Origin of the sequence: Allofournierella massiliensis (assembly GCF_004345265.1) — a bacterium.
Classification (GTDB): Bacteria; Bacillota; Clostridia; order Oscillospirales; family Ruminococcaceae; genus Allofournierella; species Allofournierella massiliensis.
Genome location: NZ_SLUM01000018.1, coordinates 1 through 56,976, shown reverse-complemented (window position 1 = coordinate 56,976; position 56,976 = coordinate 1). Strand labels below are relative to the sequence as shown.

Genomic DNA, 56,976 nt, shown 5'->3' with positions numbered 1-56,976 from the left:
GCAACACCGTACAATTCTCATGCGTTATTTCCTTTAGCATATCACGCCTGCTTGCAGATGACAAGCCGGTTGACAAACATCCTTCTTTCGCGGTACGCTGGAACAGCGATCCACGGCTTTTTTGAAAGAAAATGCCGAACCGAATCGTTTTTACAGCAGTTGCCCTTTCTGCGGCCGCTGATCTTACACCAAGCAATCCCGATACCGCCGCACCCATGACGGCAAAGGAGGAACCATGTCATTCACACTGCCCGTTTACCGCGCGCCGGATTTTTCCGCGCCCGCCTTCACCCGCTGCCCTGACGCCCGCTTTGTTCCCGCCCCCTGTGACGGGGCCGCGCCGGAGGGCTACCACAGCACCAGCATGTATCCGGAATACTTCCGCATCAACGGATGCTGGACGCTGGCCGAGGAAAGCCGGATGGACAGCTGCGTGGTATTGCGGGGCAGCGGCCGGCTGGACGTGGTGGAGCTGCGCAACCTGAAAGCGGGCGACCGGGTGGCCCTGGGCCGCACCGATGACGGAGCGGATGGCATCTACCTGCACACCGGCGGTTTTGCCGCCCCGGAGGAGCAGGCCGAAACCGACGCCTTCACCTTCCGGCAGGGGCGCAGCCGGGAGACCTCCTACACCAGAGATTATGACCGGCTGATTCAGCTGCTGCGCCACGAGAAGGAGCACGGCAACATCCTCTGGGTGATGGGGCCCGCCTTCTCCTTTGACGCGGGCGCCCGCGCCGCCATGCAGGCGCTGGTGGAGGCCGGTTATGCCCACGGCCTGCTGTCAGGCAACGCGCTGGCCACCCACGATCTGGAGGGCGCGCACCTGCACACCGCCCTGGGGCAGGACATCTACACCCAGCAGAGCATGCCCGGCGGCCATTACAATCATCTGGATGTGATCAACCGGGTACGCCGCTGCGGCAGCATTCCCCGTTTCATTCAGGAATACAACATTCAGGATGGCATCATGTACAGCATTGTGAAGCAGGGCGTACCCTTTGTGCTTACCGGCTCCATCCGGGACGACGGCCCCCTGCCTGAGGTAATCGGTGATGCCTATCAGGGCCAGGCCGCCATGCGGGGGCTGGTGAAGCAGGCCACCACCGTGATCTGCCTGGCCACCATGCTGCACACCATCGCCGCCGGCAACATGACCCCCAGCTTCCGGGTGCTGCCGGACGGCACCATCCGCCCGGTGTATCTGTACACCGTGGACGCGGACGAATTTGTGGTGAACAAGCTGCTGGACCGGGGCAGCCTGTGCGCCACCACCATGGTGACCAACGTGCAGGATTTCATCACCAAGCTGGCCCACGGTCTGGGCGTTCTGTAAGAGGTTTATGTTACATAAATAAAGAAAGGAAGTGCCCTCCATGCGCCGGGCCCTGTTTGCGTTGATTCTATCTGCTGCGGTTCTCTCCGGCTGCTCCTCCCCCTCTGTTTCGGAGGGGAACGGGAAATCCGCTCCCGCCAGCCAGTCCTCTGCCGATGCATCTTCTTCCGTCGCCGCACCGCCTGCACAGGGCGCGGTAAACGAGGCCCAGCTGCGCTGGAAATCGGAGGCCCCGGTGGCTCTGCGTCAGGCGCTGACGCTGGCCACCGATCTTCCGGTCATGGAATTTCTGATGCCTGCTCTGACCGGGCAGGACGCGGTGGTGCTGGTGGGAAAGCCGGAGCTGAGCGTGCCCCAGGCCGCCTTTTACGTGACCGAAACCGAAGCCCTGCCGCTGGACATCGGCCCCTGCGGGCCCCGGAGCATACAGCGCCTTTCGGTGGAGGAGGGCGAAACCTGGGTGATGATCACCGAACAGCAGCTGGGCGTTTCGCCCCCGGCCAGCTACTTTTTCCATCTGGATAAGGACGGCGCGCTGACCAGCTTTTCTCTGCGGGATCCCGAGAGCGGCCAGCCGCTGGCGGTGTCCGCTCAGGCAGAGGAGGACCGCACCCGGTTTTCGCTGGTGGTCAGCCGGCTGGACGGCGGCTGCACCCGCATAGAACCCGCGGACGGGATGGACAATTCCTATCTTTGGGTCACCGAGGCGGGGAGCTTTCTGCCCACCGGCCGCAGTGTGCATCACTATCCTCTGGTGCTGGAAAACGGCAGCTTTTATGAGCTGGGGGCCGTTCCGCTGGAGGAGGAGCAGTTTTTGCAGCTGTTCCCCGAGGGCAGTGACTGGCTGGCCCGGATGCTGGAACACGAGACCCGTCTGGTTCGGGAGGATACGCTGGACAGTGAATACACGTTTCTGTACCGGGGCGACGGCACGGTGGACGTGAACCTGCGCTACGGGGATTTTGACTGGGGCTGGCAGTGCTGCCATCTCACCCTGACCCCCGGCCAGCCCCTTCCCGAGCCGGGCACCCCGGAGGGCATCTTCCAGCCGGGCCGCCGTATGGAAGCCGGTTGCCCGGCCATCGCCCGGCAACCCCGGCTGCCCGACGCCCTTGCCGAATCCGGCGGGGGCCAATGAATCAATCTGACCACAGGAGGAACTCAATTTTGATCAAACGCATTGCATCCGTTCTGTTTGCCGCCCTGATGCTGGGCGGCGTTCTGGCAGGCTGCGGCGGTGAAGGCGCTTCCGAAGCCCCTTCCGCTCCGGCTGCCACGCCCCAGAGCACACCCGAACCCACCGCCGAACCCACTCCCACGCCGGATCCGGAGGCGGTCTGGGCCCAGGCCGGCAAGGACACCATGGCCTGGCTGCAAAGCCAGCCCGGCTTTGAGGAGCTGGATCTGACCGTACAGGAGGGCTTCCCCTATTTTCTGGCGGTGAACCGGGACGCCAACACCGTGACCGTTTACACCGCCGATGAGAACGGCCAGTACACCAAACCCTATATGTCCATGGTGTGCAGCGGCGGCACCGACACCCCAACCGGCTACTGGAACACCCCGGTGAACTACGACTGGCGGCTGCTCTCCGGCCCCTGCTACGGCCAGTACGCCACCCGCATCGACGGGCCGTACCTGTTCCACTCGGTTCCCTACTACACCCAGCACAAGGATGATCTGGAATACGACGAGTTCAACAAGCTGGGCACCACGGCTTCGCTGGGCTGCATCCGGCTGGCGGTTGTGGACGTGCGCTGGATTTACGAAAACTGCCCCATCGGCACCCCGGTGGCCATTTATGACGACGCATCCAACCCCGGCCCCATGGGCAAGCCGGACACCCTGACCATTGACCCGGCAGACGAGAACCTGCGCGGCTGGGACCCCACCGACCCGGACCCGGCCAACCCCTGGAGCGATGAATATCTGGACGGCACCGCCATCCGCAGCGCCGCCGCACAGGCCGACTGGGATGCCTTCAAATCCAGCGAGGCCTTTACTCAGAATCTGACTCCCACCGACCTGCAGGGCTGGAGCCACGACAGCGCCATTGTGGGCACCCGGGGCTGACCTCTCTTCCTTTTTTCACAAACAGAAAGACCCGTGCGGGCTTGCCAATTTGGCAGCCCCACGGGTCTTTTTTGTTTTGCTGATTCAGCGGGCAGGTTTACCAGTCCCACCGGAAACCGGCGGCCTGCAGATCGCCGCGCACCGCGTAATACTCCTGCTCAAAGGTCACATACTCGCCGGCGGCCAGCGCATCCAGCTGGCGCTCGCAGGCGCAGGCGGCCCGGGCCAGCGTGTGCGCCGCTTCGGCGGGGCAGCCCTCGTGGCTGCAGGCCAGCAGATACTGCATCACGTTGGGCAGATACTGCACCGCAAAATCCGCCGCCTGGGCGGGGTCCGCCCCTTCGGCCTCCAGCGCCGCCAGCAGCCCGGCGCAACTGCTTTTCAGCCGCTCAAACTGCCAGGCCAGCATGGGGGGCTGGTCGAAGGTGCTGCCCATGCCTTCCATGGCGCGAACCGCACCCCGCAGGCTGCCCAGCACCCGCTGCTCCACCGGCAGATTCTGCGGCAGGCTGGGCGGCGGGGGTACGGGCACCGGAGCATGCTCCGGCTCATCCAACCCCAGCACCGGCAGCACATGGGCAGGCAGCAGGGCGTTCACCACCAGCAGCATGCCACCCACCAGCAGCGGCACCGACAGAATCGTGAGCGTGGTGCGCAGCCAGCCCCAGGGGCTGGGAAGAAGAATACACACGGCAGCCAGCACAAAGCAGGCGGCAGCCGCCATCCAGAATCGTTTTTTCACAGGGCAAAGCCCCCTTTCGTTTTAATTACATTGCTTGCAGCGGCTTCAGCTGCGCCGCTGGTACAGGTAATAGTGCATGGTGCTGTAACCCTTGTTGCGCAGATACTCCTCGGTGCCGTCCGCCACCAGCTCGTACCGCTCCAGAATCGCGGGCTCCTTCTCCTGCTTGTATTGTTCCTTGTCCTCTTCCTCGGTGCGGGCGATCACAAACTCCACATCCGCTGTTTGCAGGGTGGTTTCCATCTGCCGGTTCATCTCGTCCAGCGGCAGGTTGAACACGCCGATGAATTTCTGCGTGGGCATCACGTCGCACACGGTGTAAAACCCACCGTCCAGCAGGTGGAGCATCGCCATGCTCCGGTCCTCGGACTGATCCACCACCTGCTTGAACTGGTACTGCACCGTCTGCTCCAGCGGCTGCAAAAACGCCTGCCGATTGGGGCTGTGCCACAGCGCGTAGCCCACCCCCAGCACCAGCGCCGCAGCCACCGCAACGCGGCTCAGCAGCCCGGCGGGCAGGGGCATGCGCTCCAGCAGTAGCTGCGCCGGGCCCAGCAGAGCCAGAAAGCCCAGCGGCACGAACAGCACAAAGGGCATGCCGTAATAAATGTAGGCGTTGGAGGTGGCGCCATAAATGCCCACGGCCATGAGCACGGCACAGGCCAGAACCAGCACCCGCTCCCAGATGCCGCGCCCCTTTCCCGGCCAGAACACAAACCAGACAAGACCGGCCACGGCAAACACCGCGAAGGTCCAGTTCAGGCGCAGCATGTAGGCAAGGCTGTTCGTCACCGCGGCCAACACCCCGGCAAGGCTCAGCGAACCGCCGGAGCCGTAGAGGAACAGATTGTTGTAGAAATAGCACTGCCACAGATCGCCCAGCGCACCGTTCATGCCAAAGTAGAGCAGCCAGGGCAGGCAGGCCAGCGCAAAGCCGCCGAAAAAGCCCGCTGTAAGCCGCGCCGCGGCCTTCGGCCCGCCCCGGTAAATCTCGTGAACGAACAGCACCAGCCCCAGCGCGGCGAAGATGCCGCACAGGGTATATTTGGTCCAGAACACCGCGCCGCACAGTACGCCCAGCGCCAGTGCGCCGCCCCAGCCCAGCGGCCGGTTCTCCCGCAGCGCCCGCAGGCCCAGATACAGCCCCGCCGCAAACAGCGGCAGGCACAGCTCTTCCATGCTGTCGCCCATCTGGAAGCTGGGGCAGGAAAAGCTCACCGCCAGCACCAGCGGCAGCGCCGCAAAGCGCAGCGACCCTGCGCCGTACAGGGCCATGATCTTCTGGCAGAACCACAAAAACACACCGGCCGCCAGCATCTCCAGCAGGAACACGCCCAGAAAGCCGTTCCGCTGCACAAAGCTGGCCAGACCATGCAGAAACAGCACCAGCGGGCCCTTCTGCTCATAAATATCCCGGTAAAGCACCTGCCCCCGCACCATGCTCTTGCCCACGGTGAAAAAGCACTGGGCGTCGCCCCAGTTGTTCAGCGGGTAAAAAAACGAGCTGCGGCTGCAAACCGAGACCACGCCCGCCGCGCAGGCAAACGCCCAGACCCAGGCCACAAGGGGCTTTTTCCATTGTTGGGTGAAATATTTCAAGGGGATTTTCTCCTTTTACTTGCAGCGTCAGGTACTATTATAACACAAAATGCCCGCCCTCAAAAAGAGGGCGGGCAGAAATGCTTTTGTGGAATCTTACTTGACCTCGGGCAGGCTGGCAGCAGCGGAGCTCTGGCCAACGCGGCGGGTCATCTCGTCCGGAGCTTCGGGGCGGAACTTCACCTCGGGGTACTCCTCGTCCATCACGCGGGCAGCGGTCTCCAGAATGATGTCGCCGCCGCGGCCGCTCATCACGCGGCCCATCATCTGCACATGATGGATGTCGTAGAACTGAGCGTACAGGCCCATGGTGTGGCCCAGGTATACGCCGATGCTCTCGTACACCTTGATGGCGCGCTCGTCGTTCTCAGCCATCAGGCCCTGAACAACCTTCAGGCGCTTTGCCGGGGGCTCGGTCTCGTCCAGCTCGATGCCGGCGCGGGGAGCCAGCTTGTTCACACCGTCCTGGCTGAAGTACTTCACGCCGCAGCCGATGTCGCCGCTCCACTCGTCCTCCATGGCGTCGGGCTGGCCGTCCACGGGGGCGAAAGCCAGCTCGTTCAGCCAGCCGCAGATGTTGCCCTCGCCGTCCACATAGCCAACCGCCTCGCTGGTGCCCATGGCGATGCCCATGATGCCGTTCTCACCCAGGCCCATAGCACCGGCCAGAGCGGAAACGTCGCCGTCGTTGGCAACCACAACGGGGATCTCGTAACCCAGGATGCGGCTCAGATCCTCGGCAGCGCGGGTGTAGATGTTCTTCACCTTGGCGTCGAAGTCTTCCTTGCCCACCTTCAGGAACAGGCTGGCAACCATGCACTTGTTGTCGATGTAAACACCGGCGGAGGAAACGCCGATGCCGTCCACCTTGCGGCCCTTCTCCAGAATCTTGGCGGCAGCAGTCTCCATGGCAGCCAGGATGCCCAGATAGTGGTAGTCGGGGTTGGAGTTGACCTTCGGGTACCACACAACCTCTTCGCTGTAAATGGTCTCGCCGTCGATCACGGCGCTTACCTTGCGGTCGGATCCGCCGGCGTCGAAGCCGATGCGGGCGCCGTTGGTGTGGCGGCCAACGCTCTCAGTCTTCTGGAAGGGAGCGGGCTTCTGGTCGTAGGGCAGGGCCACTACTTCGAACTCACGCTCGTAAACGCCTTCCATGAAGTTCTTGTCGAACTCACGGCTGCCGCCCACGGAGTAGGCCTTCTTGATGCCCTCAGCCAGCTTGTCGTCGCCGCAGATGTACACCTTGAAGCCGCCCCAGCTCCACAGCAGGAACTTTACCAGACGATCCACATAGTAGGCGTCGGCCTCGGCCATTTCGGGGGTGTCGTATACCTTGCACTCCCAGGTGCCGATCTGGCCGCCGCTGCGCTCCACAGCGATGCACAGGGGCTTGGTGGCGCCCATGGAGTAGTGCTTGAAGAACAGGCCCAGAGGCACAAAGCCCTGGTCCAGCTCAGGCAGATTCTTTACGGGGATCTCAACATTCAAGAATTTCATGTTTTTCCGTCCTTTCGTGTCATCACCGGCGCTTCGGCCCGTGGCCCGCTGCGCACTGCGCCGGGCTGCGGGCCCGGCCGCTTCTCTTGCTTTCATTGTAGTACATCCCGCGGCGCAGCGTCTAGTGCAAAGCGGCTTTACAATTTGTACTTTCGTGTATTTTTGGGCGCTGTGGCCAAAATCACTGCCCCATGTTCACAGCTTTTTCGCTATATTATTAGATGGAAGTGCGTCCGCTGCCGGGCTGTATAACCGGGCAAAAAGCGGGGCAGACTAAGGCCAGAAAAGGAGGAAAAAACATGTCTGTTTTTTATAAGATCTGCATTCTGCTGCTGATCGTGGGCGGTTTGAACTGGGGCCTTGTGGGCCTGTTCCGTTTCGATCTGGTGGCCTGGCTGTTCGGCGGTTCCGCCAGTGTGCTCAGCCGCATCGTCTACTCGCTGGTCGGCCTTTCCGCTCTGGGCGCCATTCCCAGCCTGTTCATGTCGTCCGACAACGAGCGCTGATCCCACACAGCACAAAAAGCGCGCTTTCCCTCCGTTTGGGGAAAAGCGCGCTTTTTGTTATAAAAAAGAGAAAAAGGAATTTTCTAATCTTCCAGATACACCGCCGCATCCTGCTGTTCGGTCACATAGCCGATGCGCGCAGCCTCCACGCCCGCGGCCAGCAGCCGCTCGAGGCATTCGTCGGCGCACTCTTCCGGCACGGCGGCCAGCAGGCCGCCGCTGGTCTGGGGGTCGTAGAACAGATCCTCCAGCGCCAGCTCAACCTGCCCGTTCACCTGCACGCCCGCCTGGGCGTATTCCCGGTTGCGGTAGGCCCCGGCCGGAATGAAGCCCATCCTTGCCAGCTCCAGCGCCTCCGGGTGGAAGGGCACCGCATGGGCCTGAATGTGCAGGGTGCAGCCGCTGCCCTGAGCCATCTCGAAGCTGTGGCCCAGCAGGGCGAAGCCGGTCACGTCGGTGCAGCTGTGCACCGGATATTCCACCAGCACGTCCCGGGCGGCCCTGTTCAGGGTGGCCATCTGCCGGTAGATCCGCTCCAGCACCGGCGCTTCCACCAGCTCCGCCTTGGCGGCGGTGGTGATGACCCCCACGCCCAGCGGCTTTGTGAGCAGCAGCACGTCGCCGGGTTTGGCTCCGCTGTTGGTGAGCACCTTTTGGGGGTGGACAAAGCCCGCCACCGCCAGCCCGTAGATGGGTTCGGCCCCGTGGATGGTATGCCCGCCGGTGATGATGGCCCCCGCCTCGTAGGCTTTGGCGTAGCCGCCCCGCAGAATCTCGTGCACGGTGTGCCTGTCCATGGATTCGGGCAGGCACATGATGTTCAGCGCGGTGCGGGGTTCGCCGCCCATGGCGTACACGTCGCTCAGGGCATTGGCCGCCGCGATCTGGCCAAAGAGATAGGGGTCATCCACAATGGGCGGGAAAAAGTCGGTGGTCTGCACCAGCGCCACCTCATCGGTGATCACATACACGCTGGCGTCGTCGCTTTTGTCGTAGCCCACAATCAGCCGGGGGTCATAATGGGTTTCAAAGCCCTCCAGCATCCGGGCCAGCGTGCCCGCGCCCACCTTGGCCCCGCAGCCCGCGCAGCTGGCCAGCTTTGTCAGTTTCACTTCGGTTTCCATAAACGGCGCCTCCTTCAGCTGCCTTCCGCCCGGTAGACCGGCTGGTAGCCCTGGCCGGTCAGCCGGACCACCTGCTCCACCTCCGGAAGATATTCCCCGCCGGGGCAGGGATCGTCGCCCTCATATTCCGCGCAGGTTCCGCAGCTGCTGCTCAGCGCCCGGGGCACCGGCATCACCTTCACCGGAATGCCCCGCTGCTGGCACAGCTTTTTGAAGCGGATCGCGCCGAAATGCGAGTAAAAGGTGGCAATGTAGCTCATGTCTTGGTCAGGGTCAGGGTATATTCGCCGCCCTTTTCCTCCGTCTGAACCGTGTAGCCCTGATGCTGGGCATAGCGGGTCACATTTTCCCTGCTGGCCAGATTGTCCACCAGCACCTGATACCGGGCCTGCTTGTCCGCCATGGCCTTGCGGGTCATGACCACCGGCTCCGGGCAGGAAAGCCCTCTTGCGTCCACGATAACCATAGTTGTTTCCTCCTTATGCGTTCTTGCGGAAGGTGTTCACGCAGGCGATGACCGCCACCACCGCGATGCCGATGATCACAGCCACCTGACCGGCAGGGGTGCTGCCGGTGCCGCTGGAGGCCAGACCGAAGTTGTGGGCAAAGGCAGCGCCTGCAACAAGGCCCAGAACGGCCACCGCGCTGTCGGAATTGCCCTCGCCGGCCAGCACCAGCTGGCGCAGGGGGCAGCCGCCCAGCAGCACGCAGCCAAAGCCGGCCAGCAGCATGCCCAGAAAGTTCCACACACCGTCGGTATGGGCCACGGGCTGGCCCTCAAAGCCCAGGGTGAAGTAGGCCTGGCCGGTAACCGCGCTCAGAATCAGGTTACAGATCAGAGCGCTGGCAAAGATGGCCACAAAGCCCAGCAGCAGCTTGCTCTCCCGGAAGAGGGCCATATCGCGGATGCCGCCCACCATGCACAGGCGGGTGCGCTGGGCCAGAGCGCCCACCACAAGGCCCGCGATCAGGCTGATCAGGATGGGAGCATGCAGCGCGCCGGGGCCTGCGCCCGCCTCGGAGAAGAAGATGAAGGCGGGAGCCGCCACCAGCAGCACCAGCATGACCACCTGCACCGCCGGGAAGGCTGCGCCCTCCAGCACCGGCTGTTTAAAGGTGCGGCCCAGTGAGTAGCCCCGGTTCAGGAACACAACACCCACCAGAATGCCCGCCACGAAACCGGCCAGACCCAGCAGCGCGTTCAGATCGCCGCCCGCCAGACGCAGAATCATGCGGAAGGGGCAGCCCAGAAACATCAGGCAGCCGATCATCACAAAGAAGCCCAGCACAAAGCGGGTCAGCGGGGCGCTGCCGCCCCGGGCGGAAAATTCCTTCTTGGCCAGCGCCATGGCAAAGCTGCCCAGCACCAGACCAATGATCTCCGGCCGGATGTACTGCACTGCGCCCGCCCGGTGCAGGCCCAGCGCACCCGCGGTGTCCCGCAAAAAACAGGCGATGCAGAAGCCCATGTTCACCGGGTTGCCGAAGAACACCAGCGCCGCCGCAATGACGCCGATGATCAGCCCCGCGATCACGATTGTGATCTTTTCCTTTTTCAAGTCCATACCAAACGATCCCTCACTTTTCTTTTTTTGGGCAACACCGCACAATTCACGCCTAACGGCTCAGGCGGCGTATCACGCCCAAAATTTCCGTGATATTTTCCAAAAATGCGCGCCAATCCACCAAGGATTAGTTGTGCTTTTTGGTTCATCTCACGAAAATTTTCCGGCGCGCTCCACCACCCGAAATTATGCGGTGCTGCCTTGGGGTTCTCCTGTTTCCAATTATAAAGAGTAATACTTTTGTTTTCCAATAGAATCTATTAATCCAATTAATAGATTTATCCATTATCTTAATAAATCAATTGTACCGCGGCTATACCTGTGGTATGCTGGAAGCAGATCATACACCGGAACAGAGGGAGGACGCGACCATGCCGCGCATTTATCTGGACAATGCCGCCACCAGCTTTCCCAAGCCGCCTCAGGTGGCCGGGGCGGTGTTCGATTACATGACCAACGGGGGCTGCAACATCAACCGGGGCGGCTACCAGACCGCCTACGATACCGAGGAACAGGTGTTCGAGACCCGCCAGCTTTTGTGCGAGCTGTTCGACGGGCCGGACTGCAAAAACGTGATCTTCACAAAAAATGTGACCGAAAGCCTGAACCTGCTCATCAAGGGCTTTCTGCACCCGGGGGATCATGTGCTGGTCTCGGCCATGGAGCACAACGCGGTGATGCGCCCGCTGGTGCAGATGACCGCCCACGGGGTGGAGTTTTCCCGCATTCCCTGCCGGGCAGACGGCTCGCTCTGCATCGAAGCGATGGAGGGGCTGATCCGCCCGAATACCCGGGCGGTGATTCTGACCCACGCCAGCAACGTGTGCGGCACCGTGATACCCATCCGGCAGGTGGGCGAAATCTGCCGCCGCCATCGGCTGCGCTTTTTTGTGGACGCCGCCCAGACCGCCGGGGTGCTGCCCATCTCCATGACGGAGGATTTCATCGACGCGGTGGCCTTCACCGGCCACAAGGGGCTGCTGGGGCCCCAGGGCACCGGCGGCCTTGTGCTGGCCGAGGGGCTGGAACAGAAGCTGGACCCGCTGCTCAGCGGCGGCACCGGCAGCCTGAGCCATACCGAGGAGATTCCCGCTTTCCTGCCCGACCGGTTCGAGCCGGGTACTCTGAATCTGCCGGGCATTCTGGGGTTGCGGCAGGGGCTTTTGTGGCTGGGGCAGCAGCCGGAGGGGGCGGTGCTGGCCCATGAGCTGGCGCTCACCGGCCGGTTTCTGGCCGGGCTGGCTTCGCTGGAGGCCGAGGGCCTTGTGCGGCTGGCGGGCAAGCGGGGTCTGGAAGGCCGCACCGGCGTGGTGTCCATCCAGACACCCCGCCACGAGATGGCCGAAGTGGCCTACCGGCTGGACAGTGAATTCGGTATCCAGACCCGGGTGGGGCTGCACTGCGCCCCTTCCGCCCACAAAAGTCTGGGCACCTGGCCCGCCGGAACCATCCGGTTTTCCTTCGGAGCCTTCAGCACCGAAGCGGACGTGGACGCGGCCCTGGCCGCGCTGGAGGTGATTGTTCATGGAGCTTAAGCAGCTGCGCTCCTTCGCGGCGGTGGTGCGCTATGGCAGCTTCACCCGGGCGGCGGAGAACACCTATCTTTCCCAGCCCACCATCAGCACCCACATCCGGGCGCTGGAGGAGGAGCTGAACACCCAGCTCCTTCTGCGGGACACCAAGAATCTGCAGGTCACGCCCCGGGGACAGGAGCTGTACGAATGCGCCTGCCGGATGCTGGAATTGCAGGACAACCTGCTGCAGCGCTGGCGGCAGAGCGACCAGCATATCATCCAGCTGGGGGCTTCCACCATCCCCTCGGCCTACATCCTGCCGGAGGTGCTGCCCCGCTACGGGAAAGAGAATCCGGGCAGCTATTTCGTGGTGCACCAGAGCGACAGCCGCCAGGTGATTCAGGGGGTGGCGGAGGGATTGTTCGACGTGGGCATGAGCGGCATGCCCTGCCAGGACGAGTCCATCCGCTGCGAGCCCTTTTTTCGGGACCGGATGGTGCTGATCACCCCGGTGAGCCGCCGGTTTCTGGCGCTTCAATCCCAGGGAGAGGCCGCCCTGCCCGAGCTGCTGGCCGAACCCATCATTCTGCGGGAGGCGGGCAGCGGCAGCCAGAAAAGCGCCGACCGCTTTCTGGCCCAGATGGGTCTTCGGGAAAGCGAGCTGCGGGTCACCGCCCGGGTGAACGATCAGGAATCCATCAAGAATCTGGTATCCGGCGGGCTGGGGGTATCCATCGTGTCGGAAAAGGCGGTGCGGGATTTCGTGGCGGAAAAACGGCTGCTGGCCTTTCCGCTGCCGCCGGGCAGCGCCGAGCGGAACCTGTATCTTCTGCTGCCCCGCCACGCCAATGCGGACAGCCTGCGTTTTTCCGCCTTTGTTCGGGAGTTCTACCGCGCCCCGCAGTCTCTGGAATAACACAGGAAATGACACAAAAACCGCCCGCCGTGTGCTTTGGCTGCACACAGCGGGCGGTTTGTTTTTCTGTCTGGCCGGCTCAGTCGCTGAACAGGCGTTTTTTGTTGTGCATGTAAACACTGGTAACCAGCCCCACACACAGGTACATCATCAGTGCGCTGCTGCCGCCCGCCGAAAAGAAGGGCAGCGTGACGCCGATGACCGGCAGCAGCATGGTGTTCATGCCCAGATTGATGATGATCTGCCAGGCCATGGCCGCGAATACGCCCACACAGATATAGGTGCCGATGTGGTCCTCGCTGCGCAGGCCGGTGATCAGGGTGCGGATGGCGATGCCGAACAGAAGCGCCAGCACCACCGCGCAGCCCACAAAGCCGATGCACTGGGCCATGTAGCTGAAGATAAAGTCGTCCTGGGCGTTGATCACATAGGAGTGGTCATCGTGGAAAAATCCGTTGCCGAAGATCTGACCCGAACCGATGGAAACCCGGCCGCCCTTCTGCTGCTGCATAATGTCCCGATACTGGGGATCATCCGGATAGAACAGAGCCATGATCCGGTCCACCTGATAACCCTTGAGCTGATCCGGGAAGAAGTTCAGGATCGCCGCAAGCCCCGCCGAGCCCAGCGCAATGGCACTGAGGATGTATTTCCAGGAAAGGCCCGCCGCAAACAGCATCATGCAGCCCATGGTGGCAAACACAATGCCGGTGCCGTCGTCGCCCTGAATGTGGATGATACCCACCGGCACCAGAATGTGCAAAAGCAGCTTGGCCAGCACCTTGGGCTCGTTGATGTGTTCGCGCACATTGTCCAGGTGCATGGCGAAGGTGAGGATAAAGCTGATTTTGGCCAGCTCGGTGGGCTGAAGGCTCAGCGGGCCGAACAGAATCCAGCTGTGGTTATCGGTGTTGCTGGGCGCATATCCCAGTTCGATGGGCCCGATGGAGAGTCGGGTCAGGGTGAGCAGCACAAGCCCCCATGTGATGGTCACATGCACCGGCCAGATCTTGGCCAGGCCCCGGTAGTCGATGCAGGAGAGCATCACCGCACAGAGCAGTCCCAGCAGGCTGGCTGCCGCCTGCATCATCGCATCCCGGTAATTGCCCAGGCCGGTAATCTCGCCGGTGAACGAATCCACAGCAAAGCCGCCGTTGTCCATGCCGATGCTGATGAGGGTGATCACGCTGAGGGTGGAGCAGCACACGCACAGCAAAAGATAAAACCAGTCGGTGGCTTTTATATATTGACGAATGATCTTGAACATTCCATGGCTCCTTCTGTATTTGCCTTTGTGTTTTCTTATTATAGCCCAGTTGAGGGCGGCTGACAATCATTTCCCCACGGCTTTGTGTTGAACTTTGGGGGCTGATTGTGTTGAACTTTAGGGGTTGATTGAGTATACTTATTACAATGCAGCATTGCACAATTTACGGCTAGCACCTCAGGCGGCGTATCCCGCCAAAATTTCCCGTGATACTTTCCAAAAATGCTCGCCAATCCACCAAGGATTGGCTGTGCTTTTTGGTTCGTATCGCAAAAAATTTTCCGGCGTGCTCCACCACCTGAAATTATGCAGTGCTGCCGTAAGTATGCATGTTTTTCGTGTTTCTTTTATGAAAACGAGGCTGCATCCCGTTTTATTTCACGGCCGGCGGGCTTCTTTGCCTGCCCCGGCCGGAATCCCATCGTTAAGGAGCAAATGTTTCATGGCCATCTTCAACACCGCCAGCCGCGCCGAGACCGTGGCTCTGGGCGAGCGGCTGGCCGGCCGCCTTGCCCCCGGCAGTCTGGTGTGCTTCACCGGCGGGCTGGGCGCGGGCAAGACCGCCTTCACCGAGGGGCTTGCCAAAGGCCTTGGCTGCACCGATCCGGTGAGCAGCCCCACCTTCGCCATCGTGAATTATTACCGGGGCCCCCGGCCGCTGGCCCATTTTGACCTGTACCGCATCTCCACCGAGGAGGACCTGAACGCCGCCGGCTTCTACGACTATCTGGATCAGGGCGCGGTGGTGGCCGCCGAGTGGAGCGAGAACTTCGCCGCTCTGCTGGCGCTGGAGCATCCGGTCACCGTGGACATTCAGGTCACCGGGCCGGAGAGCCGGCGCATTTCCATCGAGGGGGTGAGCCTGTGACCGTTTTCGGAATGGACACCGCCGGCCGCACCGTGAGTGTGGCCCTGATGCGGGACGGCCAGCTGCTGTATGAGTGCTATCAGGACGCGGGCCTGACCCACAGCGAAACCCTGATGCCGCTGGTGGACGCGGCATTCAAGGCCACCGGCCTGACCCCCGCGGACGTGGAGCTCTGGGGCGTGTGCGCCGGGCCGGGCAGCTTCACCGGGCTGCGCATCGGCCTCGCGGCAGTGAAGGGGCTGGCCTTCTGCACCGGAGCGCCCTGTGCGCCGGTCTCCACGCTGGAGGCGCTGGCTTACAGCTTTGTGGGCGAGGGTACTGTGATCAGCGCGCTGGACGCCCGCCGCGGCCAGGTGTACTGGGCAGCCTTCGATCTGGCCCCCGGCCACGCCCGCCTTGTGCCGGACGCCGCCGCCGGGCTGGAGGATATGGACGAATTTTTGCAAAATTGCAAAAAGCCGGTGTTTTTTGTTGGTGACGGGGCCGCCCTGTGCTATAATAGGTACGGCTCTTTGCCGGGGGTTCTGCCCTGCCCGCCCGCCTTGCAGCGGCCCCGGGCCAGCGCGGTCTGCCTCGCGGCACTGGAAATGAATCAAAAGGGTCTTTGCGTACCCCCTGCCCGGCTTCTGCCCAGCTATCTGCGGCTGAGCCAGGCGGAACGGGAGCGCCAGGCCCGCATCAAAGGAGAATCGATGCCATGACCAAACCCGTTGCCCTTGCCGCCGACCATGGCGGCTACGAACTGAAGGAAGCCATCCGTAAGCATCTGGATGAGATCGGTGTTGCCTACAAGGATTTCGGCAGCTACACCGGCGAAGCCTGCGATTACCCGGATATGGCCGAGGCCGCCTGCCGTGCGGTGGTTGCCGGCGAATGCGACAAGGCGCTGCTGTTCTGCGGCACCGGCGTGGGCATCAGCATGAGTGCCAACAAGATCCACGGCATCCGCGCCTGCTGCTGCAGCGACGCCTTCAGCGCGGAATACACCCGCCGCCACAACGACGCCAACGCCCTGTGCATGGGCGGCCGCGTGGTGGGCCCTGGTCTGGGCATCTATCTGGTGGATCTGTTCCTGAACACCCCCTTCGAGGGTGGGCGGCACCAGCGCCGGATCGACAAGATGATGGCTCTGGAAAACACCTGAGCTGTTTTTGCAGCTTCAACCATCGGCAATTTATCAATCACAATAAATAAGGAGCGGTTAACAATGAGTAAGAATCCCATGATCCTGGATCATCCCCTGGTACAGCACAAGGTGAGCCACCTGCGTGACCGGAACACCGGCACCAAGGAGTTCAAGGAGCTGGTAAGCGAGCTGGCCATGCTGCTGTGCTACGAGGCCACCCGTGACCTGCCCACCGAAGAGGTGGAGATCGAGACCCCCGTGGCCATCGCCAAGACCCGCGTGCTGAGCGGCCGCAAGCTGGCTCTGGTGCCCATCCTGCGCGCCGGCCTGGGCATGGTGGACGGCATGCTGACCCTGCTGCCCGCTGCCAAGGTTGGTCACATCGGCCTGTACCGCAACGAGGAAACTCTGGAGCCTGTGGAATACTACTGCAAGCTGCCCAGCGACATTGCCGAGCGTGACGTAATGGTGCTGGATCCCATGCTGGCCACCGGCGGCAGCGCCGTGGACGCCATTGCCCAGATCAAGAAGCGCGGCGCCAAGAGCATCAAGTTCCTGGCCATCATCGCCGCTCCCGAAGGTCTGGAGCGCCTGCATGCCGCTCATCCCGACGTGGATATCTATGTGGCCGCTCTGGATGAGAAGCTGAACGAGAACGGCTACATCATCCCCGGCCTGGGCGATGCTGGCGACCGCATCTTCGGCACCAAGTAATTTTCCCTGCATCGAATCAAAGCGGAAACGAGGTGTGCCCTTTGAAACAATTTATTCGTACGCTGCTGCTCAGCCTGCTGCTTACAGGCGTGATCGGAGCCGCATTCTGGCTGTTCCAACAGGGCACTTTTTTTGACCCGGTGGTAAACCGGATCACCATGGCCTGCCTGGTGCTGCTGCTGGCTATTGTGTGGTACCTGTTCTTCTCGAACCTGTGGTTCCACCACATGCAGCGCAAACAGCGGGTGCTGGATGCACTGCCCCAGCCGGAGCCAAAACCGGAAACGAAGCCGGAACCGGACGAGCCTGCGCCTGAACCGGAGCCGGAGGAGCAAAAGCCGGAAGAGCCGGAGCCCGCTCCGGAGCCCGAGCCTGTCAACGGGCCGGAGGCCACGGTGTTCATTCCGCCTCAGCCGGAGCCTGAAGCGCAAACCGCTGCCCCGGAAAGCGCAAAAGCGGACCCGGAGCCTCAGGGCTGGGCTGCAGCGCCGGAAAGCGCCGAGCGCCCGGCTCAAAAGTCCACCCGCGCCGCATCTGCCCGCAAGACGGCGGAGGAGAAGGCCGCGGAGAAAGCCCGCAAGCTGCAGCAGGCCGCCCAGGAAAAGCAGGCCCGCCGGGCCCGCAAACTGGAAGAGGATGCCGCCCGCCAGCAGAAAAAGCTGGAGGAGCTGCGTGCAGAGGCTGCCCGGAAAAAATCCGCCGCCCCCAAAAAGCGGGTGGACTGGAAAAACGGCGAGCAGTAATCTTGTCAAAACAAAAAAGTTCCGTGTGCCCAGGCACACGGAACTTTTTTATTATATTCTCTTTACACCGGGCCAACGGTCTCCCATTCGCTGCTGAACAGCATGCCAAGCACCACCGCCAGCACAAGACAGCCCAGCCAGATGGCCTTTGCCCCCAGCGGCCCCACCGCCAGCGCACTGATGGCCGCACCCACCAGAAAGGCCAGAATTACACCATAATAATTGATCATGTGCATGCGCAGAACCCTGTCTCCGCTGTGGAGATACTGCACCAGCAGTTCGGTGCCGCTGCGCAGGTTGCCGGTACACATGGTGGTGGCGTAAGCCCGGCCATGCACCTTTCGGAAGGACTGCACCTGCAGCGAACAGACAAAGGACACGCACACGTTGGCCACCGTGTTCCAGATATCGTTTACCGGCATAAAGCTCACTGCGGCCAGCACCACCAGCTCGATGCACAGCACCCACTGCCGCCAGTGCAGCACGCCGCTGCCCTGCGCCTTGCCGTGGGCGCGAATGGTTTCGGCCAGCAGCACACCGGCAACAAATGCCAGCACCGGCAGCAGGTATCGGCCCACGCCCCACCAGTTGCCCTGGGCGATGTCCACCCCCATCATCACGATGTTACCGGTCTGGGCATTGGCGAACACATGCCCGCGCACCAGATAGGTATATGCGTCCAGAAAGCCGCCTGTCAGCGCCAGCAGCAGCCCAACCCGCATGGCCTCACTGCTCTGGACTGTGGCATTTTCGCTGCTCTGCACCTCGGTATGCTGCGTCTGATTCACCGTCGATTTCCTCCTGATCCGTAGTTTATTCCGGGCTCCATTATAGGACTTTTTTCTCCGAAATGCAACTTCCACAAAAAGTCGAACAGTGATTTGTCGGTTTTGCCTAGAAATTATTTCCAGACCCCCCGGTAATCAGGCAGGGTTTTTGGGTATAGCTACTCCCCATCGGGCCGGGAATCCGCCGGCACAGCGCCGCCAGATCCGCACCTGCCGCATGGGCCCGGGCCATCTGCCGGGCCGCTTCGCTCTTTTTTTCCAGCGCGGCCAGCGAGGTATCCGCCGGGAGCGCTGCTCCCTTCAGCAGGGAAAGCCCTGCCCGGTTTGCCGCCAGCACATGCAGATAGGGCGGCGTCTGGGGAAGATCCGGCCCGTAGCCCAGCGCCGCGCACAGCGCATAGCGGCGCAGCCGGGCGTGGGCATACCGTTTTGTTTTCATGGCGGCGTACAGGCTTTCCAGATCCGGCGCACAGCGCACCGCCGCCGCCAGCCGGTGCTCCAGCCCCTCGGCTGCGCCCCGGGCAGCGGCCAGCCGGGCCGGGTCCATGGCCCGCAGCCGGCTGAGCACCGCAACGGAAAAGGCCCGCCCGTCCAGATCCTGCCCCTGGGCCGCAGCTTTTTGATACCGCTCCAGCGCCGCGGCGGGCACATAGGGGGCAAGGGCCTGCACGCCCTGCCGGCGCCACAGCCCCCGCAGATAGCTGGCGCTGGCAAAGCCCTCCTCGCCGGGAGTCTGCTGGCCGTGCTGCGCGCCGGTGCGCTGCACCGGCACCGGCACAAGGCTGCTGCCCTGCCGCAGGATGGCCTTGCAGTACTCCACCCCCAGATTGTTGTTGGGGTGAGCCAGAATCTCCCGCGCACAGGGGTGCAGCGAGCCCGCCGCCGCGGCCCGGGCCGCGGCAAAGGCCATGCCCTGCCCCGCCAGCTGCTTCACGGTTCGGTCAAATTCCGGGCTGCACAGCACCCGGGCGGTCTCCATCAGAGCATCCGTATCCGGCGTTTCCGCCCCGAACACCAGACTGTCCAGCCCGGGAAGGGCGCTGAGAGCGGCCACGCCGGCGGCGGCAAAGCCCTCGGCGCTTTGCACCGCGCAGGGGTTTGGCAGGCCGATCACCAGATCGGCACCCGCGTCCAGCGCCGCCGCCGCCCGCACCGCCGGAGGCAGCAGCGCCGCCGAGCCTCGCTGGGTCAGATCCTCACTCATGCACACCGCAATAACCTGTGCCCCCAGCTCCCGCGCCCGGCGCAGCTGCCAGGCATGACCGGCATGAAAGGGGTCGTATTCTGTGATAATGCCCGCCAGACGCATGTTTTCGCCGCCTTTCTCTGGCTTATTGCCGGAAAACCGGCTACCTTCTTGAAAACGAATTGGTTCCATTATATAATAAAAACAGCAAAATGTAAAAACCCGGCTCAGTCAAAGGTTCTCTTTTTCCTGGGCGCGGGTTTTTGCGCCGATTTTTTGATTTTACATGATTGCAGGAGGAAACTTTCACATGAAGATTCTGGTTATCAACTGTGGTTCTTCTTCTCTGAAGTACCAGCTCATCGACATGGACAATGAGAACGTGCTGTGCAAGGGCCTGTGCGAGCGCATTGGCATCGAAGGCAGCAAGATCACCCATAAGGCCAACGGCGGCGCCTGGACCGAAGAGGTTCCCTTCCCCACTCACACCGAGGCTTTCTCCAAGGTCGTTGAGATGATGACCACCGGCGAGGGCGCCGTTGTGAAGGACAAGAGCGAGATCGGTGCCATCGGCCACCGCGTTGTGCAGGGCGCCGAGTTCTTCACCAAGAGCGAGATCGTGACCGACGCCATCATCGACAAGATCGAGGAGATTGCTCCTCTGGCTCCCGTTCACAACATGGCTCATGTGCAGGGCCTGCGCAGCGCCAAGGCTGTGTTCGGCGCCGAGACCCCCAACGTGGTTGTATTCGACACCACCTTCCATCAGACCATGCCTCCCAAGGCTTACATCTACGGCGTGCCCTACGAGATGTACGAAAAGTACTCCATCCGCCGCTACGGCGCTCATGGCACCAGCCACCGCTATGTGAGCATGGCTGCCGCCAAGTTCCTGGGCAAGGATCCCAGCGAGCTGAAGATGATCACCTGCCACCTGGGCAACGGCTCCTCCATCACCGCTGTGGACGGCGGCAAGTGCGTGGACACCAGCATGGGCCTGACCCCGCTGGCCGGCGTGCTGATGGGCACCCGCTGCGGCGACGTTGACCCCAGCGTTGTGACCTACATGGAGCAGAAGCTGGGCATCCATGGTCAGGAGATGGCCGACTACCTGAACAAGAACAGCGGCCTGCTGGGCATTTCCGGCGTTTCCAGCGACAAGCGTGACGTTGAGACTGCCGCTCAGTCCGGCAACAAGCGCGCCCGCCTGGCCGAGGAGATGCTGAACTACCAGATCAAGAAGTACATCGGCGCTTACACCGCTGCCATGGGCGGTCTGGACTGCGTGGTCTTCACCGGCGGCATCGGCGAGAACGACGCTCCCCTGCGCAAAGAGGTTTGCGAGAACATGGAGTTCTTCGGCATCAAGCTGGACGAGGAGAAGAACAAGCAGCGCGGCGCCGACATCATCGACCTGTCCGCTGAGGACAGCCGCGTGAAGATCCTGATGGTCTGCACCAACGAAGAGCTGATGATCGCCCGCGACACCCTGGCTCTGGTGAACGGCTGATTCATTCCGCCAGATAAAGCACAATAACAAAAGCCGCCCGGTTTTCCGTTTGGAAAACCGGGCGACTTTTGTTTGCCTGAATTGACCGGACACTGGAAAGCAAAAAACGATAAGCGCAGGGCTCAGAACCGGGCCTCGCCGTCGTGGGCCAGCAGGCTCACGCTCTCCACACCGGGCACCGCGGCGCAGGCCTGCACCAGCTGAGCCTCCTTGCTGGTGCGCAGCTCCACAATCAGATCCACACCCTGTGCGGTCAGGTTGCGGCTCTTCACCCGGCAGCTCTTGGCAAAGCGGTGCAGCACCGGCTCCAGCGCATGTTCCACATCGGGGTCGCTGCCATTGACCACCAGCAGAAAGGGGGCCTTGCCCGCCGGCACCAGATCCAGCAGGAACACCAGCACGGTGACCACCAGGCTGGCGATGATGGCAATGGAATACAGCCGGGCGCCGCACACGATGCCGATGCTGATGCTCCAGAACAGGAACACCAGATCCATGGGATCCTTCACCGCGTTGCGGAAACGCACGATGGACAGCGCACCCACCATGCCCAGGCTGATCACGATGCTGCTCTGCATGGCCAGCACGATGGCGGCGGTGATCACCGGCATCAGGGCCAGCGCCTTGTTGAAATCCCGGCTGTAAAAGGCGTTGCGGCTGGCCAGCCGGTACACCACATACAGATACACGCCCAGCAGGGTGGTGATGCCCAGCACCACCGCCAGCGCAGCGGGGGTGATGTCGGTGGAGGCAAAGCCCTCCAGCACGCTGTTTTTGATCACGTCGTTAAAACTCATATTGCATTGCCCTTTCCGCCAGCGGCTCGCTCAAAACCAGCCGGCTGAGATAATATTTGGAGAACGCGGTGCGCCGCAGATGGCCCAGTTCCAGCACCTGAGCCACCGGATCCGGTAAAAATTCGTCGTACTTGACCTCCAGCACATGCTGGCCCGCCGGAAGCACCGGCGTGAGGGGCACCCGGGGTTCCAGAAAAAGCCCCACCGCCGCGCTGGCCGCGATATTCCGGTCAAAGGTGATGCGCACATTGCCCAATCGGCTTATGTAGGCGGTGCGCTCGTATTCCACGATCACCTTGGGCGCAAGACCCCGGGTGCGCATGGCCGCCGCCAGAAGATTCATGGGAGGCGGGCTGTCCTTGCCCAGCGGCGGGGGCGTGCCCCGGATAATGGCCCGGCACTGCTCCGGCGTGATGGTGCAGGCGGTCTTGTGGGTCATGCCGTGCAGCTTTTCCTTGATCTCCAGCTTGATGAGGCTTGCATCGCCGTTGTAGATGCGCAGCCGGTATTTGCGCCGGTCGTCCACGCCAGCCTCGTTCTCCCACAGGCAGCTGTTGGAAAAATCGTCAAAATACAGGCTGCGGATGGCGTAGCCGCCGGGCCGGTGATGACCGTCCGGCCGCAGAATGGGCGAAAGCCGGGCCGCCAGCACCGCCAGCTGAGCCCCGCTCACCTGGTATTTCCATTCATTCCGGTAATCCAAACGCTTCCACCCTTTCCGGCCGGTAATCCGCCATATATTCATCCAGATACTCCAGCCGCTTTTCCATCAGCTGGTCGGTCTCGTCCAGATCCAGCGTGCGGTGGGCGGAAAGGCCGCTGGCATAGGCCCCTTCGGCCCCCCAGAGATCCCAGTCCCTGCCCATGGCCCCGCTGCGAACCAGATAGTCGGTCTCGTTCTCCATGGCTTCATACACCGCATCCCAGTCGAACACGGTCTCGCGCAGCTCAGCCCAGCGGCTGGCCACCCGTTCGGCGGTGCCCTCCGGGTCCGCCTCATAGAGCTTGTTCAGCTCCATGTCCGGCACCACCAGCGTGGAGAAATCCAGCTCAAACAGGCCGTCGTGGGTGTCGCCGAAGGTGTAGTTCAGATCCCAGGGGATGCGATAGGTTTTTCCTTCATCGGAGCGGTAAAGATAATACTGGTTCTGGTAGGAGTTGTCGATGGCGCAGGTGAACTGCTTGAACAGGGCCACATCGATCAGGTTGTCCACATTGACCATCTGCTCCAGCTCTTCCGCCTCCGGATGGCTCTCGGGCCGGTAGAAGGCGGTCACATAGTCCCGCATTTCCTGCCAGACGCCCTCGGTCCACAGTTTGGGCCAGACCACCTCCAGCTTATTGAGCCATTCCAGGCTTTGCTCCTGCTCCAGCTGGTCAAAGTCCTCATCCTGAATCATGGTAGCCTGGCGGTATTTGTACAGCCGGTCGCCGCCCTGAAGATCCAGCAGCTCCCGGTCGATGTTGGTGCACAGCAGGTATACACCCATGTATTCGTCGTTCAGATACAGCTCCACGAACTCGCAGACAGCCCCTGCCGGGTCAAACTCCCAGGTGGCGCTCATCTGATTCCACAGATCGTTTGCCACCTTGTCCCGCACGCGGGTCACGTCGGTGGCCAGGTTCAAGAGAATCCAGTCCGCATCCGAGCCAAGACCCAGCAGGTCCTGGGCGTCCGGGTTGCCGTTTTCGTCCAGCAGATTCAGCCGGTAGGACTTTTTGTCCGCAAAATAGCTGGCGTTGCCCCTCCAGTGCCATTCCACACCGGTGCTCACCACCTGCTGGCGCAGGTTGCCCTCCGGCCAGAACACCCGGATGCTGCCGTAGTTGTTTTCCACCGGCAGGCGGCCCATGGTGTAGCCCACCACGTCCCGGTCGCGGGGGATACTCACCCGCACCTGGCTGTCGATGGCGATTACCGGCATACCGCTGCGGTATACATACAGTTTTTTCCACTGCTTACCATCGCTCACATACACCGCCTGCGGGCTGCCGCTGGCGATGGCCTCGGCGCCATCCTCCTGCCACAGCCAGTCCGGCAGATAGATGCTGCCCCACTGGGCACTGAGCGTACCGGTGGGCTCGCCTTCCAGCGGCTGAGGCAGGCAATAGGCCCCCAGCTCCCGATTATAGGCAAGCTCCACCCCGTTCCAGTACAGTGCGCATTCGTCGGCGGTCAGCGCGGCGGTTTGGGTAATGCGCTCGATCTGGCTCTGCCCGGCCAGCCGGGCCCCGAACAGTTGGCGGGACTGCTGCCAGCCGCTGAACGCCAAAAACCCGGCCAGTCCGCACAAACAGCAGATGACCAGGATCCATTTGACTGTTTTCTTCAAGAAATTGCCCCATTTCCCGTATATTCGCGTCACAGTTGTTTTCATTTTACCATGCCGCCCGGAGGCTGTAAAGGCAATACCGCACAATTCCAGATGGTGCAGCGCGCCGGAAAATTTTTATGACAGCAACCCGGAAGCGCAGTCGATCCCTGGTGGACCTGTGAGCATTTTGGGTGAATCGCACGGAAATTTTGGGCGCGATACGTCCGCCTGAGCCATGCGGCGTGAATTGTGCGGCGCTGCCTGAAGAAAAAGGCGCTTTCCGGCAAAGGAAAAGCCCGGCTGGTGCTTGGCACCAGCCGGGCTTTCGTTCCCTTGTTTTGCGCTTGATTACTGAACAACCGCGTTGTAGACCTGCTCTACTTCCTCGGCGTTCTCCCCCATCAGCTTGACGGGGTGCTTGTAATCCAGATTCATCAGGCCCAAGATGCTCTTGGCATCGGCGATAACGCCCTTCAGATCCTGCACGTTCAGCTCGCACTCGCAGGAAGCTGCGGCGCTTACAATGTCCTTAACCTGTTTGAAGCTGGAAACCTTGATCTCTTTCATCATTGTTCTCATGCCTCCCAAAAAATCAAATAAATTGGTTTTTTCCCGGCGGCGCGCCTTTCCCCTGCGCGCGGCATTCCGGTTTTCTTCCGGAGCAAACACCGATGTGCTTAGTATGGCCGAAACAGCCGCCCCTCAAACACACCCTTGCTCCTTGGTAGGCATTATAGCACGGAATAATCCATTTGTCGCCACTTTTCAAAAGTTTCTCCCCGATGTACCAAAAGCGCAGTTTTCCTCAGTTACTTTTTGTTACTTTTGTCTTTAACATTGAGATTGATTCACACTTAGGAAACATTTATCCATATTCCTTTGTCCCTCAGGCAAAAACACCTTGTCCTCCGGCACCAGCATCCGCCATATTTTTGTTGCATTGACGGCCATGTTCTGTTATATATAATAAGGTAACCCCTGCCCCTGATGCGGGGGCTGCATTCGATAAACTACATGTGAAATTCAGAAAGGTTCGTGATTGTTTTTGGATACTCCTGGCCCTAGTATGTACCTGTTCATTCTTCTTCTGGTTGCCGGTTCGGCGTTTTTCTCCGGCAGCGAAACCGCGCTTTCCTCCTTCAACCGCATCCGCATGCGCAACCGCGCCGAAAGCGGCGACAAGGGCGCGGCTCTGGCGCTGAAAATTGCCGACGACTACGACAAGACCATCTCCACCATTCTGATCGGTAACAATATCGTGAACATGGCCAGCTCCTCGCTGGGCACCGTGATGGCAGTTGCCATTGTGGGCCAGCAGTGGGGCCCCATGGTTTCCACCGTGGTAATGACCCTGCTGGTGCTGATCTTCGGCGAGATTCTGCCCAAGAGCCTTGCCAAGGAGCACGCGGAGGCCATCGCCATCCGGGTGGCAGGCATCATTGACCTGCTGCGCAAGCTGTTCACCCCGCTGGTGCTGTTCTTTGTGCTGCTGAAAAAGCTGGCCTTCGGCCGCAAGGCAGCGGACGACCAGCCCAGCGTGACCGAGGATGAGCTGAAAACCATCATCGATACGGTGGAGGAAGAAGGCGTGCTGGACAGTCAGGAGACCGACATCATCCAATCGGTCATCGACTTCGACGATATTACCGTGCAGGAGATTCTGATTCCCCGCGTGGATATGCTGGCTGTGGACGTGAATGACCCGGTGGATCAGATCATCGCCACCGTGCTGGCCAACAGCTACACCCGCATTCCGGTGTATGAAAACGACATCGATCACATCATCGGCATGCTCCACACCCGGGATCTGTTCAGCTGCCTGGCGCAGAATAAACCCGTGAACGTGCGGGAACTCTGCCGCGACATTCCCTTCGTGTACCGCACCAAGCACATCAATGATCTGCTGGCCGAGCTGCGCCGCAAAAAGCAGCACATGGCCATTGTGACCGACGACTACGGCGGAACACTGGGCCTTGTGACCATGGAGGACGTGCTGGAGGAGCTGGTGGGCGAGATCTTCGACGAGACCGACGAGGTGGAGGAGACTCCCATCCAGAAGCTGGAGGAGAACCTGTACCGGGTGGCCGGCGAGGTGAACATCGACGATCTGTTCGACGAGCTGGACCTGAAGATCAAGGATTTCGACAGCGACTATTCCAGCGTGGCCGGCTGGGCTCTGGAGTGCCTGGAGCACATTCCCGAACCCGGCGAGAGCTTCGAGTTCCAGAACCTGCATGTCACGGTGGAAAAGGTGGAGGACAAGCGCATTCTCAGCCTGCTGGTGCGCATTGAACCCAAGCCCGAGGAGGAATAAGACCAATGAACAAGACCGTACTGCCCGGCGGCTACATCCCCTGCCTGGGCCTTTACGACACCCAGAAGGCCATCGGCCTGATCAAGCAGATCTTCGAGGTGAAGCTCTGCGCCGCACTGCACCTGAAGCGGGTCACCGCGCCCCTGTTCGTGGATCCGGCCACCGGCCTGAACGACGACCTGAACGGCGTGGAGCGCCCGGTCAGCTTCGACGTGCCCGCCACCGGCTCCAGCGCCCAGGTGGTGCACAGCCTGGCCAAGTGGAAGCGGCTGGCCCTGCATCAGTACGGGTTCCGGGTGGGCAACGGCCTGGTGACCGACATGAACGCCATCCGCCGGGATGAGGAAATGGATAACCTGCATTCCATCTATGTGGACCAGTGGGACTGGGAAAAGGTGATCACTGCTCAGGACCGCACCCCGGAATTTCTCAAGCACACGGTGCAGAACATCGTGTACGCCATCAGCTCCACACTGGACGAGCTGAAATGGCAGTTTGCAGACCTGAACACCAGCCTGTGCCGGGAGGTCACCTTTGTGACCAGCCAGGAGCTGGAGGATCTGTACCCCGGGCTTTCCCCCAAGGAGCGGGAGAACGCCTTTGCCAAAGAGCACCGCACCATTTTCATCATGCAGATCGGCGGCAAGCTGAAGAGTGGCAAGCCCCACGACGGCCGCGCCCCCGACTACGACGACTGGACCCTGAACGGCGATCTGCTGTTCTGGCACGAGCCTCTGGGCCAGGCCATCGAGATCAGCAGCATGGGCATCCGTGTGGACCCGGCCGCGCTGGACCGGCAGCTCACCGAGGCCGGCTGCGACGACCGCCGCGAACTGCCCTTCCACAAGATGCTGCTGGCGGGCGAGCTGCCCCTGACCATCGGCGGCGGCATCGGCCAGAGCCGTTTGTGCATGCTGCTGCTGGGCAAGGTACATGTGGGCGAGGTGCAGGTGAGCCTGTGGGACGACGAAACCCGCGCCGCCTGCCGCGCTGCCGGTGTTCCGCTGCTGTGATATTTTTCTGATGTTACGGATTTCCGGCCTTCCATTCTGGAAGGCCGGGCTTTTTTTGAATTTTCACAGTTTTTTCGCGTTTTTGCGCTATGCTGTTTTTTACGATTTTCTGAGCAAAGTGAGGCCGATAACAAGATGCTTTTGACCCTGATCGTATGCTTTTTCGCGGGGATGGGCGCGGGCCTGGGCACCGGATTCGCCGGCATGAGCGCCGCCGCGGTGATCAGCCCCATGCTCATCACCTTCCTGCACATGGATCCCTACCTGGCGGTGGGCATCGCCCTAGCCAGCGACGTGCTGGCCAGCGCCGCTTCCGCCATTACCTATGGAAAAAACAAAAATCTGGACATCCGGGGCGGGCTGGTGATGATGGCCGCCGTGCTGGTGTTCACCATGGTGGGCAGCTGGGCTGCCAGCCTGATGCCCAGCCAGACCATGGGCGGCTTCTCTCTGTTCATGACATTGTTCCTGGGCCTGAAATTCATCGTGCTGCCGGTGACCACCACCAAGGAAAAGCGGGCCGGGCTTTCGCCGCTGGTAAGCTGCCTGCAATCGCTGGGCTGCGGCGTGGTGATCGGCTTCATCTGCGGCTTTGTGGGCGCAGGCGGCGGTTTGATGATGCTGCTCATCCTCACCAGTGTGCTTGGCTACGAGCTGAAAACCGCGGTGGGCACCAGCGTGTTCATCATGACCTTCACCGCCCTCACCGGCGCGGTTTCCCACTTCGCCATCGGCGGCACACCGGATGTTTTTGTGCTGGTGCTGTGCATGCTGTTTACACTGGTGTGGGCGCTCATTGCCGCCCGTTTCGCCAACCGGGCAAGCCCTGTGGTGCTCAACCGGGCCACCGGCGCAGTGCTCACCGTGCTGGGCGTGATCATGATCGCGGTGCACTACCTGTAGCCTTTGCGGCAGAAAAAAGCCGCGGGGCATTCGTTTGGAATGCTCCGCGGCTTTTTTGCTGTTTATTCCCGGTTTTTCTCCGGCGGAAGATCCCGCACCGGGTGGAAGGTGGAAAAATAGGTGTTGTACAGATCCTGTGCGCTCTGGCCGCAGGCGGTACGGTAGGCCTGATAGCGCATGAGCAGCTCCTGCGCCTGAGGAGTGAGGGTGCTGCCGCCGCCCCCCTTGCCGCCAATGGTGCGCTGGGTCATGGCAAAGCCGAACTCCTTTTCCGCCCGCTTGATCATGGAGAAGGCCTTGGTGTAGGCCATACCCATCTCGTGGGCGGCAGCCCGCAGGCTGCCCAGCCGCTCCACCGCCAGCAGCAGCTCACAGGGCCCCGCGCCGAAAAAGCGCTCGCCCTCCTCGCTGCAGAAATACACGCTGAATTTTACCTGCATGGCCGTTTCCTCCCTTTTCCGGTTTGCATTACTGCTTGTTCAGCCCCTTCATGGTCAGGCTGATGCGCTTTTTCTTCTGGTCCACGTCCAGGATCTTCACCTTGACCACGTCGCCCACCTTCACCGCCTGGCTGGGATGCTTGATGAACTTGTCGCTCAGCTGGCTGATGTGCACCAGACCGTCCTGATGAACGCCGATGTCCACAAAGGCGCCGAAGTCGATCACGTTGCGCACGGTGCCCATCAGCTCCATGCCGGGCTTTAAGTCCTCCAGGCTCATCACGTCGCTGCGCAGCATGGGCGCGGGCAGCTCGTCCCGCATGTCCCGCCCGGGACGCAGCAGCTCGGCGATGATGTCCTTCAGGGTGGGCTCGCCCGCACCGGTCTCGGCGCACAGGGTGGCAAAGCCGATCTCCTTCGCCTTTTTGGGCAGGGCCTGAATGGCCTCGGTGCCGATGTCCTTATCCGCAAAGCCGCACAGGCTCAGCAGCTTTTCCGCCGCCGGGTAGCTTTCCGGGTGGACGGCGGTGCCGTCCAGCGCCTTTTTCGCCCCGGGAATGCGCAGGAAGCCCGCGCACTGCTCAAAGGCCTTGGGGCCAAGGCCCTTCACCTTTTTCAGCTGGGCACGGCTGGCAAACGCGCCGTTCTCCTCCCGCCATGTCACCACGTTTTTGGCGGTGGAGGCGCTCAGGCCCGCCACACGGGCCAGCAGCGGGGCGCTGGCGGTGTTCAGGTCCACGCCCACGCTGTTCACGCAGTCCTCCACCACGCCGTCCAGCGTTTCGTTCAGCCGCTTCTGGGGCATATCGTGCTGATACTGGCCCACACCCACGGCCTTGGGGTCGATCTTCACCAGCTCGGCCAGCGGATCCTGCAGGCGGCGGGCGATGCTCACCGCGCTGCGCAGGTTCACGTCGAACTGGGGGAACTCCTCGGCGGCCAGCTTGCTGGCGGAGTAAACGCTGGCCCCTGCCTCGCTGACCACCATATACTGCACACCGCCGCCCAGCTCCCGGATGACCTCGGCGGCAAAGATCTCGGTCTCCTTGCCGGCAGTGCCGTTGCCGATGGCAATGATCTGCACATGGTGGCGGCGGATCAGATCCTTCACCTTTGCCTTGGCCTGCTCCACCTTTTTGAACTCAGGCACCGGGTAGACCACCGCGGTATCCAGCACCTTGCCGGTTTCGTCCACCACCGCCAGCTTGCAGCCCATGCGGTAGCCCGGGTCCATGCCAAGGGCCACTTTGCCCTTGATGGGCGGCTGCAGAAGCAGCTGGCGCAGATTTTCGCCAAACACCTGAATGGCGCCCTCGGCGGCTTCCTCCGACAGATTGGAGCGCACCTCACGCTCCAGACTGGGATGGATCAGCCGGGTGTAGGCGTCCTCCACCGCGGCGCTCACCTGAGCCGCGCTGGGGCCGCCGCCCGCCTTCACAAACATGCGGCGGATGCCGCCCACGGCCTTTTCCGCGTCCACCTCCACAGTCACCTTCAAAAAGCCTTCCCGCTCGCCACGATCCAGCGCCAGCACCCGGTGACCGGCGATCTTATTCACCGCCTGGCTGAAATCGTAGTACCCGGCGTAGACGCTGTCCTCTTCCTTTGCAGCCCTGCTCTTCACAAGGCCGAAGGTCTGGTAGAAGCGGCGCAGCTGGGCCCGCAGGGCCGCGTCGTCGCTCACCTGCTCGGCGATGATGTCCCGCGCACCGGCCAGTGCAGCCTCGGCGTCCGGCACCTCGTCATTGATGTACTTTGCCGCCTCGGCGTTCACATCCAGGCCCGGCTTCTGGGCGAAGATGGCCTGGGCCAGCGGCTCCAGCCCACGGGCCTTGGCCACGCTGGCCCGGGTCTTGCGCTTGGGCTTGTAGGGCCGGTAGATGTCCTCCACCTCGGCCAGCGTTTTGGCGGCGTCCAGCGCCTTTTTCAGCTCCGGCGTCATGGCGCCCAGCTCTTCAATGGTGGCCGCCACCTCGCCCTTGCGCTTTTCCAGACCGCGCAGGTACTCCAGCCGGTCGGCCAGCTGGCGCAGCACCTGGTCGTCCATGGCGTTGGTGGCCTCCTTGCGGTAACGGGCAATGAAGGGAATGGTGTTGCCCTCGTCGATCAGGCGGATGGCCGCCGAAACATACTGCTCGGGGACGTTCAGCTCCCCGGCAAGAATCTTTGCAAAATCCATTGGGTTCTTTCTCCTTTGTGTTCCGGTCTTACTGCCGGGGCTGCGGCGGGTCCAGATGATATTTTTCCGCAAGAGCCGCCCGGCGCTTTTTGCGGGCATAGGCATTCAGCCCCAGATACCCGGCAAAGGCCACGGCGCTCACTCCCGCCAGAGCAAGGCTCACGTTCAGGCCTTCGGTGTGGTATTCCAGCCGGATGCTGTTGTCGCCCGCCTGGGCAGGAACCGCCATCAGTCCGCCGGAGACCTTGAGCACCGGGGCCTCCTCGCCGTTTACAATGGCGGTGAAGCCCGCGTCGTAGGGCACCGGGAAGAAGACCAGCGTGCTGTTTTCCAGCTGGATGTTGGCGGTAAGGCCCCAGTTGTCCAGCACAACGCTGCTGGCGGCCATGGCCTGGCGGGCGTCCAGATCTTCCTCGTAGCTGGCCCGGTCGAAGTCGGTCTGTTCCTCTTCGGTCAGATGGCGCAGCCCGCCGCCCCAGGTGTTGATCTGTTCCTCGCTGAGCACGATGGCCCGCATGAGCAGGTTTGCCCGGTAATCCTCCGGAATCTCCTCATACTCCTCCTCGGTGATGTAGGCGTCGTAGGAGTAGGCCATGGGCAGCCAGTCGGTGTTTTCATACACTGCCAGCTGGCCCTGAGTGGTCCAGTAGCGCCAGTTATCGCCGGCCTTTTCCTCAAATTCCTCCTGCTTGTCCACCGGGCAGATGGTGTATTTCACACTGAGCAGGCCGCGCAGGGCGTACTTGTCCAGCTCGGGGGCGCTGCGCACATCCCGCTTCACACCCACCTGGGGGTAGAACTCCAGAATGGAGGGGGCCACGGTGGAGTTGAAGGTTTGCAGATCGCTCCGGTTCACCCACAGGCCCAGGTTATCGTAACATTCGTAGTCGTCGATGCGGTAGGCGCCCTCCGGCAGAATGTCCGCCAGAGCGCGGGCGTCCACATACTGCTGCTGGTAGAAGTCCTTGTCGTTGTCCCACTGGGCAAACTTGCCGATGGAAATGTGCACCGCGCCATACAGGCAGCCGAAGGCCAGCACCGCCGCGGTGAGCCGCCGGGGCAGCTGGGGAGTGCGCTTGTACATGAGCCACAGCACCCAGAACAGCAGCACCCCGATGAAGGCGATGCCGAAGTTCAAAAAGAACTTTTCCGGGTAGTCCATCACGCCGATTTTCCAGCCGCCGTCGTCGGTCTCGGTGGGCACCAGCGCGAAGGCGCAGTAGGCCAGCAGCACCGCCAGCGTGGGGCGCAGGCCCTTTTTCAAATCCACCTCGTCCTCGTGCTCCAGCCCGTAGACGGTGACCGCACACATGATGAGCACCGGCATGTAGTACCAGCGGGCATAGTAGCTGGAGTTCATGGCGTAGAACATGGAGTTGAGCCCCGGCACCAGCGCCATCACCAGGCAGACGCTGAGAATCCACTTGAAGGGGGTGCCCTTTTTGCACCGGCAGTAGGCCAGCACGCCCATCATGCTCACCAGCGGCAGATAGGCGGCCATGCTGGTCCACTTGATCACGCCGGAATCAAAGATCACCGGCATGTAGGGGCAGTCCGGCGGGAAGAAAAAGCTGTACAGAATGGCGGCGTACTGCTGCACGTTGCCGTAAAGCAGCAGGCCGAAGCCCTCGGAGAAGCTGGACACCCGTGGGTTGTTCTGCAGGCTGAGCATGGTGGGGATGGCCAGAATGGCCCCCATGCCCACGCCGGCCAGACTTTCGAAGGCCAGCGCGCCGAAGGTGCGGCCGTTGATGCGGTAGCGCCCGGCCAGAACCATGCACACAAAATAGATGGCCAGGAACACCACCTGACCGGCGAAGAAGAAGTAGTTGTTGAGTAAGTTCAGCGCCACCAGCACCGCGAACGGCCCGCGCCGCTTTTCATACACCGCCGCATCCAGCGCCCACAAAAAATAGGGAAACAGGGCCACCACGTCCACAAAATGGTTGAAGAACACATTGTAGACCGTGAAGCCGGAAAAGGCGTACATACAGGCGCCCAGCACCGCCATGTTTGCCTTGCGGGTGTAGCGGCGCATCCACAGGTAAGCGCCCCCGCCTGCCACCGCGAATTTCAGGCAGAGCAGCGGCACCATCAGATAGGGCATCCAGGCCGCCGGGAACAAAAGGCTCAGCCACCAGAAAGGGCTGCCCGCCAGATAAAAGGCGTAGCTGTTCAGAAAGCCGCTGCCCAGATCGGTGGCCCAGCTGAAGGAGCCGCCGCCGGATTTTACAAATTCATTGGCGGAATAATAAAAGGCGATCTGCTGGCTGTTAAAGTCCCCCGCGTATAAAAAGAAACCTTTATCCACAATGTAAAAAAACAGGAACATCAGCGCGGCGGCAAGGCCGCACAGCGCGAAGGTGAGCCAGTATTTGTTCTGTGGTTTTTCCAGTGGGCGTATCATAGAACGCACCTCACATCCTTCCCCTTTTCGGCGCGCCGGGGCTGCCCCCGGGCGGGAAAATATGGTATAGTGTTTTCGTAACGCGCCCATTGGACGCAATCTATACAAGTTTAACGCACAGGAGTGTGAAAGAAATGAAAATCTATTCCTTCAACGCACTGGTGAGCCGGATGAAATACATCCGCCGGTGGAGCCTGATGCACGCCTCCCGCACCGAGAGCCTGAGCGAGCACGCGGCGGACACCGCCATTCTGGCCCACACCCTGTGCCTGATCGCACAAAAGATCACCGGCACGCCGGTGCGGCCGGAGACGGTGGCGGTGGCGGCGCTGTATCACGACGCACAGGAAATCCTCACCGGCGACATGCCCACCCCGGTGAAATACAAAAACGAACGGCTGCGCAAAGCCTACAAGGCATTGGAGGAGGAAAGCGCCACTGCCCTTCTGGGGTATCTGCCGCCCCAGCTGCGGGGCGAGATGGCCGGCTATGTGACCGGCAGCCTGCTCACCGAAGCGGAGGCAAAGCTGCTCAAGGCGGCGGACCGGCTAAGCGCTTTGATCAAATGCACCGAGGAGGTGCAGGCGGGCAACCGGGAATTTGCCGCCGCGCTGACCCAGCAGCGGGCCGCATTGAAGGAGATGCACTGCCCGGAGGCAGACTACTTCATCGTGCACATGCTGCCCTGCTACGCCCAGCCGCTGGATGAGCTGACCGGCCAGAGCGCAGACTGAGCCGCTCAGCGGTTGCCCGCGTCGTATACCTTCTGGAACAGCTCGTCCAGATCCTCGTAATGGCTCAGCTGGCAGCAGGCCCGGCGCAGCCCCGCCGCGCCCTTCAGGCCCTTCATGTAGTAAAGGGCCTGGCTGCGGGCCTGGGGCATGGCCACCCACTCGCCCTTTTCCTCACACATCTCATACACCTGGGTGCGCAGCGCTTCCAGACGCTGGCGCAGGGTGGGCTTTTCCGGGGCGGGCTCGCCGTTCAACGCGGCTTTGATCTCGGCAAAGATCCAGGGGTCGCCCAGCGCGGCCCGGCCCACCATCACGCCGTCGCAGCCGGTGGCGTTCACCATGGCAACCGCGTCGGCGGCGGATTCAATGTCTCCGTTGCCGAGCACCGGAATCTTCACCGCCTTTTTCACCGCTTCGATGATCTTCCAGTCCACGGTGCCGGGCTGATACATCTGCTCCCGGGTGCGGCCGTGCACCGCCACCAGCGCCGCGCCCGCGGCCTCGCAGGCCTTGGCCACCTCCACGGCGGTGATGTGATCGGCATCCCAGCCGGCGCGCATCTTCACGGTGACCGGCTTGCCCTGGCTCTCCTTCACCACGGCGGCCACGATGTCGCCGCAGTTTTTGGGATCCAGCATCAGCTTGCTGCCCGCTCCGCTGGAGTTGATCTTGGGGGCCGGGCAGCCCATGTTGATGTCGATGAAATCGAATTTGTACTTCTGAATCAGCGCGGTGGCCTGCCCCATGGTCTCGGGCTCCGCGCCGAACAGCTGCACCCCGTAGGGGGCCGGGTTGTTTTCATTATAGATCAGCTGGGCGCTTTTTTTGTCGCCAAAGGTCAGGGCCTTCGCGCTGACCATCTCGCTGATGGTGTAAAGCGCCCCGTGATTGGCCGCCAGACGGCGGCAGGCGGCGTCGGTAAAGCCGGCCATGGGGGCCAGCACCGCGCCGGGGGCAAAGGTCATATTGCCAAGCTGCATTGAGGTTTCTCCTTTGAATGACCGGGCGGCTTTGCCCGGGATAAATCCAGGGTTTATTGTACCACAAAACCCGCCCTTGTGGTATACTTAATAAATACAGCAATCGCCGCCGGGCCCCTTGGGGGCGGGCGGTCAACACACATTTTTCGGAGGTCTGCCCATGAAACTGCTGGTTTTGGACGGCAACAGCATTGTGAACCGCGCCTTTTACGGCATCAAGCTGCTTACCACCAAGGATGGCCGTTACACCAACGCCATCTACGGCTTTATGAATATTCTGCTGAACCTTTTAAAAGAGGTTCAGCCGGACGAGGTGGCCATCGCCTTTGATCTGAAGGCCCCCACCTTCCGCCACAAGATGTACGACGGCTACAAGGCCACCCGCAAGGGCATGCCCGAGGAGCTGGCCCAGCAGATGCCGGTGCTGAAAGAGCTGCTGGCGGATCTGGGCTTTGTGATGGTCTCCAGGGAGGGCTACGAGGCGGACGACATTCTGGGCACCCTGAGCGCGGCCGCTGCCGCCCGGGGCGACGAGTGCTATCTGGCCACCGGTGACCGGGACAGCCTGCAGCTGGTAAACGAGCATGTGACCGTGCTGCTGGCCGCCACCCGGATGGGCCGCAGTGAGACCGTGGTGATGGACAAGGCCGCCGTGGAGGAAAAATACGGCGTAACCCCGAAGCAGCTCATCGAGGTGAAGAGCCTGATGGGCGACACCTCGGACAACATCCCCGGCGTGGCGGGCGTGGGCGAAAAGACCGCCCTTGCCCTGATTCAGAAATTCGGCAGTCTGGCGGGCGTGTACGAGAACATCGACGACAGCGCCATCAAGCCCGGCGTGCGCACCAAGCTGACCACCCACAAGGAGGAGGCCGAGCTCTCCCGCAAGCTGGCGGAGATCGACTGCGCCATTCCTGTGGAAACTGCCCCCGGCACCTACAAACGGGGCGAGGGCGACGCGGCCGCGGCCGCCGGGCTGCTGGCCGAACTGGAGATCCACAGCCTTGCCCCCCGTCTGGGTCTGGACGGCGTAACCCCCAAGGCTGCCGCCCCCGCGCCGGAGCTGGCAGTGGTGGAACCGGACGTGCTGCCCATGCTGCCCGAGGGCCGGTATGAGCTGGCGCAGGAAAATGGCAGCTGGTACGCGGTGCAGGAAAATGCCGTCTACCCGCTGGACGAGGCCGCACTGGCCCGCCTGCTGGACAGCGACGCCACCCTGCGGGTATTCGACGCAAAGCCGCTCTATCATCTGGCGCTGGCAAACGGCGGTGAGGGCAAGAGCATCGTGTTCGACGCAAAGCTGGCCGCTTATCTGCTGAACCCCGCCGCCAGCAGCTACACGGTGGAAAATCTGACCGCAGAATACGGCATCCAGCCTGCTTTCCGGTGCGAGTCCGCCCCGCTGGCCGGGGTACTGGCCGGCCTGTACGATACCCTTTCCGCCAAGGTGACCGAGGAGGGCATGGACCGGCTGCTGGCTGAGGTGGAGCTGCCGCTGGCGCTGGTGCTGGCGGACATGGAGCGCACCGGCATGCTGGTGGACAAAGAGGGCCTTGTGGCCTTTGGCGAAAAGATGAAGCAGGAGCTGGAAGGCTGCCTTGCCCGTATTTACGAGCAGGTGGGTTATGAATTCAACGTGAACAGCCCCAAGCAGCTGGGCGAGGCTCTCTTTGTGAAGCTGGGCCTGCCGCCCCGCAAAAAGACCAAGAGCGGCTACTCCACCAACGCGGAAACGCTGGAAAGCCTGCGCAGTGAGCACCCGGTGATCGACGACATTCTGCAGTACCGCACCTACCAGAAGCTGAACTCCACCTATGTGGAGGGTCTTTTGAAGGTGATCGGGCCGGACGGGCGGATGCACTCCACCTTCAACCAGACCGAGGCCCGCACCGGGCGGCTTTCCTCCAGCGAGCCCAACATGCAGAACATTCCCATCCGCACCCCGCTGGGCAGCCAGCTGCGCCAGTTCTTTGTGGCAAAGCCCGGCTGCACCCTGGTGGACGCGGACTACAGCCAGATCGAGCTGCGGCTGCTGGCCCACATTTCCGGCGATGAATCCATGCGGCAGGCCTTTCTGACCGGGCAGGACATCCACCGCAGCACCGCCGCGAAGATCTACAACCTGCCTCCGGAGATGATTACTCCCGCCCTGCGCTCCTCCGCCAAGGCGGTGAACTTCGGCATCGTGTACGGCATCGGCGCGTTCAGCCTTTCCCGTGACATCAACGTGTCGGTGAAGGAGGCGGATCAGTTCATCAAGAACTATCTGGCCACCTTCCCCGGCGTGAAAAACTATATGGACGAGACCATCGCCCACGGCACCGAGAAGGGCTATGTGACCACCCTGTTCGGCCGCCGCCGGGCCCTGCCCGAGCTGGCCAGCAAAAACCATAACCTGCGGGCGCTGGGCGAACGGATGGCCATGAACACCCCCATTCAGGGCACTGCGGCGGACGTGATCAAGCTGGCCATGGTAAAGGTATGGCGGCGGCTGCGCACCGAGGGCCTGGCCGCAAAGCTGATTCTGCAGGTGCACGACGAACTGATCGTGGAGGCCCCGGAGGCGGAAGCCGAGACCGTGGCCCGCATCCTGAAGGAGGAGATGGAGGGTGCGGTGAGCTATTCCGTGCCCCTGACCGCCGACGTGGGCCAGGGCAAGACCTGGCTGGAATCCCACTAAGGCGGGTTTTCCACAGAGGAGGCGTTTTTTCGTGGAATACTTTATCCGGCCCATGGAACGGGCCGATCTGGAGATCTGTGGGCAGATTGAGCAGAGCGCAGGCGACCCCTGGAGCCTTGCCCAGCTCACCGAAGAGCTGGAAAACCAGCAGGCAGGCGGCGCGTCCCGCCTGTTCGTGGCCCAACTGCCCGGCCAGCCGGTGGTGGGCCTTGCCGCCTGGCAGCTGGCCGCCGGAGAAGCCAGCCTGTACACCCTGACCGTATCCCCCACAGCCCGGCGCACCGGTGCGGGCAGCGCCCTTTTGCGGGAAAGCATGGAGGCGCTGCGCGGTGAGGGCGCCGAGACCGCCTTTCTGGAGGTGCGGGCTTCCAATGCAGGAGCCATTGCCCTGTATGAGCAGGCGGGCTTTGTGGCGGACGGCCGCCGCCCCCGCTTTTACCAGAACCCCACCGAGGACGCGGTCCTCATGCACCGGGCGCTGTGAAACAGGCAGAACCGGCCCGGATTTCCCAGATATTTGTTGAAAAGCATGGTGATATTACAAAATGTATATTTTAGGAATCGAGAGCACCTGCGATGAAACCGCCGCCGCCGTGGTGAAGGACGGCCGCGAGCTGGTGAGCAATGTGATCTCCACCAGTGTGGCGGAGCAGGCCCTGTATGGCGGCGTGGTGCCGGAGATCGCCAGCCGCCGCCACGCGGAATACATCAGCGCCACCGTGGAAAAGGCGCTGGCGGATGCGGGCATGACCCCCGCCCAGCTGGACGGCATCGCCGTCTCCTTCGCGCCGGGGCTGATCGGCGCGGTGCTGGTGGGCGTGAACTTTGCCAAGGGCCTTGCCTACGCGGCAAACAAGCCCCTGATCCCGGTGCATCATCTGCGGGGGCACATCGCCGCCCTCTACCTGACCCACCCGGACTTAAAGCCCCCCTTTCTGTGCCTTGTGGCCAGCGGCGGCCACAGCCATATCGTGCAGGTGAGTGACTACACCCACTTCACGGTGCTGGGCCGCACGGTGGACGACGCGGCGGGCGAAGCCTTCGACAAGGTGGCCCGCACCCTGGGCCTTGGCTACCCGGGCGGCCCGGCCATCAGCAAGGCGGCCCGCACCGGCAACCCCAAAGCCTACAAGCTGCCGGTGCCCCATGTGGAGGGCAAATACAACGTGAGCTTTTCCGGCTTGAAAACCGCCGTGCTGAATGCGGTGAATCAGGCCGAGATGCGGGGCGAAACCGTGAATGTGGCAGACATGGCCGCCAGCTTTGAACACCGGATCGACGAAATTCTGGCCGACAAGCTGCTGGCCGCCGCGAAGGACACCGGCGCTTCCACCCTCTGCCTTGCAGGCGGTGTGGCCGCCAACAGCCTGCTGCGCTGCCTTGTGAACGAGGGCGCCCAGAAGCTGGGGGCAAAGCTCTGCCTGCCTGCGGTGGAATTCTGCGGCGACAACGGGGCCATGATCGCTTCCCAGGGCTTTTACGAGCTGCAAAGCGGCAACGTGGCAGGCCTTGACCTGAACGGCCTGCCCACCCTGCCCATCGACTACAACTGCGGCTGACCCGTTTCGCCTTGACGAACAGCGCCAAAGCCTCTATAATATATCTAGTATTAAAAACTATGTAAATCGCGCGGCACCGCGCCACCTAAAGGGAGTGTATTTACTATGACTTGGATGATCGTTGCCGACTCCTCCTGCGAACTGCGCAGCCTGCCCGCACCCGCGCCCGAGACCGGTTTCGCCACCGTGCCGCTGAAGATCCGTGTGGCCGACCGGGAATTTGTGGACAATGCCGCGCTGGACGTGGCCGTCATGATGGCCGAGATGCGCAACTACAACGGCGCTTCCACCACCGCCTGCCCCAGCCCCGAGGAATGGGCGGAAAAATTCCTGCTGGGCGATAACATCATTGCAGTGACCATCAGCAGCAATCTTTCCGGCAGCTACAACAGCGCCATGATTGCAAAGGAAATGGTGCTGGAAAGCCACCCGGACAAAAACATCTATGTGCTGGACAGCCTGTCCACCGGCGGCGAGATGGCGCTGGCCATCCGCAAGGCCAATGAACTGATCGGTGAGGGCCTGGCCTTTGAGGACGTGGTGAAGGAGCTGGAGGTATACTATGCACCCCGGCAGGTGCTGTTTGCCCTTTCCTGCTTCGACAATCTGGTGAAGAACGGCCGGCTGAACCGGGTGGTCGGCTTTGTTGCCGGCAAGATGGGCATGCGCATTGTGGGCCGCGGCAGCGACGACGGCAAGCTGGAAATGCTGCACAAGACCCGCGGCGAAACCCGCACCCTGGCCTTCATTCTGGAAGAGATGGACCGGCGGGGCTATCAGGGCACACCGGTGGTCATCAGCCACTGCTTCAACGAAAACGCTGCCCAGCTGCTGCGTCACGGCATCGAGACCAAGTGGCCCGGCGCGGACGTGACCATTCTTCCCTGCAGCGGCCTGACCAGCTTCTACGCTCAGGATGGCGGCATCATCGTGGGCTACTGATTTTTCACGATTTCTTCGCACCCTGCTTGCTTTTCAAGCAGGGTGCATTTTTGTTATAATAAATGTAACGAACGCAACACAGGAGGTCAGACCCTATGGATCAAAACCGTGTCGACCGGGCCGCCCGGCTGTTTCTGGGCGCGGCCGCCGGAGCTGCTGCCGCAGGCGCGGCGGTGGGCTGGTACGCCGCAAAGGTGGAGCCCCATCGGCTCACCGTCACCCGGCCGGAGCTCTGCCGCCGTCCACCGGTGAAAACCCTCTTTTTCTCGGACGTTCACTTCGGCCCCATGTATTCCCCCGAATTTCTGGAGCCGCTGGTGGACGCCATCAACGCCGAGGCTCCCGAGATGGTGCTGTTTGGCGGCGATTTCTTTGCAAAGTTCGGCCGGGATGCCCACATGCTGAATTTTTCCTGGCTGGCCGCCCAGCTGCAGCGCATCAAAGCCCCTTTGGGCAAGTATGCGGTGTGGGGCAACCACGACGTGCGCCAGGGCGCTGCCCCCTTTTACCGGATGCTGATGGAGCACGGCGGTTTTGTGCCCCTGTGGGATAAGATTGTGCAGCCCGCGCCCGGGATAACGATCTGTGGCCTTGCCCCCTATTCCGACGGAAAGGTTCTTCGGGAAATGCCCGCCGAGGGCTGGCGGATCTGTTTGTGCCACATGCCGGACAAGGCCCGGTACCTGAACCTCTCCCATGTGGATGTGATGCTCAGCGGCCACAGCCATGCCGGTCAGCTGCAGGTGCCGGTGCTCACACAGATGATTCTGCCGCCGGGGGGCAAAATGTTCCCCAGCGGGCTTTACCGGCCCCAGCCCCAGCGGCCCGCCCAGCTGTTTGTGAGCCGGGGCATCGGCATGAGCGGCGTGCCCTTCCGGCTGCTCACCCCGCCGGAAGTGGTGGTTCTGGAATAATCCCCGCCCAAAAGGAAAAAACGCCCGGCGCACGGAATCAAAACCGTGCGCCGGGCGTTTTCTTATTGGCTGTATTGCGAAAAGGGATCAGGCCACGCGCTCAGTCCTCTTCCTCTGCATCCGCGTCCCGCAGCGCCTGTTCCCGCGCAGCCATCAGGCTGGAGGTACCAAAGGCATCCTCACCGGGCAGGTGCGCGCCGAAGGCAGGCACAAACAGATACTTGCGAATCACGAAGATCAGCAGAATGGCCAGAATGCTCACCAGATTTTCCACCGGGGAGGTATGCTCCACCACCATCTGGCGGGCAATGGCAAAGAGCAGCACCTCGATGGCGCTGCCGGGGCTGTGCTTGGCCAGCATCTTCACGAACTCGATGCCGATGACCACGTTGAAGGCGCTGCTCAAAAAGGTGGTAAAGGCCTCGTCCACATCCGGAGCCAGCACCAGATCCTTCACTTCAAACAGCACCCGCACGCCGGCCACAAGAATCGCCAGCAGAACCACCAGTGCAACCACCGTTTCGATGATGCTGGCCATTCGCGCCACCCACTGGCGGCAAATAATCAACCGATTGCGTTTCATTGCCGGGATCCCTCCTCAATTCTTCAATTTTCAGCGGCCCGCGTTGCGGACCCGTTCCAGCGCTTCGGCTGCTTCCTTCTCCCGCTTGCGGCGGGCCCGCTCCAGCGCGGCTTTCTTTTCCCTGGCCCACTTGGCCTGGGCCTCCTTGCCCGCAGGCTCGGTGGCCCGGGCAAAGGTGAAGTGCAGCCCGTCCAGCCGCATGCGCCGCAGCCAGATCATGGCCGGGCCGTGCTGGGCGCACTCGCCCATGCTGTACAGGCAGTTGTTGCCCTTGCGCAGCCAGATATCGTCCTTATCCAGCTCCAGCGGCGCGCCGCACTCCGGGCACACCGCCCCCCGCAGCTCGCTGCTGGTGGACCAGGCCTCGCCGTCCACCTGGGCGGGCCAGAGCCGGAAATCCCGCCGGTCCCTGCCTTCCGGGCAGAGCAGCTCTTTCAGCTGCTGCGCCTCGTCGGGGTATTCCGCAAGCCCCCGCTCAAAGTCCAGAAAGCCGCAGACCGCGGCGGTGTATTCCGCGTCGCTGAGCGCGTCGTGGAAGGCGTCGTTTTTGGGAATGCCCAGCCGCTCCACCACCGCCTCCAGCGTCATGCCCTCGCCCTCCTGCCGGGGGCGCTGGCTGGTGAATACCCGCTGCAGATCGTACCATTTGCGGGGCCAGCTCTCATCCAGACTGCACAGCACCAGATTCTGCTTGAGCACGGGCACGTCGTCCTGCCCCCACTCACCCAGCGGGGTATCCGGCCCGCACCACTCGGCAAAACGGCGCAGGCCCTCCTTAATGGGCACGCCCGCATCCAGCTGAGCCTGGGTCAGGCCGGTGACCTTGGCCACATGGTGATGCAGCCGGGGGAAGATGCGGGGCTTCATGGTCAGCGAGAAGCGATCCACCGGCTGACCATCCCGCAGCTTCACCGCGCCGATCTGGATGATCTCACCCCGCAAGGTCTGCTCCACGCCCTGATACTGGAAGGTTCTGGGCTGATAGCCCATGTTCCATTCCATGTCAAAAATCACAAAGTCGCTCATCTGCGGCTTCCTTTCCTGCTGTTTTGTAGGCGGCGTTTCACTGAACGCCGGGAATGCTCTCGATTTTGCTTTCCAGGCCGGCCACCGGCTCCTGCACCGGGGCGGGCTGGGCGACGATCTTTTCCTCCAGCCGTTCCCTGCCCACGCTGATCATCAGCTTGATGCGGTTTTCCTGGTTGACCGGGGTGGCGCTGGGATCGTAGTCGATGGGGGTGATGTTGGCATTGGGATAGATGGCCCGGATGCGGCTGATCATACCCTTGCCGCAGATGTGGTTGGGCAGGCAGCCGAAGGGCTGGGCGCAGACGATGTTCTCGTAGCCTGTGGTGACCAGCTCCACCATCTCGGCGGTGAGCAGCCAGCCCTCGCCCATCTTGTTGCCCCGGCTGATGATGCCGTTTGCCATCTCTCGCAGCTCCAGGAAACGGGCCGGAGCGTGGAAGCCCGCCGCCCGCATGGCGCTGCCCATGGCCCGCTCGAAGCCGTCCAGATATTTGAGCAGCGCCTCGCTGCCCCATACCTCGGCCAGGCTGCCGCCATAGAAACGCACGGTATCGCCCATGTTGCTGATGCAGTAATCCACAAAGCCCAGAAGGCCCGGCAGGTTCACCTCGCAGTCCTGGCTGGCCAGGAACTCCTCCAAGTTGTTGTTGCCCAGCGGCGAGTATTTCACATAGATCTCGCCCACGATGCCCACCTTCACCTTGGGGGTGCGCACCACCGAAATGGCGGCAAAGTCGTTGGCAATTTTGGGGAAGGTGGCCTTCATCTCGCCGCCGGTAAAGCCCTTGTTCTGGTGGAACCAGTCGCAGATGGTATCCACCCATTTTTCGGCCAGTTCCTTCGCCTGCCCTCTGGTAACCTCGTAGGGGGAGGTCTGGTTGCGCAGAGCCATGATCAGATCGCCGTAGAAGATGGCGGCGATGGCCTTGCGGGCAATGGACAGATTCATCTGGAAGCCGGAGTCCTTCTCGAGGCCCGAGAAGTTCAGGCTGGCCACGGGAATGTGGCCGTAGCCTGCCCGGTGCAGCGCCTTGCGCAGCAGATGGATGTAGTTGGAGGCGCGGCAGCCGCCGCCGGTCTGGGTGATGAGCAGGGCGGTGTGATCCAGGTCATACTTGCCGCTCTGCAAAGCGTCCAGAAACTGGCCGATGACCAGCAGCGCCGGGTAGCAGGTGTCGTTGTGCACATACTTCAGGCCCAGCTGCGCCACCTGACTGCCGCAGTTGCCCAGCACCTCCACATGATAGCCCTCATATTCCAGCGCCGCCGCCAGCATGGAAAAATGCAGGGGCAGCATGTTGGGAATCAGGATGGTGTGGGTCTTTTTCATCTCCTGCGTAAAACGGGGATAATTGGTTTCCATCGGGTCATTCCCCCTTTCGTTCTTTTTCGTCCAGTGCGGCAAACAGGCTGCGGATTCGGATGTTTACCGCACCCAGGTTGGTGATCTCGTCGATCTTCAGCTGGGTATACAGCTTGCCGCCCTCGTGCAGAATCTCACGGGTCTCGTCGGTGGTGATGGCGTCCACACCGCAGCCGAAGCTCACCAGCTGCACCAGATCCATATCCTTCTGGGTGGTGCAGTATTTGGCGGCCGCGTACAGGCGGGAATGGTAGGTCCACTGGTTCAGCACGGTGGTGGGGAATTTCTCCTCATGCCAGGCCACGCTGTCCTCGGTGATGACCGCCGCGCCATGGCGGCACAGCAGCGCATCGATGCCGTGGTTCACCTCCGGATCCACATGGTAGGGCCGGCCGGCCAGCACCACGATCCGCTTGCCCTCGGCACGGGCGGCGGCGATGATCTCGGCCCCCTTGTCCCGCAGGCGCTGCATGTGGGCGTTGTATTCCGCGTAGCCCATATCGGCCGCGCGCTCCACTTCCCCCCGCTTGATGCCGGGGAAATAGCGGTTCATGATCTCGTACATCTTCTTTTTGAAGTCCTTCGGGCGATGCAGGCCCACGAACTCGTTGATGAAGGTCACATCGGCCAGCTCGGGGCAGTTCACCGCCAGAACCTCCGGGTAGTAGGCCACCACCGGGCAGTTGTAGTGGTTGTCGCCCAGGTGCTCGTCGATGTTGTAGCTCATGCAGGGGTAGAAGATGGTCTTGATGCCCATATCCGCCAGCGCCCGGATGTGGCCGTGGGCCAGCTTGGCCGGGAAGCAGACGGTGTCGCTGGGAATGCTGGCCTGACCCTTGATGTACATGGCACGGGTGGATACCGGGCTGGTGACCACCGCAAAGCCCAGGCTGGTGAAGAAGGCATGCCAGAAGGGCAGCAGCTCGTACATATTCAGGCACAGCGGAATGCCGATGGTGCCCCGTACCGCCGGGCCGGGCTTGTAGCCCGCCAGCATCTTCTGCTTGTAGGCATACAGGTTCAGATCGTCCTGGGCGGTCTTGCCGGTGACCGGCTTTTCGCACCGGTTGCCGCTGATCAGCCGGCGGCCGCCGGCGAAGGTGCTCACGGTGAGCTGGCAGTGGTTGGTGCAGCCGTTGCACTGCACATTCTGGGTTTTCTGGGTGAATTCCAGCAGCTCCTGCCGGCTGAGCAGGCTGCTCTTATGACCCTTTTCCACCAGAGAACGGCCGTGCAGCGCCGCGCCGAAGGCGCCCATCAGACCGGCGATGTCCGGCCGGACCACCTCCACGCCCATCTCCTTTTCAAAGGCCCGCAGCACCGCCTCGTTGTAGAAGGTACCGCCCTGCACCACGATGCGTCGGCCCAGCTCCTCGGGGCTGGCGGCGCGGATGACCTTGTAGATGGCGTTCTTGACCACGCTGATGGACAGGCCCGCCGAGATGTTCTGGATGGAGGCGCCGTCCTTCTGGGCCTGCTTCACGCTGGAGTTCATGAACACGGTGCAGCGGCTGCCCAGATCCACGGGCTTGTCCGCAAACAGGCCCAGCGCCGCGAACTCCTTCACGTCGTAGCCCAGCGCCTGGGCAAAGGTCTGCAGAAAGCTGCCGCAGCCGCTGGAGCAGGCCTCGTTCAGGAAGATGTCGCTGATGGCGCCGTCCTCAATCTTGAAGCACTTCATGTCCTGGCCGCCGATGTCGATGATGAAGTCCACATCCGGCAGAAAGTGACGGGCGGCGGTGAAGTGGGCCACCGTTTCCACCACGCCGAAGTCGCCCCGGAAGGCGTGCTTGACCAGCTCCTCGCCGTAGCCGGTGCTGGTCACGCTGGCCACCTCCAGATTGGGGTGGTTCTGATACAGCTTGAGCAGCACGTCCCGGATCAGGGGCAGCGGGTTGCCCAGATTGGGCTGATAATCGGTGAACAGGAGGTTCGCGTTGTCGTCGATGACGGCCACCTTCACGGTGGTGGAGCCGGAGTCCACGCCGATGTGCACCGGGCCCACGTCCGCGCCGAAGGGCACGCAGGGCACGCTGGCGCGCATGTGGCGGGCGTGGAAATCCTCGTATTCCTGCTTATTGGCGAACAGAGGCGGCTGGCTGGTGTATTCGCCCACCTGCTGGATGCTGCCGATGGTTTTTGCTACCTGAGCCAGATCCATCTCCCTGTCCGCATAGAAGGCCGCGCCCATGGCCACGAAATGCAGGCTGTGCTCCGGGCACAGGCCGGTGAGCTCCAGCGTGTGGTCAAAGCTCTTGCGCAGCTCGCTGTTGAAGGTGAGCGGCCCGCCCAGATACAGCACATTGCCCTGAATGGGCCGGCCCTGGGCAAGACCCGCGATGGTCTGGTTTACCACCGCCTGATAGATGCTGGCGGCGATGTCGCCCGCGGCGGCGCCCTGGTTGATCAGGGGCTGGATGTCGCTTTTGGCGAACACGCCGCACCGGCTGGCGATGGTATAGGTCTTTTCCGCCCGGCTGGCCGCCTCGTTCAGCTCCTCCGGGCTCATCTTGAGCAGCGTGGCCATCTGGTCGATGAAGGCGCCGGTGCCGCCGGCGCAGCTGCCGTTCATGCGCACCTCGGTGCCGCCGGAAAGGAACAGGATCTTGGCATCCTCGCCGCCCAGCTCGATGACCACGTCCGCCTGAGGGGCCAGCCGCTTTGCGGCCACCCGGGTGGCGAACACCTCCTGCACGAAGGGTACGCCGCACCCGTCCGCGAGGCCCATGCCCGCGGAGCCGGAAATGGCCAGATATGCCTTGCCGCCGGGCACCTGCTCCTTTGCCAGGCGGGCCAGAAGCTCACCGGCCTTTTCGGTGATGTGGCTGCCGTGGCGCTCGTATGTATCGTAGATAACCTGATCGTGCTCATCCAGCACGACGCATTTGATGGTGGTGGAACCAATGTCCAGGCCTACCCGCATGTAACAAACACTCCTTCTTGCTGTACGGGAGCCGCGCCCCCGCGAAAAAAACGAATGCGGACCGCCCAGGGGCTTTTCCCGGCCCCGGCGGCATGGGGAGCGGCGCGGCGCGCCCCCTTTGCTTATGATACCGCGCAATTTTGAACGAATTGTTGCGCCCTGCGGCACTTACAGCGCCCGGAAGCCCTTGCCCACAATTTCGGAGGAATTCACGATGGTGAGGAAGGCTTTGGGGTCCACCCGGCGCAGATGGTTGCGCAGCAGCACCGCCTGACGGCGGGTGAGCACGGTGGTGAACACCTGCTCGGACTGACCGGTATACGCGCCCTCGGCGGTGTAGACCGTGGCGCTGCGGTGCAGCTTTTCCAGAATGAAGTTCTTCACATCCTCCGGGTGGCTGCTGATCACCGTGACCACCTTGCGCTGGTTCAGGCTCTCGATGAAGCTGTCCACCATAAAGGCCTTGGCAAAGGTACCCAGTACACAGTACAGGCCGGTGGCGATGCCGTACAGACCGCCCGCCCAGGCCGCAATGGCCAGGTCCGAGATGAGCAGCGCACGGCCGATCTCCATGCTGGTGTATTTGGACAGGATCATGGCCACGATGTCGGTGCCGCCGGTGGAGGCGCCCACGTTGAACACAATGGCGCTGCCGGCGGCAGGCAGGGCCACCGCAAAGCACAGCTCCAGAAGCGTGTCGTTTGTGAAGGGCGCGCTCATGGGATACACCTTTTCCAGCAGGCTTACAAAGGCCGACAGAGCAAACGAGGAATAAATCGTAACGCCCATGGTCTTTACGCCCAGGAAGATGATGCCCAGCGCCACCAGAATGCCGTTGATGATGAACAGCGCGCCGCCCACGTTCATGCCCGGCCACAGGGTGGCCATGATGATGGACATGCCGCTGGTGCCGCCCATGGCAAAGTGGTTGGGGGTTTTGAACAGATGGATGCCCGCTGCGGTAAGGAAGAGCCCCAGATTCAACAAAAATGCATATTTTGCAAATTCACCGGGGCTGCCCACGTGCTCCAGTCGAAAGGGGATCAGCTGCCGCCCCTTGCCGGCCTTTTGCGGTTTTTCCACGCCTCATCGCTCCTTTTTCACCTTTGACGCCCAGCTTTGTTTCGCACAAAAAAACCCGTTGCCCGCAAACAGGCCACCCAAAACCGGGCGGCGCCGCGCGGGCAGCGTTCGCTTTTCGCCCGCCCCGGGGCACTGCTGCCGCCGGCGGCGGACCGTTATTCTTTTGCGCGCGGTCACGCCTTGCCCCGCGCTTTTACCTATTAAATACGCGCATGGGCGTTCGCTATTTTACATTACCACAGTGCCGTGTTCCTGTCAATGTTTACAGCTTACTTTGGCACATCTTACCGATTTTGGGGTCACAGGCGGAAAAATTCCTGCGCGAATTGTATGGTTAAAGCTTGCACGCCCGGCTGCTTTTTACTATAATTTTAACCAGAAAAGCCAAAGATTGGGCAATTCTGCTTTTCCACGCCGCCATGGCTGTTTTTTGCCCGGAATCCCAAGGCCAGAGGAGTGATCTTCTGATGAAACATTTGTCCGTTTTCCGCCGCTGGAGGTCCACCGCCCGGCAGCTTTGGCTCGCCCTTCTGGGGCTTGTGCTTCTGTTTGTAACGCTGGTGTTCAGCACACTGGATTTCACTCTTCAGCTTAACCGTTACACCATTGCTTCCAGCCAGGACTCTTTGCAGAATACCGCCCGCTCCAGCATCGCTGCGCTGAACAGTTATCTGGAACAGCAGATGAGCTATGTGCAGCGGGCGGCCACCGCCATCGCCAGCCTGCCCGCCGGCAGCAGCGAGGAGGATGTGCGCCAGCTGCTGGACGAATACTTCCAGCGCAGCGATTTTGCCCAGATGTGGGCCGTCTCGCTGGACAAACAGGCCATCTCGTCCCAGGGCATTTCACTGGATCTTTCCAGTGAGGAAGCGCTGGAAAGCGCCTTCGACGGGCAGAGCGGCTATTCCGCCGTTTACAACAGCCCCACCTACAAGGACGACCGGTTCTATGTGTATGTGCCGGTGCGGGTGAGCCCGGAGCAGCCGGTAACCGGCGCGGTGCTGGGCGTTCTGAAGGTGGAGCAGGTGGCCCGGTCACTCACGCTGTACGGCCTGTCGGACGAAAGCCGGGTGGCGGTGTTCCAGGCAGACGGCATGGTGATCTATGCCTGCGACAACCTGAAATACCAGCTGGAGCCCGGCGGCAGCTTCTGGAACACCGATGCCGGCCGCACGCTGGGCAGCTTGCCGGAAGAGGAAACCGGCAGCTTCGGCACCGCCGGCACCGGCGACGGGGCGGTGGCCTGGCTGTGCGTTTCCACCGGCATCCGGGACTGGTATCTCTATCAGGATGTACCCCGGAGCGCCCTGCTGGCCACCAACGCCCAGGAGACCAGGCTGGTGATGATCATGGCGCTGAAAATGCTGGCCGCTTCGGTGGTGATGCTGGTGCTGCTGACCATCTATCACCGCCAGCGGGAGGGCCAGGTACAGCGGGCCGAGGATTCGCTGCGCACCAGCAATCAGCTGCTGGCAATGGCTCTTCAGCACACCGCCATCACCCTGTTTGTTTACGATCTGGCCGGCCATACCATGACCGCCTGCGATGAGACCGACACCACCCGGACCGGGGCGCCGGTGGAACCTGCCACTCTGGCTCAGAACGGCACAGTGGCTCCCCAGCACTCCACCGGATTCCTGGCGCTGTTCCATCGGATCCGCACCACCCAGGAGCCGGTGCAGGGCGATTTTCTGGTGCGCAGGCCGGATCAGAGCGAATACCGCTGGACCCGTGTGACCCTGACCGCCGTGCGCATTCCCGGGCAGGCCCCCACCCACGCCATCGTGACCTTTGAGGACATCACCGAGGAACGCCGCCGGGAGGATGAGCTGCGCCAGCGGGCCAACCGGGATCCCCTGACCAATCTGTACAACCGGCGGGTGCTGCGCGTAAAGATAAACGAGCTGCTGGCCCGGCCCGGCCCGACCCGCCCAAACAGGCAGCCCTTCTGATGATGGATCTGGACCATTTCAAGGAAGTGAACGACCTGCTGGGCCACCCGGTGGGCGATGTGCTGCTGCGGGAGGTTGCCCGGCTGCTGGAGCAGCTGAGTGCCGCCTCCGGTACCCCCGTACGGCTGGGCGGCGATGAGTTTCTTGTGCTTTTGCCCGGCGCGGACTGGGCCACTGCCGAGGCACTGGCCGGCCGCATCTGCACCGAGCTGCCCGGCCTTGCCAGCAAGCTGGAGCTGGGCGTTCCGGTGGGCGTGAGCGTGGGCGTTCATCTGTTCGACCCGGCTGCCGTCCCCCTGAATCAGGCCTATCAGGAGGCGGACGTGGCCCTTTACGCGGCCAAGCGGAACCGGGGCTGCTGGGTATCCACCCGCGGGCTGCGGGAGCTTGGAGCACGGGAGGAACGGCCATGATCCACTACAACATTTATTTTCAGATGGCGGCATTTGTGTTTCTGGCCGCGCTGGCTCTGATCTGCCTGATGCGGCGTGGCGCGCACACCCTGACCCGCGCCGCCCTGTATCGCACGTTCGCCAGCGCCCTTGCCGCCACCGCGCTGGATGTTCTGGCCACCCCGGTGCGCGCCGGGGCCTGGCCCTGGCTGCCGGACCGGGCAGCCTGTCTGCTGCTGGCAGCCTGGATGATCAGCCAGTTTCTGTTTTTTGCCTGTTTTGTGCTGTGCACCCTGTTTCTGGCAAAGGTCTCCGGGAAGCAGCTGCGCCGGATGATGCGGCTGACCGGCCTTGTGTGCTGCGTCGGAATTCTGGCCGCGCTGCTCAGCCCCTGGCTGGGGCTGCTTTACCGGCCCCGGGCACAGGGCGGCTTTGAAAACGAGCCGCTGTATCTGCCGCTTCTGGCCTGCTGCTGGCTGCTGCTGGTCTTCGGCTGCCTCTGGATGCGCAGGGCCAAACCGGGCCCGGGGCGGCAATGCGCCGGCTGCATGGCCGGTTTTGTGCTGGCAGCAATGCCGCTGCAGCTGACCGCGGGCAACGTGCGCCTGTTCTGGTTTGTGGTGGCGCTGGCTCTGCTTCCCGCGGCGCTGGGTGCGCCGCTGCCCGGCAGCCAGATTCACTCCGCCAGCGGATGCCCCAACTACCGCGCCCTTTCCGATACCCTGTGGGACTGTTACCAGTTCCACAAGCCATACTGCCTTGCCTTTCTGCGCCTCGCCCCTGCAAACGACGCAGGCGGTATTTCCCCCGCCCAATGGCTGGCCCCGACCGCAAAACGGCTGCGCGCCGCAACGCCCCGCTGCACGGTGTTTTACCTCAGCCAGGCAGGCCGCTTTGTGGTGTTCAGCCAGGGCAGCCGGGAGGGCTTCAGCAGCCAGATGGCCGAGCTGGCCACCGGGCTGAACGAAGGCTGGGCTCTGAAGGGCTGCACCGTCACCCTGACCCAGCCCGCCATCCTGATGGACGGGCTGCGCTGCGCACCGGATCTGGATCAGGCGCTGCTTTTGCTGGATCTTCTGGAGGAATTCACCCCGGACGGGCCGGTTCATGCCGCGCCCCAGTGGGTGAACGATCAGGCACTGGCCCGCCTGCAGCGCACGCTGGCGGTGCGCCGCGCTTTGACCGGCGCGCTGGACCGGGGCCGCTTTGCGCTGCGCTATCTGCCGGTGCTGGATGCCCGCACCGGGCGAACGGTGCAGCTGGAGGTGCTGCCCCGCATCGACGACGAACAGCTGGGTCTGCTTGGGCCGGACGCCTTTGTGCCCATTGCCGAGCGCAGCGGGCTGGCAGAGCGGATGGGCGATGTGATCTTTGATTCTCTTCTGGAAGCCATGGCTGCCGATCCAGAGCTGTTCCGGTCGGTGGAGCGGGTGAGCGTGAACCTGAGCCCGCTGCAGCTGGCCGCGCCGGATCTTGCCGACCGCTTCGTGCGCATGGCCCGGGAAAAGAGGGTTCCCTGCTCCCGGCTGGCCTTCGAGCTCACCGAAAGCCGCAGCCTGCGGGGCACCGACGGAGTGCCCCTGCTTATCCGGCAGCTGTTTGCGGCCGGGGCCGCCATCACGGTGGACGACTTCGGCGCGGGGCATTCCAACCTGACCCGTATTCTGGATCTGCCCGAGGCGGGGGCGGTGAAGCTGGACCGCTATGTGATGCGCACCTGCCTTGCCCGGGATCCGAAGCTGCTGGCTCACCTGATCGACTTCGTGCACGACTGCGGCAAACTGGTGATCGCCCAGGGCGTGGAGAGCCGCCAGCAGGCCCAGCAGCTGGTGAAGCTGGGGGCGGATTATCTGCAGGGCTTTTACTACGCCATGCCCATGGATGCCGACGAGCTGCGCCGGTTTCTGCATCCCGATCGGCTTTAAGCGTCCATTTGCCCCTTTTCTGCCCCGCTTTCTGTGTTGCAAAGCGGGGCAAAATCCTGTAAAATGGGAGAATAGAGCGCTTGGGGCCCCGCCGTGGGCCCCTTCAAAATAAGAGGAGCGAAGAATCAGCTATGGAAAAGCCGAACAATTTTCTCACCGAGATCATCGACGCGGATCTGGCGGAAGGCCGCGTAAAGGAGATTCACACCCGGTTCCCGCCGGAGCCCAACGGCTACCTGCACATCGGCAGCGCCAAGGCCATCTGGATCAACTGGGGCATTGCCAACGCCTACGGCGGCAAATTCAACCTGCGCTACGACGACACCAACCCCGTGCGCGAGGACGACGAGTATGTGAAGAGCATCGAAGAGGATCTGCGCTGGCTGGGTGCTGTGCCCAACGGCGGCATCTACTATGGCAGCGACTACTTTGAGAAGTGCTACGAGTACGCCGAGCAGCTGATCAAGGAAGGCAAGGCCTATGTGTGCGATCTGACCCGCGAGCAGATGCAGGAGTACCGGGGCACCCTGACCGAGCCCGGCAAGCCCAGCCCCTGGCGCGACCGGAGCGTGGAGGAAAACCTGGATCTGTTCCGCCGCATGCGCGCCGGCGAGTTCCCGGACGGCAGCCGCACCCTGCGCGCCAAGATCGACATGGCCAGCCCCAACATGAACATGCGTGACCCGGCCATCTACCGCATCGTGCGCGCCCACCATCACCGTCAGGGCGATGCCTGGTGCATCTACCCCCTGTACGACTTTGCCCATCCCATTCAGGACGCCATCGAGGGCATCACCCACAGCATGTGCAGCCTGGAGTTCGAGAACCATCGCCCCCTGTACGAGTGGGTCATCAACAACCTGCATCTGGGGCCCTTCCCCATCCAGCGCGAGTTCGCCCGCCTGAATGTGTCCAACACCGTGATGAGCAAGCGCTACCTGCGCGAGCTGGTGGAGAAAAATATCGTGGACGGCTGGGACGACCCCCGCATGCCCACCCTGTGCGGTCTGCGCCGCCGCGGCTACACCCCCTCCAGCATCTTTGAGTTCGTGAAGAAGGCCGGCGTTTCCAAGGTATACAGCCTGGTGGACTACCGCCTGCTGGAGTACTGCATCCGCACCGAGCTGGAAACCACCGCTCTGCGCCGGATGGCCGTGACCGAGCCCATCAAGCTCACCATCACCAACTACCCCGAGGGCAAGGTGGAGTACTTCGATATTCCCAACAACCCCAACAAGGCCGCAAACGACACCTCCACCCGCAAGGTGGCCTTCTCCGGCAGCCTGTACATCGAGAAGAGCGACTTTGCCGAGGTACCCCCGCCGAAGTTCCAGCGCCTGAAGCCGGACGGCGAGGTTCGCCTGATGGGCGCTTACATCGTGAAGTGCAACGAGGTCATCAAGGACGAGAACGGCGAAGTGGTGGAGCTGCGCTGCACCGCTGACCTGGAGACCGGCAACGGCAATCCCGTGGACGGCCGCAAGGTGAAGGGCACCATCCACTGGGTGAGCGCCGCCCACGCGGTGGACGCCGAGGTTCGCCTGTACGACAAGCTGTTCACTCAGGAGAACATGGGCGAGCTGCCCGAAGGCAGCGACTACAAGGACTTCCTGAACCCGGATTCCGTGAAGGTTCTGAAGGGCGCCAAGCTGGAGGCCAGCCTGGCCGACGCCAAGCCCGGCGAGAAGTTCCAGTTCGTGCGCATGGGCTACTTCACCCCGGACTCCAAGCACCCGGGCGTGTGGAACCGCATCGTCACCCTGAAGGACAGCTTCAGCAAGACTCTGGAGCAGAAATAAGTTTTCGCACACTTGCTTTAAATTACACCGGCGGCTGCCGTATTTCCCCGAAAGCGGGATACGGCAGCCGCCGTTTTTTCTTTTCCGGACTCTGAAAAAAGGCCTTTCCCCGTGCCTTGCCAGAAGGTTTTGGTCTGTGGTATACTAAAACATGGCGGGCAGATGCCCGCCAGCCAGATACAGCTATCTTCCGCGCCCTCCGCGCGTTTTTTGATACAAGCCAAAGGAGGCCCCTGCCAATGATCGCTTTATGGATCCTGCTCATTCTCATCCTGATTTTACTCGTTTTGCTGGGCGTTGCAGCCGCCCGTGCCATCCAGATGAAGCCTACCTCCGCCGCCACGGCCCAGTTCCCGGATTCCGATCTGGAGCGGGCCCAGCAGTATGCGGAGACCCTGTCCAAACTGGTTCAGTGCGAGACGGTATCGGAAAAGGATCAGGTGAGCCGCCGCAAGTTCCAGGCCTTCCATAAATTGCTGCGGGAGCAGTTCCCGCTGGTGCACAAGGCGGCCACCCGCACGGTGCTCAACGGCAGCCTGATTTATAAAATCCCCGGGCAGGACGGCGGCGTCGGTGCGCCCATTCTGATCATGAGCCACCACGACGTGGTGCCCGCTGAGGGCGAGTGGAAATACCCGCCCTTCTCCGGCGAGATCGCCGAGGGCTCGGTATGGGGCCGCGGCACCGTGGACACCAAGGGCAGCCTGTTCTGCTTCATGCAGGCGGTGGAGGAGCTGCTGGCCGGGGGCTGGAAGCCCGAGTGCGACGTGTACCTGGCCTCCAGCTGCACCGAGGAATGGGGCGGCGACGGCGCGCCCGCCATTGCCGCATGGCTCAAGGAGCAGGGGGTCCATCTGGGCCTGCTGCTGGACGAGGGCGGCATGATCATGGATTCCCCCATGGCCGGGGTCAAGGGCCGCTACGCCATGGTGGGCGTGGTGGAAAAGGGCTATGCGGACGTGAAGTTCGCCGCCAATTCCGCCGGCGGCCATGCCAGCGCCCCCGGGCCGAACACCGCTCTGGTGCAGCTGGCCAGGTTCATCTGCAAAACCGACCGGCACAGCCCCTTCCAGGCCCGCTTCTCCCCCACTTTGCGGGAGATGTTCCAGCGCCTTGCCCCCAACATGAGCTTCGGCATGCGGCTGCTGCTGGGCAACCTGTGGCTGTTCGAGCCGCTGCTGTGCTTCCTTTTGCCCCGTGTGAACCCGCTGGCCGGCGCAATGATGCGCACCACCTGCGCCTTCACCATGGCACAGGGCTCCCCCGCCTACAACGTGCTGCCCCAGCAGGCCTGGGTCACCGCTAACATGCGTTGCATGCCCCATCAGGGTACCGACGAGAGCATCGAGATCATCCGCGCTGCTGCCAAAAAGTGCGGGCTGGATACCGAGGTGCTGAAGGCCGACCCGGCCTGCGCCGAGGTGAACTTTAACGGCGATGCCTTCCGGCTGCTGGAGGAGACCATGGGCAAGATCTACCCCGGCTACGGGGTGGCCCCCTACATCATGACCGGCGGCACCGATGCCCGGTTCTACATGTATGAGGGCGTGGTGGAAAACGCCCTGCGCTTTGCCCCGCTGGAGATCAACAAACAGCAGTACGCCAGCATTCACGCGGCCAACGAGAACCTGTCCATTCTGGCGCTGCCCCCGGCTGTGAACTTCTATCAGGAGCTGCTGCGCAGCTACTGCGCCCGCAACGGCAAGCCGGAGCTGGCCCCCGAAAAGCCCGCCCGCAAGGCCCCTGCCCGCAAAAAGGCAGCCCCCAGGGCCAAGGCCGAAGCGGAGGCCCCTGTGACCGAAACTGCTGAGCCTGCGCCGGAAACTGCACAGCCAAAAGACGAACAGCCCGCCCCGGAGGCCCCGGCAGAGCAGCCGAAGAAGGCCGCAAAGCCCAAAAAGAGCGCTGCCCCCAAGAAGGCGGAAACCACTGAGCCTGCCGAGGCTGTGGAGACTGCTGAAGCTGCCGAACCGAAGCCCGAAGCGGAGGAAGCCCCGGTGGAGGCGGACGAGCCCCGGGAAGAATAATCCAAACGCAAACGAGCACCTGCACGGAAAACGCAGGTGCTCGTTTTTATTTCTGCCTGCCTTTTGCGCCGTGCAGCAGCCGCCATTCCAGCATGCCGCAGCCGCCCAGATAGACCACCCAGAACAGCACATAGCCCGCCAGCGGGGATACCGGGACGGGATAGGGCGCAGTGACAAAGCCGCCCAGCAGGACGTTGTACAGCAGGGACAGGGGGATGAAGGGCAGCAGCCACAGATTCACCGCCCAGAACCGCCGCCTTGCCCGGGGGCGGCTGGCAGGCTCGCCCACCGTCATGCCGATGGCGTAGATCACACAGCCCATCACCATGACCAGCAGGCCGATTGCGGTGGCAATGGCGCTCTGCTTTTCGTACCAGAGCATTACCGCCACCAGCAGGCCCGCAATGGTGCTGCCGGTGGCCACCACCGAAAAGATGGCCGCGTCCGGCCCCTGCTCCCGCAGCGCCGGGTGCTGCCCGGTCAACAGATAATCCGTGGTGGTGCCCAGCTGCCTGCTCACCGCCAGCAGCCGTTCCAGATCCGGCGCGGTCTGGCCCGTTTCCCTTAGTTAAAGATATTGTTGGGTATCTCAAGATGTGTCATTCGATTTTGCCGATAAAGCGGTAGAAGATTTCCACTTCCTGTT

At 62.3% G+C, this 56,976-nt stretch carries 51 protein-coding genes; 26 read left to right on the top strand and 25 right to left on the bottom strand.

Annotation, left to right across the window (positions count from 1 at the left end):
• The first annotated feature begins 235 nt into the window (after positions 1-235).
• From EDD77_RS11240 to EDD77_RS11230, 3 genes are read left to right on the top strand one after another with little or no spacing between them, the layout of a single operon-like run.
• A complete protein-coding gene (locus tag EDD77_RS11240; protein ID WP_058963135.1) occupies positions 236-1,336 on the top strand; it encodes a putative NPN-dependent ornithine cyclodeaminase in 1,101 nt (366 codons plus the stop codon).
• A gap of 40 nt (positions 1,337-1,376) precedes the next feature.
• The gene (locus tag EDD77_RS11235) at positions 1,377-2,474 is read left to right on the top strand and encodes a hypothetical protein (RefSeq protein ID WP_058963134.1); all 1,098 of its coding nucleotides are present in this window, start codon (positions 1,377-1,379) and stop codon (positions 2,472-2,474) included.
• A 29-nt stretch (positions 2,475-2,503) separates the two neighbouring features.
• Positions 2,504-3,409: a L,D-transpeptidase gene (locus tag EDD77_RS11230; protein ID WP_058963133.1), complete on the top strand. Its 906-nt coding sequence runs from the start codon at positions 2,504-2,506 to the stop codon at positions 3,407-3,409.
• A 97-nt stretch (positions 3,410-3,506) separates the two neighbouring features.
• On the opposite strand, the gene EDD77_RS11225 is transcribed toward EDD77_RS11230, so the two are convergent.
• The 3 genes from EDD77_RS11225 to EDD77_RS11215 all read right to left on the bottom strand — a co-directional run bounded on the left by EDD77_RS11225 (position 3,507) and on the right by EDD77_RS11215 (position 7,250).
• Complete coding sequence (locus tag EDD77_RS11225) at positions 3,507-4,151, bottom strand: hypothetical protein (RefSeq protein ID WP_058963132.1); 645 nt, start codon at positions 4,149-4,151, stop codon at positions 3,507-3,509.
• A 45-nt stretch (positions 4,152-4,196) separates the two neighbouring features.
• On the bottom strand, positions 4,197-5,750 hold the full coding sequence (locus EDD77_RS11220; protein ID WP_058963131.1) for a hypothetical protein: 1,554 nt from the start codon (positions 5,748-5,750) through the stop codon (positions 4,197-4,199).
• Between the two features lie 96 nt (positions 5,751-5,846).
• Positions 5,847-7,250 carry an ROK family protein gene (locus EDD77_RS11215; protein ID WP_058963130.1) on the bottom strand — a complete coding sequence of 468 codons (1,404 nt, stop codon included), beginning with the start codon at positions 7,248-7,250 and terminating at the stop codon, positions 5,847-5,849.
• 299 nt (positions 7,251-7,549) lie between these two features.
• On the opposite strand from EDD77_RS11215, the gene EDD77_RS11210 reads away from it, so the two are divergent.
• Positions 7,550-7,756, top strand: coding sequence for a DUF378 domain-containing protein (locus EDD77_RS11210; RefSeq protein ID WP_058963129.1), 207 nt, complete (start codon positions 7,550-7,552; stop codon positions 7,754-7,756).
• 83 nt (positions 7,757-7,839) lie between these two features.
• Here the strand turns inward: EDD77_RS11210 and selD are convergent, their stop codons facing one another.
• The 5 genes from selD to EDD77_RS11185 are packed head-to-tail and all read right to left on the bottom strand — an operon-like array spanning position 7,840 to position 10,696.
• Positions 7,840-8,880 carry a selenide, water dikinase SelD gene (selD, locus tag EDD77_RS11205; protein ID WP_058963128.1) on the bottom strand — a complete coding sequence of 347 codons (1,041 nt, stop codon included), beginning with the start codon at positions 8,878-8,880 and terminating at the stop codon, positions 7,840-7,842.
• A gap of 14 nt (positions 8,881-8,894) precedes the next feature.
• Positions 8,895-9,140: a DUF3343 domain-containing protein gene (locus EDD77_RS11200; RefSeq protein ID WP_058963127.1), complete on the bottom strand. Its 246-nt coding sequence runs from the start codon at positions 9,138-9,140 to the stop codon at positions 8,895-8,897.
• Positions 9,137-9,346 (bottom strand): sulfurtransferase TusA family protein, encoded by a 210-nt coding sequence (locus EDD77_RS11195; RefSeq protein ID WP_058963126.1) that lies wholly within the window; start codon positions 9,344-9,346, stop codon positions 9,137-9,139. The genes EDD77_RS11200 and EDD77_RS11195 overlap by 4 nt, the downstream gene beginning before the upstream one ends.
• A 13-nt stretch (positions 9,347-9,359) precedes the next feature.
• Positions 9,360-10,445 (bottom strand): YedE family putative selenium transporter, encoded by a 1,086-nt coding sequence (yedE, locus tag EDD77_RS11190; RefSeq protein ID WP_058963125.1) that lies wholly within the window; start codon positions 10,443-10,445, stop codon positions 9,360-9,362.
• Positions 10,436-10,696 carry a hypothetical protein gene (locus tag EDD77_RS11185; RefSeq protein ID WP_132587390.1) on the bottom strand — a complete coding sequence of 87 codons (261 nt, stop codon included), beginning with the start codon at positions 10,694-10,696 and terminating at the stop codon, positions 10,436-10,438. The genes yedE and EDD77_RS11185 overlap by 10 nt, the downstream gene beginning before the upstream one ends.
• Positions 10,697-10,816: 120 nt before the next feature.
• Between EDD77_RS11185 and EDD77_RS11180 the strand changes: the two genes are divergently transcribed.
• The gene (locus tag EDD77_RS11180) at positions 10,817-11,980 is read left to right on the top strand and encodes an aminotransferase class V-fold PLP-dependent enzyme (RefSeq protein ID WP_058963124.1); all 1,164 of its coding nucleotides are present in this window, start codon (positions 10,817-10,819) and stop codon (positions 11,978-11,980) included.
• Positions 11,970-12,875: a selenium metabolism-associated LysR family transcriptional regulator gene (locus EDD77_RS11175; RefSeq protein ID WP_058963123.1), complete on the top strand. Its 906-nt coding sequence runs from the start codon at positions 11,970-11,972 to the stop codon at positions 12,873-12,875. The genes EDD77_RS11180 and EDD77_RS11175 overlap by 11 nt, the downstream gene beginning before the upstream one ends.
• Before the next feature lie 79 nt (positions 12,876-12,954).
• On the opposite strand, the gene EDD77_RS11170 is transcribed toward EDD77_RS11175, so the two are convergent.
• Entirely contained in the window at positions 12,955-14,142 is a 1,188-nt protein-coding gene (locus EDD77_RS11170; protein WP_058963122.1) for an FtsW/RodA/SpoVE family cell cycle protein, read from the bottom strand.
• Between the two features lie 442 nt (positions 14,143-14,584).
• Here EDD77_RS11170 and tsaE point away from each other — a divergent pair, with 442 nt between their 5' ends.
• The 5 genes from tsaE to EDD77_RS11145 all read left to right on the top strand — a co-directional run bounded on the left by tsaE (position 14,585) and on the right by EDD77_RS11145 (position 17,593).
• Positions 14,585-15,010 (top strand): tRNA (adenosine(37)-N6)-threonylcarbamoyltransferase complex ATPase subunit type 1 TsaE, encoded by a 426-nt coding sequence (tsaE, locus tag EDD77_RS11165; RefSeq protein ID WP_058963121.1) that lies wholly within the window; start codon positions 14,585-14,587, stop codon positions 15,008-15,010.
• Entirely contained in the window at positions 15,007-15,711 is a 705-nt protein-coding gene (tsaB, locus tag EDD77_RS11160) for a tRNA (adenosine(37)-N6)-threonylcarbamoyltransferase complex dimerization subunit type 1 TsaB (RefSeq protein ID WP_058963120.1), read from the top strand. Before tsaE ends, tsaB begins: the two co-directional genes overlap by 4 nt.
• Positions 15,708-16,154: a ribose 5-phosphate isomerase B gene (gene rpiB, locus EDD77_RS11155; protein ID WP_058963119.1), complete on the top strand. Its 447-nt coding sequence runs from the start codon at positions 15,708-15,710 to the stop codon at positions 16,152-16,154. Before tsaB ends, rpiB begins: the two co-directional genes overlap by 4 nt.
• A 63-nt stretch (positions 16,155-16,217) precedes the next feature.
• Positions 16,218-16,850 carry a uracil phosphoribosyltransferase gene (upp, locus tag EDD77_RS11150; protein WP_058963118.1) on the top strand — a complete coding sequence of 211 codons (633 nt, stop codon included), beginning with the start codon at positions 16,218-16,220 and terminating at the stop codon, positions 16,848-16,850.
• Between the two features lie 41 nt (positions 16,851-16,891).
• Positions 16,892-17,593, top strand: a complete 702-nt coding sequence (locus tag EDD77_RS11145) for a hypothetical protein (protein WP_058963117.1) — start codon at positions 16,892-16,894, stop codon at positions 17,591-17,593.
• Between the two features lie 62 nt (positions 17,594-17,655).
• Here the strand turns inward: EDD77_RS11145 and EDD77_RS11140 are convergent, their stop codons facing one another.
• Positions 17,656-18,381 carry a YoaK family protein gene (locus EDD77_RS11140; protein WP_242868295.1) on the bottom strand — a complete coding sequence of 242 codons (726 nt, stop codon included), beginning with the start codon at positions 18,379-18,381 and terminating at the stop codon, positions 17,656-17,658.
• A gap of 106 nt (positions 18,382-18,487) precedes the next feature.
• Positions 18,488-19,690, bottom strand: coding sequence for a nucleotidyltransferase family protein (locus tag EDD77_RS11135; RefSeq protein ID WP_058963116.1), 1,203 nt, complete (start codon positions 19,688-19,690; stop codon positions 18,488-18,490).
• A 187-nt stretch (positions 19,691-19,877) separates the two neighbouring features.
• Here EDD77_RS11135 and EDD77_RS11130 point away from each other — a divergent pair, with 187 nt between their 5' ends.
• The gene (locus EDD77_RS11130) at positions 19,878-21,077 is read left to right on the top strand and encodes an acetate/propionate family kinase (RefSeq protein WP_058963115.1); all 1,200 of its coding nucleotides are present in this window, start codon (positions 19,878-19,880) and stop codon (positions 21,075-21,077) included.
• A 122-nt stretch (positions 21,078-21,199) separates the two neighbouring features.
• Here EDD77_RS11130 and EDD77_RS11125 read toward each other — a convergent pair whose 3' ends face one another.
• The 4 genes from EDD77_RS11125 to EDD77_RS11110 all read right to left on the bottom strand — a co-directional run bounded on the left by EDD77_RS11125 (position 21,200) and on the right by EDD77_RS11110 (position 24,759).
• Complete coding sequence (locus EDD77_RS11125; protein ID WP_058963114.1) at positions 21,200-21,874, bottom strand: DUF4956 domain-containing protein; 675 nt, start codon at positions 21,872-21,874, stop codon at positions 21,200-21,202.
• Positions 21,864-22,577 (bottom strand): polyphosphate polymerase domain-containing protein, encoded by a 714-nt coding sequence (locus EDD77_RS11120; protein ID WP_058963113.1) that lies wholly within the window; start codon positions 22,575-22,577, stop codon positions 21,864-21,866. Before EDD77_RS11120 ends, EDD77_RS11125 begins: the two co-directional genes overlap by 11 nt.
• Positions 22,561-24,207 (bottom strand): CotH kinase family protein, encoded by a 1,647-nt coding sequence (locus EDD77_RS11115; RefSeq protein ID WP_058963112.1) that lies wholly within the window; start codon positions 24,205-24,207, stop codon positions 22,561-22,563. The genes EDD77_RS11120 and EDD77_RS11115 overlap by 17 nt, the downstream gene beginning before the upstream one ends.
• A 330-nt stretch (positions 24,208-24,537) precedes the next feature.
• Positions 24,538-24,759 carry a hypothetical protein gene (locus tag EDD77_RS11110; protein ID WP_058963270.1) on the bottom strand — a complete coding sequence of 74 codons (222 nt, stop codon included), beginning with the start codon at positions 24,757-24,759 and terminating at the stop codon, positions 24,538-24,540.
• Positions 24,760-25,255: 496 nt separating this feature from the next.
• Here EDD77_RS11110 and EDD77_RS11105 point away from each other — a divergent pair, with 496 nt between their 5' ends.
• From EDD77_RS11105 to EDD77_RS11095, 3 genes are all read left to right on the top strand, one after another.
• Positions 25,256-26,503, top strand: a complete 1,248-nt coding sequence (locus EDD77_RS11105) for a hemolysin family protein (RefSeq protein WP_058963111.1) — start codon at positions 25,256-25,258, stop codon at positions 26,501-26,503.
• Positions 26,504-26,508: 5 nt separating this feature from the next.
• Positions 26,509-27,516, top strand: coding sequence for an aspartate--ammonia ligase (gene asnA, locus EDD77_RS11100; RefSeq protein WP_058963110.1), 1,008 nt, complete (start codon positions 26,509-26,511; stop codon positions 27,514-27,516).
• Positions 27,517-27,651: 135 nt separating this feature from the next.
• On the top strand, positions 27,652-28,419 hold the full coding sequence (locus tag EDD77_RS11095) for a sulfite exporter TauE/SafE family protein (RefSeq protein ID WP_058963109.1): 768 nt from the start codon (positions 27,652-27,654) through the stop codon (positions 28,417-28,419).
• A gap of 62 nt (positions 28,420-28,481) precedes the next feature.
• On the opposite strand, the gene EDD77_RS11090 is transcribed toward EDD77_RS11095, so the two are convergent.
• The 3 genes from EDD77_RS11090 to EDD77_RS11080 are packed head-to-tail and all read right to left on the bottom strand — an operon-like array spanning position 28,482 to position 33,445.
• Positions 28,482-28,859 carry a winged helix-turn-helix domain-containing protein gene (locus EDD77_RS11090; protein ID WP_058963108.1) on the bottom strand — a complete coding sequence of 126 codons (378 nt, stop codon included), beginning with the start codon at positions 28,857-28,859 and terminating at the stop codon, positions 28,482-28,484.
• 28 nt (positions 28,860-28,887) lie between these two features.
• Positions 28,888-31,038, bottom strand: a complete 2,151-nt coding sequence (locus EDD77_RS11085) for a Tex family protein (protein WP_058963107.1) — start codon at positions 31,036-31,038, stop codon at positions 28,888-28,890.
• A 28-nt stretch (positions 31,039-31,066) separates the two neighbouring features.
• Positions 31,067-33,445 (bottom strand): YfhO family protein, encoded by a 2,379-nt coding sequence (locus tag EDD77_RS11080; RefSeq protein WP_058963106.1) that lies wholly within the window; start codon positions 33,443-33,445, stop codon positions 31,067-31,069.
• 134 nt (positions 33,446-33,579) lie between these two features.
• On the opposite strand from EDD77_RS11080, the gene yfbR reads away from it, so the two are divergent.
• Entirely contained in the window at positions 33,580-34,179 is a 600-nt protein-coding gene (gene yfbR / locus EDD77_RS11075; protein ID WP_058963105.1) for a 5'-deoxynucleotidase, read from the top strand.
• 5 nt (positions 34,180-34,184) lie between these two features.
• Here the strand turns inward: yfbR and dusB are convergent, their stop codons facing one another.
• The gene (dusB, locus tag EDD77_RS11070) at positions 34,185-35,159 is read right to left on the bottom strand and encodes a tRNA dihydrouridine synthase DusB (protein WP_058963104.1); all 975 of its coding nucleotides are present in this window, start codon (positions 35,157-35,159) and stop codon (positions 34,185-34,187) included.
• Positions 35,160-35,319: 160 nt separating this feature from the next.
• Between dusB and polA the strand changes: the two genes are divergently transcribed.
• From polA to EDD77_RS11045, 5 genes are all read left to right on the top strand, one after another.
• A complete protein-coding gene (gene polA / locus EDD77_RS11065; RefSeq protein ID WP_058963103.1) occupies positions 35,320-37,839 on the top strand; it encodes a DNA polymerase I in 2,520 nt (839 codons plus the stop codon).
• A gap of 31 nt (positions 37,840-37,870) precedes the next feature.
• Positions 37,871-38,323 carry a ribosomal protein S18-alanine N-acetyltransferase gene (gene rimI / locus EDD77_RS11060; protein ID WP_058963102.1) on the top strand — a complete coding sequence of 151 codons (453 nt, stop codon included), beginning with the start codon at positions 37,871-37,873 and terminating at the stop codon, positions 38,321-38,323.
• Between the two features lie 61 nt (positions 38,324-38,384).
• Positions 38,385-39,398, top strand: a complete 1,014-nt coding sequence (gene tsaD, locus EDD77_RS11055) for a tRNA (adenosine(37)-N6)-threonylcarbamoyltransferase complex transferase subunit TsaD (RefSeq protein WP_058963101.1) — start codon at positions 38,385-38,387, stop codon at positions 39,396-39,398.
• Between the two features lie 105 nt (positions 39,399-39,503).
• A complete protein-coding gene (locus tag EDD77_RS11050; RefSeq protein ID WP_058963100.1) occupies positions 39,504-40,340 on the top strand; it encodes a DegV family protein in 837 nt (278 codons plus the stop codon).
• A gap of 95 nt (positions 40,341-40,435) precedes the next feature.
• Complete coding sequence (locus EDD77_RS11045; protein WP_058963099.1) at positions 40,436-41,254, top strand: metallophosphoesterase; 819 nt, start codon at positions 40,436-40,438, stop codon at positions 41,252-41,254.
• Positions 41,255-41,354: 100 nt separating this feature from the next.
• Here EDD77_RS11045 and EDD77_RS11040 read toward each other — a convergent pair whose 3' ends face one another.
• From EDD77_RS11040 to EDD77_RS11020, 5 genes are all read right to left on the bottom strand, one after another.
• On the bottom strand, positions 41,355-41,837 hold the full coding sequence (locus tag EDD77_RS11040; RefSeq protein ID WP_058963098.1) for a phosphate-starvation-inducible PsiE family protein: 483 nt from the start codon (positions 41,835-41,837) through the stop codon (positions 41,355-41,357).
• Between the two features lie 30 nt (positions 41,838-41,867).
• Positions 41,868-42,863 carry a 3'-5' exonuclease gene (locus tag EDD77_RS11035; protein WP_058963097.1) on the bottom strand — a complete coding sequence of 332 codons (996 nt, stop codon included), beginning with the start codon at positions 42,861-42,863 and terminating at the stop codon, positions 41,868-41,870.
• A 37-nt stretch (positions 42,864-42,900) separates the two neighbouring features.
• Complete coding sequence (locus tag EDD77_RS11030) at positions 42,901-44,229, bottom strand: 2-hydroxyacyl-CoA dehydratase (protein ID WP_058963096.1); 1,329 nt, start codon at positions 44,227-44,229, stop codon at positions 42,901-42,903.
• Between the two features lie 4 nt (positions 44,230-44,233).
• Complete coding sequence (locus tag EDD77_RS11025; protein ID WP_058963095.1) at positions 44,234-47,152, bottom strand: acyl-CoA dehydratase activase; 2,919 nt, start codon at positions 47,150-47,152, stop codon at positions 44,234-44,236.
• 168 nt (positions 47,153-47,320) lie between these two features.
• Positions 47,321-48,235 (bottom strand): YitT family protein, encoded by a 915-nt coding sequence (locus tag EDD77_RS11020; RefSeq protein ID WP_082669497.1) that lies wholly within the window; start codon positions 48,233-48,235, stop codon positions 47,321-47,323.
• Positions 48,236-48,702: 467 nt separating this feature from the next.
• Here EDD77_RS11020 and EDD77_RS11015 point away from each other — a divergent pair, with 467 nt between their 5' ends.
• The 5 genes from EDD77_RS11015 to EDD77_RS10995 all read left to right on the top strand — a co-directional run bounded on the left by EDD77_RS11015 (position 48,703) and on the right by EDD77_RS10995 (position 56,330).
• Positions 48,703-50,187 carry a cache domain-containing protein gene (locus EDD77_RS11015; RefSeq protein WP_058963094.1) on the top strand — a complete coding sequence of 495 codons (1,485 nt, stop codon included), beginning with the start codon at positions 48,703-48,705 and terminating at the stop codon, positions 50,185-50,187.
• Positions 50,187-50,600 (top strand): GGDEF domain-containing protein, encoded by a 414-nt coding sequence (locus tag EDD77_RS11010; protein ID WP_058963093.1) that lies wholly within the window; start codon positions 50,187-50,189, stop codon positions 50,598-50,600. The genes EDD77_RS11015 and EDD77_RS11010 overlap by 1 nt, the downstream gene beginning before the upstream one ends.
• Positions 50,597-52,504 (top strand): EAL domain-containing protein, encoded by a 1,908-nt coding sequence (locus EDD77_RS11005; protein ID WP_058963092.1) that lies wholly within the window; start codon positions 50,597-50,599, stop codon positions 52,502-52,504. The genes EDD77_RS11010 and EDD77_RS11005 overlap by 4 nt, the downstream gene beginning before the upstream one ends.
• 131 nt (positions 52,505-52,635) lie before the next feature.
• Positions 52,636-54,303, top strand: coding sequence for a glutamine--tRNA ligase/YqeY domain fusion protein (locus tag EDD77_RS11000; protein ID WP_058963091.1), 1,668 nt, complete (start codon positions 52,636-52,638; stop codon positions 54,301-54,303).
• A gap of 239 nt (positions 54,304-54,542) precedes the next feature.
• A complete protein-coding gene (locus tag EDD77_RS10995) occupies positions 54,543-56,330 on the top strand; it encodes a M20/M25/M40 family metallo-hydrolase (RefSeq protein ID WP_077138481.1) in 1,788 nt (595 codons plus the stop codon).
• 46 nt (positions 56,331-56,376) lie between these two features.
• Here EDD77_RS10995 and EDD77_RS10990 read toward each other — a convergent pair whose 3' ends face one another.
• On the bottom strand, positions 56,377-56,850 hold the full coding sequence (locus tag EDD77_RS10990) for a hypothetical protein (protein ID WP_058963090.1): 474 nt from the start codon (positions 56,848-56,850) through the stop codon (positions 56,377-56,379).
• Positions 56,851-56,976: the final 126 nt, after the last annotated feature.

Bases quoted from the DNA above. Each gene is read 5' to 3' on its own strand.
- EDD77_RS11240 (WP_058963135.1), top strand. From the start codon at position 236: ATGTCATTCACACTGCCCGTTTACCGCGCGCCGGATTTTTCCGCGCCC.
- EDD77_RS11235 (WP_058963134.1), top strand. From the start codon at position 1,377: ATGCGCCGGGCCCTGTTTGCGTTGATTCTATCTGCTGCGGTTCTCTCC.
- EDD77_RS11215 (WP_058963130.1), bottom strand. From the start codon at position 7,250: ATGAAATTCTTGAATGTTGAGATCCCCGTAAAGAATCTGCCTGAGCTG.
- EDD77_RS11210 (WP_058963129.1), top strand. From the start codon at position 7,550: ATGTCTGTTTTTTATAAGATCTGCATTCTGCTGCTGATCGTGGGCGGT.
- selD (WP_058963128.1), bottom strand. From the start codon at position 8,880: ATGGAAACCGAAGTGAAACTGACAAAGCTGGCCAGCTGCGCGGGCTGC.
- EDD77_RS11200 (WP_058963127.1), bottom strand. From the start codon at position 9,140: ATGAGCTACATTGCCACCTTTTACTCGCATTTCGGCGCGATCCGCTTC.
- EDD77_RS11195 (WP_058963126.1), bottom strand. From the start codon at position 9,346: ATGGTTATCGTGGACGCAAGAGGGCTTTCCTGCCCGGAGCCGGTGGTC.
- yedE (WP_058963125.1), bottom strand. From the start codon at position 10,445: ATGGACTTGAAAAAGGAAAAGATCACAATCGTGATCGCGGGGCTGATC.
- EDD77_RS11180 (WP_058963124.1), top strand. From the start codon at position 10,817: ATGCCGCGCATTTATCTGGACAATGCCGCCACCAGCTTTCCCAAGCCG.
- EDD77_RS11175 (WP_058963123.1), top strand. From the start codon at position 11,970: ATGGAGCTTAAGCAGCTGCGCTCCTTCGCGGCGGTGGTGCGCTATGGC.
- EDD77_RS11170 (WP_058963122.1), bottom strand. From the start codon at position 14,142: ATGTTCAAGATCATTCGTCAATATATAAAAGCCACCGACTGGTTTTAT.
- tsaE (WP_058963121.1), top strand. From the start codon at position 14,585: ATGGCCATCTTCAACACCGCCAGCCGCGCCGAGACCGTGGCTCTGGGC.
- rpiB (WP_058963119.1), top strand. From the start codon at position 15,708: ATGACCAAACCCGTTGCCCTTGCCGCCGACCATGGCGGCTACGAACTG.
- upp (WP_058963118.1), top strand. From the start codon at position 16,218: ATGAGTAAGAATCCCATGATCCTGGATCATCCCCTGGTACAGCACAAG.
- EDD77_RS11135 (WP_058963116.1), bottom strand. From the start codon at position 19,690: ATGCGTCTGGCGGGCATTATCACAGAATACGACCCCTTTCATGCCGGT.
- EDD77_RS11130 (WP_058963115.1), top strand. From the start codon at position 19,878: ATGAAGATTCTGGTTATCAACTGTGGTTCTTCTTCTCTGAAGTACCAG.
- EDD77_RS11125 (WP_058963114.1), bottom strand. From the start codon at position 21,874: ATGAGTTTTAACGACGTGATCAAAAACAGCGTGCTGGAGGGCTTTGCC.
- EDD77_RS11110 (WP_058963270.1), bottom strand. From the start codon at position 24,759: ATGATGAAAGAGATCAAGGTTTCCAGCTTCAAACAGGTTAAGGACATT.
- EDD77_RS11105 (WP_058963111.1), top strand. From the start codon at position 25,256: ATGTACCTGTTCATTCTTCTTCTGGTTGCCGGTTCGGCGTTTTTCTCC.
- asnA (WP_058963110.1), top strand. From the start codon at position 26,509: ATGAACAAGACCGTACTGCCCGGCGGCTACATCCCCTGCCTGGGCCTT.
- EDD77_RS11095 (WP_058963109.1), top strand. From the start codon at position 27,652: ATGCTTTTGACCCTGATCGTATGCTTTTTCGCGGGGATGGGCGCGGGC.
- EDD77_RS11090 (WP_058963108.1), bottom strand. From the start codon at position 28,859: ATGCAGGTAAAATTCAGCGTGTATTTCTGCAGCGAGGAGGGCGAGCGC.
- EDD77_RS11085 (WP_058963107.1), bottom strand. From the start codon at position 31,038: ATGGATTTTGCAAAGATTCTTGCCGGGGAGCTGAACGTCCCCGAGCAG.
- EDD77_RS11080 (WP_058963106.1), bottom strand. From the start codon at position 33,445: ATGATACGCCCACTGGAAAAACCACAGAACAAATACTGGCTCACCTTC.
- yfbR (WP_058963105.1), top strand. From the start codon at position 33,580: ATGAAAATCTATTCCTTCAACGCACTGGTGAGCCGGATGAAATACATC.
- dusB (WP_058963104.1), bottom strand. From the start codon at position 35,159: ATGCAGCTTGGCAATATGACCTTTGCCCCCGGCGCGGTGCTGGCCCCC.
- polA (WP_058963103.1), top strand. From the start codon at position 35,320: ATGAAACTGCTGGTTTTGGACGGCAACAGCATTGTGAACCGCGCCTTT.
- tsaD (WP_058963101.1), top strand. From the start codon at position 38,385: ATGTATATTTTAGGAATCGAGAGCACCTGCGATGAAACCGCCGCCGCC.
- EDD77_RS11050 (WP_058963100.1), top strand. From the start codon at position 39,504: ATGACTTGGATGATCGTTGCCGACTCCTCCTGCGAACTGCGCAGCCTG.
- EDD77_RS11045 (WP_058963099.1), top strand. From the start codon at position 40,436: ATGGATCAAAACCGTGTCGACCGGGCCGCCCGGCTGTTTCTGGGCGCG.
- EDD77_RS11040 (WP_058963098.1), bottom strand. From the start codon at position 41,837: ATGAAACGCAATCGGTTGATTATTTGCCGCCAGTGGGTGGCGCGAATG.
- EDD77_RS11035 (WP_058963097.1), bottom strand. From the start codon at position 42,863: ATGAGCGACTTTGTGATTTTTGACATGGAATGGAACATGGGCTATCAG.
- EDD77_RS11030 (WP_058963096.1), bottom strand. From the start codon at position 44,229: ATGGAAACCAATTATCCCCGTTTTACGCAGGAGATGAAAAAGACCCAC.
- EDD77_RS11025 (WP_058963095.1), bottom strand. From the start codon at position 47,152: ATGCGGGTAGGCCTGGACATTGGTTCCACCACCATCAAATGCGTCGTG.
- EDD77_RS11015 (WP_058963094.1), top strand. From the start codon at position 48,703: ATGAAACATTTGTCCGTTTTCCGCCGCTGGAGGTCCACCGCCCGGCAG.
- EDD77_RS11010 (WP_058963093.1), top strand. From the start codon at position 50,187: ATGATGGATCTGGACCATTTCAAGGAAGTGAACGACCTGCTGGGCCAC.
- EDD77_RS11005 (WP_058963092.1), top strand. From the start codon at position 50,597: ATGATCCACTACAACATTTATTTTCAGATGGCGGCATTTGTGTTTCTG.
- EDD77_RS11000 (WP_058963091.1), top strand. From the start codon at position 52,636: ATGGAAAAGCCGAACAATTTTCTCACCGAGATCATCGACGCGGATCTG.
- EDD77_RS10995 (WP_077138481.1), top strand. From the start codon at position 54,543: ATGATCGCTTTATGGATCCTGCTCATTCTCATCCTGATTTTACTCGTT.